This is a genomic window from Bacillus sp. LR_5 (genome assembly GCF_042709275.1).
Map to the genome: position 1 here is coordinate 1 of NZ_JAVAXX010000005.1, position 57,671 is coordinate 57,671.

Below are 57,671 nucleotides of genomic sequence, written 5' to 3' on the forward strand. Positions count from 1 at the left end.
ATGATGGAGTCCTGTTTGGTTAGGAAAATCAGGAGTTCTTTATCATCTTTTCTATGTTCTAAAATAAACTTAGCTGCTGTTTCTGTTTCTTTATATGTTTGTTGGTTTACATTCAATACATACATCTCCTAAAGTAGTAAGGGTGAAACAAAGCTACAGGATTTTTTTGTGATATCTTTCAGTTAGAATAAAATCTATAACTCCTTTCATTCGCATATATTCGGCTCTCTGTGCAAAGTGCAGAACAGTGTGTAATTGTCCTTTTCTAGATATATTTAAAAGCTTTATCAAATCAATAAGGATTTTCAAGAAAATAATTAATAAAAGAAAGTTAAAAATGTCTGGTATGTCAATGTAATTGATTTGTCCCGAAAATAAAGTAGTTGCATAGACGACAATTATACTTCCGCAAAACATCAAACTCATATAATGTGAAAGGGAAAATGGGCAAGTAGAAAAATATGCTTTTAATTGGCTTAGCACAGCATTATCTTTTGTATCTAAGTAGCCCAAAAGCTCTTTATCATTTTTACTAATTGTAAGAACATGATTCAATACAGCATTAAAATTCATTGAATCTTCATTATCAGAGGCAGTTGGTTTATTAGCCTGTATGTTTTGTTGATCCATTTTATATTTTTTATAAAGTATTGTATTAATTAACTTGTTTTTCTCATAGAATTCAGATTGTTGAATAAGGGAGGCTTTACCTTTATTTTTATTTCCTCTTTTTATGACTTTAGTATAAGTCATAAAGATACAAATGACTGTAAAAATAGAAAATGCTGCAGGTGAAATATCTGATAGAATAGGATTGGTGAAGACTTCTTTTGCTTGGATGAAAAGGAAAGAAGCTAAAGTCATAGATATAAACATGCATAAAACTGCTACTTTCACTAGAAACTGAAGCGGAAGGGAAGGTTCAGAATAATAGTGCTTCAACTGGTTGAGTGTAAGAGAATCTTGGCGAAAAAGATAATCTATTATCTCCTGTTGATTTTGCATCTGATCGATATCGTGAGCGATGTTTTTCGTTTTTTCAAAAATTATTTGATCATTTTTCATTATTGATAAACCTCCAAAAGACGATAAATAAACTAAAAAAACTGCATGAGCATATTTTAACTTATGTTCATGCAGTTTTGTATCGATGTTAGCTAGTATAGTAAGCAAAAATAGCCAGTAACATAGCAGATAGTGCGGTAGAATAAAAAATGGATGCCGTTAAGCATCCATATTACTTCCGTTCCCCATCAGCTTCGCTTTCGGTTTCAGCTCTGAAATGTAGAGGCCTAGAAGCGTAAGTGCACCTCCTAGAAGAGCGATCCATGTCATGTTTTCGTGCAGGATCAGGATGGAGGCTGTGATTGTGATGACCGGGACCATGTAAATATACGCGCTAGATTTTACGGCACCGAGCACACCGACTGAGTAATTCCATGTTGCGAAACACAGGGCGGAAGCACCGATGCCGAGGAAGAGCATGTTGAGTACATTTGAAGCGGATGAAAATCGGCTCAGGTCAAAATGGAAGTCGAACAAAAATAAAGGGGGAACCATAAACAACAAACCGTATAAAAACACTCTCTGTGTCAGCTCGATGATGTGATAATCGTAAGCGCTTAATTTTTTCATGAAAATCGAGTAGCCTCCGAACACGAGAGCGGCCCCGACTGCCATGATGTCTCCGAACGGATTCAGACGCAGTACGACATTGCCGTTGAACGTAATCAATAAAAGCCCGATCAGTGCTGCCCCAAATCCAATGAAAAAAGTCAGCCGCAGTTTTTCGCCTTCAAGCAGAAAATGGGCCAGCACCGCAGTGATCATCGGAATAACGGATACGATCATGCCGACATTGGATGCATATGTATAGGTGAGAGCTATATTTTCTAATAGAAAGTATAAGGTTACGCCAAATAAACCTGCCCCGGCAAATAACAGCTCCTGCCGCCAATTTTTGAACGGAATTATTTTGGGACGTACGAGAATAAGCGCAATAAAGCCAATCAAAAACCGATAAAATAATATTTCCATTGGAGTGAAGTCATCCAGAAGAACCTTTGTCGAAATAAAGGTCGTCCCCCAAATCAGAATGGTCACAATGGCTGCGATATGCCCGGAAGTTTCTCTTTGTATGCTCATCTTTGAAGCTCCTTTTCAAAAATCTTCATGTATTGCTTCGGTGTCAGCCCCACCTGCCGTTTGAAAAACTTTGTCATATGGCTCTGATCGCTGAATCCTGTCTGAAATGCCGCATCAATCGGTCTAACCCCTTGTTCCAGAAGTTTTTTCGCTTGATTAATCCGGATTGTCTCCAGGTAGCTATTAGGGGTAATTCCTTTTTGTTTTGTAAATGAACGCAATAAATGATACTTGCTCCAGCCTGTTAGTTCACTCAAATCGTTGAGCGTAACGTTCTCGGCATAATGCTCTTCTAAAAATTCGCAAACCATTTTGACTTCGTCGGACGGTTCGGGAATGCTGCTGAGGAATGTGACGTCAGAATAATGGCGGATCAGCTCTTCAAGAAGATGAAGAAACAGCTCCTCTTTGCGCAAAGCCTGTTTTTCCTTGGATATCAAAATATGCAATTCCTGCAGGCTGGTTGTCAGCTCGTGGCGGAATAACACATGCTCGGAGAAATATGGGAGATGCCCGGCACCAGTAATCTCTTTCACCGCCTTCTCCATGACCTCCGGCATCACATTGATACACCGATAATCAAGCGTCCGCCCGTCAATCTGCTCACAGCTATGCGTGTCACGGGGGTTAAAGAGGAGAAGATCACCTGGATTGATGATATATTCTTGATCCTGACAGGCCAGATACCGCTGTCCTTTTTCAATAAAGCCAATCACATAATAATCGTGAAAGTGATTCGGGAATTTTTGCATAATCCCTTTGAAACGGTAGGCTTCTATATTAAGGTGCGGATCAAGCTGCAGTGTTCGGGTTTCGTTTTGCATGGGATGCCTCCTGTCGGTGTGGTGTCTTGGGTTAAGTGTAGCATGATTTTTGGGGATTTCTTGTATGATGTTGCTGTTTGGAATAGAGAAAGCAGACCGTTATTGGTCTACTTTCGTTTAAGAATTTAAAAAATTTCATTCTTCAATAATAATTTTATCTATTTTAATAAAAATTTATTTTTCGAATATTTCAGTTATAATGGTTGGGAAACAGATAGGAGGGGCAAAGATGTATCAATCAAAGAAGGTTTTGTTGTTAGGTTCAGGTGAGTTAGGAAAAGAGGTAGTGATTGAAGCCCAGCGTCTTGGGGTACAGACGGTGGCAGTTGACAGTTACGAGCATGCTCCGGCGATGCAGGTCGCGCATAACAGTTATGTCGTTGATATGCTGGACCGCGAGCAGATCAGAACCATCATTGAGAAAGAAAAGCCGGATTTGATTGTGCCTGAGGTTGAGGCGATTGCGACAGATGAATTGCTGAAGCTTGAAGAGGAAGGATTTCACGTCATCCCGAATGCGCGTGCGGCAAAGCTGACGATGGATCGGGAAGGCATCAGACGGCTTGCGGCGGAAACGCTCGGACTTGCGACGGCTGGCTATGAATTTGCGAATACATATGATGAATTTGTACAAGCGGCAGCTCAGATTGGTTTTCCTTGTGTCGTTAAACCATTGATGAGTTCTTCTGGAAAAGGCCAAAGCGTGTGCCGCTCTGAAGCGGATTTAGAGAGCTGCTGGGAGACGGCGATGGAAGGCGGACGTGTGAAAAACGGACGCGTAATCGTTGAGGAGTTTATCCCATTCGAATCAGAAATTACGCTCTTAACCGTACGTGCGGTGAATGGCACGACATTTTGCGAGCCGATCGGTCATGTGCAAAAGGACGGAGACTATATCGAATCTTGGCAGCCGCATCATATGACGGAGCAGCAAATGGAAGAAGCCAAGCATATTGCAAAAACCATTACCGATGAGCTTGGCGGGTACGGCCTGTTTGGCGTGGAACTGTTCCTTGCGAAGGATAAAGTGTATTTCAGTGAGGTGTCTCCTCGTCCGCATGATACGGGTCTTGTCACGTTGGTGACGCAAAATTTGTCGGAATTCGCGCTGCATGTCCGGGCGATTCTCGGCTTTCCGGTTACAGAAATCACACAGCTATCTCCTGGCGCCAGCCGGCCCCTTAAAGCACCTGTAGAATCAGCGGATTACACTGTAGAAGGACTGGAACATGCACTGGCAGAGCCGAAGACACAAGTTCGCGTCTTTGGTAAACCGATAACGAAAGCCGGACGCCGTATGGCGGTTGCGCTTTCTGCGGCGGATACAGTTGAAACAGCAAGAGAGAATGCAAAGAAAGCATTGGATCAGCTATCTATAAAATAGAGTTTAAGTGGGCCTTGCCTTGACAAGGCCTGTTTTTTTCATTCCCGATAAAAGTTTTATCATAAGAATCGGAAACGTGATTATAATGTAAAAGTCTTCCATCGGTTGAGGTGGTTGACACAAAAGGAGGGAGATGACAAAATGAAATTAGTTCCAACATTCAGAAAACGATGGTTCTCTTACTTAACGGTTTTGTGCTTGGCATTGGCAGCGGCGGTATCTTTTGGCGTACCGGCAAAAGCGGCAGAGAACCCGCAAATTTCTGTATCGAATGCCGGTAAAGAAGCTGATGCCACGAAAAACCAAACGTCAAAAGAAGAACAGGTTTCCGCCCCTTATGAGGGAACCGGGAAAACAAGTAAATCGCTTTACGGCCAAACGGAACAGGAAAAAAACATTCAAACCTTACAGCCTTCAAGTATCATCGGAACCGATGAACGCACCAGAATCTCCAGTACAACGTCTTTTCCTTATAGAGCAACTGTTCAACTGTCAATCAAGTATCCCAACACCTCAAGCACTTATGGATGCACCGGATTTTTAGTCAATCCGAATACAGTCGTAACGGCTGGACATTGTGTGTACAGCCAGGATCATGGATGGGCTTCGTCGATAACCGCTGCACCAGGGCGCAATGATTCCTCATATCCTTACGGAACTTATTCAGGCACGATGTTTTACTCCGTCAAAGGATGGACGGAAAGCAAAAACACCAATTATGATTACGGAGCTGTTAAATTAAACGGTTCTCCGGGAAACACGGTTGGCTGGTACGGCTATAGGACAACAAACAGCAGCAGTCCCGTGGGCCTTTCCTCGTCAGTGACAGGATACCCGTGTGACAAGGTATTTGGCACGATGTGGTCTGATACAAAGCCGATTCGCTCTGCTGAAACGTATAAGCTGACCTATACAACCGATACGTACGGCTGCCAAAGCGGCTCGCCTGTGTATCGAAACTACAGTGATACAGGGCAGACAGCTATTGCGATTCACACGAACGGGGGATCGTCATATAACTTGGGAACAAGGGTGACGAACGATGTATTCAACAATATTCAATATTGGGCAAATCAATAAATACAGCAAACTAGCTATTTTCATGTCTATTTTGTTTTTATGCGGATGCAGTTCACAGACGCATTCTGCTCAGAAAGAAACGGCTATTCCTGTCACTCTTCATGTGGAGGATGCCAAGGGGCTGCCCGTCGAAGCGGTTCAAGTGACGATTGTCAAAGCACCGGCCTCAGACCAGGAGCCGAGTACAGAGATTGGCGAGATACTCGGTAAAACAGACAAAAACGGAGACATCAAATGGGATACAGGCAAAAAAGGTGACTACTCAGTCGCATTGACGAAGGGTGAAACATCAGTAACCCATCACATCTCAATAACAGAGGATAAAAAAGATAAGATCATTCCTTTAGTTTTCAAAGAATAGGCGGTTTTCCTGATTTTAAGGGAAATTGCCTTTTTTTATTTTTACAGGAAGACAAGATATATACTGGAAATTTATAATATGAGATAATAAGAAATAGGTATTTTTTCTTACGAGACAAAAGGGGCATTATCCTTTATTTTATATCAATCAAACCCGGAGGAAAAAGAAGAAGATGACACAAGATTCGATGCAGCTTGCCGCGGCTGAAAGCGGTCTTCGCTTTTACCAGGCATATGATCAAAGCCTTTCTTTGTGGCCGATTGAGTCGGAAGCATTCTATGTTTCTACTCGTTTTGGAAAAACACATATGATTGCAAGTGGGCCAAAGGACGCACCTTCGCTTATTTTGCTTCATGGGGGCCTCTTCAGCTCTGCTATGTGGTATCCGAATATCGCGGAGTGGAGCAGTCAATATCGTACATATGCGGTCGATATAATAGGAGACAAAAATAAAAGTATCCCATCAGCTGCTTTGGATACGAGAGCTGATTGCGCAGAATGGCTGAAAGACGTCTTTGATTCTCTTAGACTTGAGACGGCACACCTGGCAGGCCTTTCGCTTGGCGGATCCCATATCGTGAATTTCTTGCTCCAAGCGCCTGAAAGAGTAGAGCGGGCGGTTGTTATGAGTCCCGCTGAAGCATTTATTTCATTTCATCCGGATGTCTATAAATACGCTGCAGGGCTTACGGGATCAAGAGGAGCTAATGCATATATTAAGTGGATTACCGATAGCCGTTATGATCTGCATCCTGTGCTGCAAAGACAAATTGTAACGGGCGTGGAATGGCAGGATGAACAAAGAAGCCTGAAGCCGACAGCAAATGGCTTTCCGTACGTGTTCACAGACCGGGAATTAAAATCGATAACGGTCCCGATACTTCTGATGTTCGGTGAGTACGAGGTCATGTACCATCAGCAAATGGCTTTAGAACGGGCTTCAGTATTGGTGCCGGGAATTCAGGCTGAAATCGTGAAGAACGCCGGACATCTGTTATCTCTGGAGCAGCCAGAGTACGTCAATCAACGCGTCTTGTCCTTTTTAAGCGGGGAATAATATAGTAAGAAACATGAAAAGATTGGCATTCATTGTTCAAAAGGTAACAAATGTTGTATAATAATAGAATTTGAGTGCTGCTTTTTTGGGGGCATTCTATGTTATCATGCTTAGTAGAGAAAATTTTTCCTGTAACGCTATTCGATCCATATCGTCGAATGAGATAGATGGTTTTACAATTGGAGGTTTGGTTACACTGTGAATTATATCCCCTGTATGATTACGATAGGAAACTTTACTTGCGGACTGCTGGCGATTCATTCCTTGTTATATCACAACATTCATTCAGCAGTGCTTTTCATTTTTACCGGCATGTTTCTCGATTTCTTTGACGGGATGGCAGCACGTAAGCTGAATGCCGTTTCTGATATGGGAAAAGAACTGGATTCATTTGCTGATCTGGTGACATTTGGTGTGGCTCCTTCTATGCTTGCATACAGTGTCTCATTATACGCCCTTCCGTTTATCGGGATTTTATGCGCATTGACGTACAGCATTTGCGGAATGCTTCGCCTCTCTAAATTTAACATTGAGCAAAGCAAGCTCCCGACCTTTATCGGAATGCCGATTCCATTTGCGGGCATGTGTCTCGTGATTCTAAGCTTTGTCTATAACCCGATCCTGCTGGCAATCGGCACTTGCGGACTTTCATATTTAATGGTGAGTAAAATAAAATTCCCTCACTTTAAAAAACATGCGGCAGAAAACCTGGAGTCTGAGAGATGGAATTAGTTCAGCAGCTCATAGCGGATTACGGTTATATCGCTATTTTTTTGATGCTGGTTCTAGGGATTGTTGGACTGCCGATTCCAGATGAAGTAATGATGACCGTTGTTGGTTACTTCACGCATACTGACGTGCTGAATTATGAGCTTTCGGTTTTGATCAGCTTTGTCGGGGCTTTGTTAGGTATGCTGATCAGCTACATGATCGGCAGAAAAGCCGGGCGCCCGTTTATCGACAAGTACGGCAAGTGGGTCGGATTAAAAGAAAAGAGAATGATGAAAGTAGAAAAATGGATGAATAAATACGGCCCATATTCTCTTATATTTGGTTATTTCATTCCCGGCGTCAGACATGTAACGTGTTATTTTTCGGGAATCGGCAAAATGAACTTAAAAACGTATATTACGTTTGCGGCAATCGGCGCCTTTTTATGGTGCTTTATTTTTATTACAATCGGAAGGGTTATAGGGATTATTCATGTTTAATACGGCTGTAAAGATTCTGTATCGATCATTGATAGAGCTGACGAATCATCGTCTGTCATCCTATCTGATTAAAGGATTTTGCGAGTCTAAAATCAGCAAACCGGTCATTCCGCTTTTCTCAAAACATTTTCGGCTGAATTGGGATGATGTGGACGGTACGGCCGCTGATTACGGTTCGCTGTCCGAATTGTTCATTCGACAGATTAATCTGGAGCGCCGCCCGGTGTCAAAAGAGGCTCATGCGGTAGTCAGCCCTGTTGACGGGGTGGTTCAGACAGTGGGAAAAATCAACCCGAATCAAACCTTTACGGTAAAGGGAAAAGATTACTCATTCGCTGAGCTGACCGGCTGTAAAAGCGCAGACCATCAATACAACGGCGGATACTTTGTGGTGCTGTATTTAAGCCCGCGGCATTACCACCGTTTCCATTCCCCGATCAGCTGTAGGTACCAAAAGCTGGCCGAGCTTGGAAATCGCTCATATCCGGTAAATCAATTAGGGTTAAAATACGGAAAAGATGTGCTGTCGAAAAATTACCGGTTTGTGTACGAGCTGAATGGCGGTACTCGAAATGTCCTGATGATTCCTGTCGGCGCGATGAATATTAATTCTATCGTACAGACGAGTACACGGGACGAGCTGGAGATCGGCGAGGAGCTTGGATACTTTTCATTCGGCTCAACCGTCATTTTGATTTTTGAAAAAGACGCGTTCCAGCCGTCCGCCAATTTAACAGAAGGCCAGGAAGTCCAAGTCGGAGAACTGATAGGTTACGAAGAATAAAAAGAGGAGCTTGCATAAACTGCAGCGCCTCTTTTTTTGAAGAAAGGTGAAACTCATGGAGAAACAAATCATCAGCTGGATCACAGATTATCAGAACACCGGAGATGAAGCCGTCCTGTGGCAAGTGCGGGAAGCGTGCTGGCCAATTGTTGAAGCGGTTCTGCAAGAAAAGGCAACAGATGAAGAGCAAGCGAGTGATTTGCGCGAGAAAGGAATCGAGCGTTTTCCGTTCATCATCAGCAAATACCAAGCGGATGTGCAGCTTCCGGTTGAAACATTTTTACGAAATACGTATCGGTTTTACTTTCATCAGGTGATGAGAGGATCCAGCTAAAGCTTCTTTCAATAGAGAAGCTTTTTTTGTTGGTGAAAAAAGGAAACTTTTTCTGTATCAATCTCGTAACTACTAGAGAACTTTGCAGAAAAGGAGAGATAGAATTGAAACAAATGATAGTGAAAACGGCTCTGCCGCTGCTGATTGTCTGTCTGGTGTTTACTTCTTTTTCAGCCTCCGCCCGAGCTGCTTCTGAAGAAAAACATTGGAATCGCTGGATTGAACGACATGCACATCCGCTGGATGCTTCCGATGCTTCAAACAAAGACCTTCGATTTTTGAAGAAGGTGCTGAAAGGAAAACGAATCGTTCAGTTAGGAGAAACTACACATGGCGCTGGCGAAATCAATGCAACAAAGGTCAGAATGATCAAATACCTCCACGAAGAACTGGGATACGATGTATTGGCCTTTGAGTCTGGCTTTCCTGATACAAATGCATCCTACCTTAACATGGATCAATTAACCTCTAAGGGCACGATGAAAAACTCCATTTACGCCGTTTGGCACACAGAAGATGTCGTTGAACTGTTTGATTACATGAAAGAGCAAAAAGAGAAAGGCGATCCGCTTATCCTTACTGGATTTGATATTCAAAGCATGAAGAATTCATTCAATGATGCTGCAAACCAATGGGTAAAAGCGGTGGACCCTGAAAAAGCAGAGCTGCTCTCCCAATCAGAAAATGACTTTTCAACATTGGTGACTAACAGCAACACGTTTGATGAATTTACGCAAAAGAAAGAAGCGCTTGTGAAAAACTATCAGGAGCTGATCAAGTTCGCTGAAACACATGCTTCAGAGTTAAAAGCCCACCTCCCGAAAGAGCCGAAAGCTTATGAGATGTTTATGCATTCCCTTCAGCTGAGAATTGACGTAATGGAAATGTATATGCTGGAAGAAATGAAAGAAAAACTAGAGGATTATCCGGAGAATATTGAGGATTTTTCATTTTTTATGAGAGACCGCATGATGGCTGAACAATTTCAGTGGGTTGCGGAAACCCTTTATCCGAAAAAGAAGATCATTGTCTGGGGCCACAATTACCATCTTCGCAAACAGAATACCAAAATGATAAAGGACTGGATACAGCTAAACGGCCCTAACATGGGGGATTATTTGCCGGAGCGGCTGAAAAAACAAACATATACGATTGGCATTTATGCTTACTCAGGTACGAGTCTGGATAGCTCCGATAATAAGACGGTTACGCCGGTCACAAGCCCGCCGCCGTCTGGAAGTCTCGAAGCTTTGTTGAAAACTGCGGACCATCCAGCTGTCTTTGTTGATTTTCTCCATACAAAAAACAAGAAAGGCACTTCGTGGATGTATACCCCGCGGACAGCATTGTATTGGGGGTTCATGGAGGAGCAGATGATCCTAAAGGAACAATATGACGGTGTCATTTGGCTGGAGCATATCACGCCATCAGTCATTATCAAGTGAGCAGTGTCCTCCTGTTATACTACAGGGGTCAGTTCAACTTATTATCTGATAGTTTTCAGATAACTACTTTAGTTAGTAAGTTAATGGAAAATACCGTTGGTTATTAATAAATCCTTACGCCGCGTGGGTTTGTAAGAGCTTGGATATTTTTATCAGTCTGTGCGGATATGTTCATCTTTGCGGCATTTTCCTGTATGATATAGTAAGAGTGTGCATAGCAACTAACTATAATTGAACAGGGTGTTTAAATCATGGAAAAACAATACAGAGTTTTACTTTACTATAAATATGTTCCGATTGAAGATCCAGAGGCGTTTAGAGAGCAGCATCTGGCTTTTTGTAAGGAGCTTGGTTTGTTAGGCCGTATCCTTGTTTCTTCTGAAGGAATTAACGGTACGGTATCAGGTACGGTTGAGCAGACTGAAAAATATATGGAAACAATGAAAGCTGACCCTCGTTTTGCGGACATGGTATTTAAAATTGATGAAGCAGAAGACCATGCGTTCAAAAAAATCTTTGTCCGTCATAAAAAAGAGCTTGTAACGCTTCGTCTTGAAGATGATGTGGATCCGAACGAAACAACAGGTCAGCATTTGAAGCCTGCAGAATTTTATGAGAAAATGCAGGATCCAAACACAATTGTAATCGACGCGCGTAATGATTACGAGTATGATCTTGGCCATTTCAGAGGAGCAGTCCGTCCTGACATCGAGGCCTTCCGTGAATTGCCTGAATGGATCGAAGAACATAAAGATATGCTTGAAGGCAAACAGATTTTAACGTACTGCACGGGCGGCGTGCGCTGTGAAAAATTCTCAGGCTGGCTGGTGAAGCAAGGCTTTGAAGATGTAGCACAGCTTGACGGCGGAATCGTGACATACGGAAAAGATCCTGAGGTGCAAGGCAAGCTGTGGGACGGCCAGTGCTATGTCTTTGATGAAAGAATCAGCGTGCCTGTCAACCGTGTCGAGCATGTGATTGTCGGAAAAGACTACTTTACAGGTGAACCGTGTGAGCGTTATGTGAACTGCGCAAATCCATCTTGCAACAAAAAAATGATATGCACACCGGAAAATGAGTATAAATATATGCGCAGCTGCAGCCACGAATGCCGCACGAACCCAAGAAACCTGTATGTTTCAGAGCACAATATGACAGAAGAAGAAGTGAACGCAAGACTGGCAGCGATTGAAAAAGAAGAGCACGCTGCTGCTGAATAATCGAAAGAACACCTCGGGAATGAGGTGTTCTTTTTTTTATACGCTTTCGGTTTGTCCGTTTGCAGAGGCCCATTCTTTTTCGCGGAAGGCCTTTTCCCATTTTGACACCACGATGCAGGCCATCGCATGCCCCGGTACGTTCACGCCCGTTCTCGCCATGTCCATGACACGGTCAACGCCCGCAATAATGGCGACGCCTTCAGCAGGAAGCCCTACAGCATTGGCTGTTGCCAGAAGAACAACAAGCGAGCCGGACGGAACAGCTGCAATGCCTTTACTTGTCATGACAAGCACAAGCATCATCAGCAGCTGCTGAGACAATGTCATGTCTACATGAAAGGCCTGCGCCAGAAAAATACAGGAAACCGATAAATATAAGCTGGAGCCGTCACAGTTCAGTGACAAGCCGGAGGGAACGACAAATGATACCACTCGTTTCGGGCAGCCGTATTTCTCCATTCTGTCCATCAGCTGGGGGAGAATGGTTTCGGTGCTGGTGGTGGAAAACGCGATCAAAAACAGATCCCATATCATTTTTAACACTTCGAAATACTTAATATGAAAGATGAGACCGACAAGCGGAAAGAGGACAAAGAGGATCAGGAACAGACCAAGGAATACCGTGCCAACCAGTTTAAACATAGGGAGGAGGAGTTCGATGCCATATTGGCCTACAGAGGCTGCCATCAGGGCTAACACGCCAATAGGAGCAGTCACCATAACGATTTGCGTGAGTTTGAACATAATTTGAGCGGTGGATTCAAAGAAATTCATCACTGGTTCAGAGGCTTTGCCAATGCCGGCCGCGGCGACACCAAACAAAATCGCAAAGAAAATAACGGCAAGCAAATCATTTCTGGCCATGACATCAATAATGTTTGTAGGAATAATATCGAGGATCATTTGTTTGAAATTAACAACTTTGTCTGTGTAGCCGGAAAGTTCATTGATATCTTTTTTCGCCAAATGGGAGAGGTCAAGCCCGACACCCGGTTTTAAGACATTCGCTAATACAAGTCCAAGCCCCAATACCAATGTGGTAATCACTTCAAACCAAATGATCGTCTTGATGCCGAGACTGCCCATTTTTTTCATGCTTCCGCTTCCTGCAGCTCCGATGACAATGGTAGAAAACACAATCGGCACGACAATCATTTTAATTAAACGAATAAACCCATCTCCGACAGGCCTCAGCGCCATCCCGAAATCAGGAAAAAAATGGCCGACCACTGCGCCAATAGCCAAAGCGATTAAAATTTGGAACGCGATCAATTTTCTCAAATGAATCCCCCTTTTCATGATGATAGGATGAGGCATATTCATATCATTCGTAAATCAAATGAAAACACCTTATTTCAAATTTTATTTTGATAGCGCTTTCATTATGTTGGCGAAAAAGTCCCCCGCATCAGGGGGGACTTTCTTACTTCATTTGAATGTGCTTCATATCTTCTTCAGATACATTTGTGAAAATAACCGGTGTCACAGCGGATGCGGCATGCTGCTTGATGTAATCGAGATCAAATGTAAGAAGCAGTTCGCCTTGTTTGACGGCTTGTCCGCTCGTCACATGTGCTTCAAAGCCTTCCCCGCTCAATTTGACGGTATCAATGCCGACATGAATCAGAATTTCGGTGCCTCCGGCGCTCATAAAGCCGATGGCGTGCTTCGTCGGGAAAATGGAGACGATTTCGCCGTCCGCAGGGGCGACGACTTTTCCTTCTGATGGATCAATCGCAAACCCCTCGCCCATCATTTTTTCTGAAAAGACTTGATCAGGCACGTCTGTCAGAGAGACCGTTTCTCCCTTGAGCGGATAAATAAAGGTCTCACCGGAAGCAGGCTTCTGCTGTTTATCAGTCTCTGTTTCAAGCGTGGCGGCGGTGTCGGGGACGCCTCCGGCAATGATCGTTTTGATGTCGTCTTTTAAGGCATCGGATTTTGTTCCGAATATCGCCTGGAAGTTGTTGTTGACTTCCAGCACACCTACTGCACCAAGCCGTTTTAATTCATCCTTGCTGACTTGGCTCGGCTGATGAACGGTCACACGAAGTCTTGTAATACACGCATCCAGGTTGGCGATATTTTGCTGTCCGCCCAAGGCCTGCAGCACGTGAAAGGCAAGCTGGTCTTTTGCGACAGGAGCTTTTGCCTCAGTCTGATCGGCTTCATCTGTTTCACGGCCGGGTGTTTTCAAGTTCCATTTCAAAATCGCAAATCGGAACAAATAATAATAAATGAATGCAAACACGATCCCGACAGGAATGACAACCCAGCCGTTTGTCGACAGCCCGTAGTTCAAGACGTAGTCAATGCCGCCGCCTGAGAACGTATAGCCGTGGCGGACATGGAATAAATCACAAACGACAAAGATGACGCCGGCGAGAATAGAGTTAATTAAATAAAGCACGGGCGCAACGAACAAGAAAGAAAACTCAACCGGCTCTGTAATGCCTGTCAGCATAGATGTGAGCGCCGCAGAAATCATCACGCCGGAGATCATTTTCTTCTTTGCTGGACGCGCGGTATGGATAATGGCAAGAGCAATTGCCGGCAGACAGAAAATCATGTAAGGGAAATCTCCCATCATAAAGCGCCCAGCTGTCGGGTCTCCTGCGAAAAACCTTGTCAGGTCGCCGGTTACGGTGCTGCCTGTTGTCGGGTCTGTGTATTCTCCCATCATAAAATAGAAAGGTGTATAAAAAATATGATGCAGGCCAAAAGGAATCAGCAAACGATAGATCGTTGCATAGAAGAACAGACCGACCGTTGAATCGGCAATTAAGCTGCTGGCAGCGTTAATTCCGTTTTGGATCAGCGGCCAAACAAATGAGAAAATCACGCCGATTACCAATGAACTGATGGAAGTAATAATCGGGACAAACCGTTTGCCTGAGAAAAATCCAAGGACCGGATGCAGCTCGATGGATGAAAAACGCTTATATAAATATGCGGCAAGAAGCCCGATGATGATGCCTCCGAATACCCCCATATCAATGAGGTGCTCAGCTCCTTCATACGGAGGCTGAAGGCCGAGTAATTTTCCCATGTTGTCGAGGGTGACGGTCAAAATTAAATATCCGATGACAGCGGCAAGTCCGGCTACACCTTCGCCGCCGGCTAAACCGATCGCGACCCCCACGGCGAAAATCAGCGGCAGGTTATCGAATACAACGCCGCCGGCATCCTTTATAATAGGGATGTTCAGTAAATCCTTGTCACCGAAACGGAGCAAAAGACCGGCTGCCGGCAGGACGGCAACCGGAGTCATCAACGCGCGGCCAAGCTGCTGCAGAATTTGAAATGCCTTTTTAAACATGACAGTCTCCTTTATGAGTATGATGCTTTCTTTAGTTTTTGAGCTGCTTTTTGATCGGCGATAACGGTTACATGATTGTGTTTTTGAAGAATTGAGGCCGGTACATCTGTCGTGACAGGGCCTTCAGCCATCTTTTGAATGGCGTCTGCTTTTTCCTCGCCGCTGGCTAAAAGCACAATATGTTTGCTGAATTCCATGATGGTTTTAATGCCCATAGAAATCGCGAGTCTCGGCACCAGCACAGGATCACCGCCGAAGAATCTGGCATTTGCCTGTATCGTGCTTTCTGACAGCTTCACAACTCGTGTCCGATCCTCAAAATCAGATCCCGGTTCATTAAAACCGATGTGGCCATTGGCGCCGATGCCGAGAATTTGAACATCAATGCCTCCCGCCCGACGAATGAGATCCTCGTATACTTTGCATTCAGCCTCAAGCTGCGGATTGTCTCCTTGCGGGATATGGATATGGCCAGGCTGCATATTAATATGCTGAAAAAGATGCTCATGCATAAAATGGTTATAACTTTGCGGATGAGATGGAGAGAGACCAGCGTATTCATCCAAATTAAATGTAGTAACCTTTGAAAAATCGATTTCACCTGACTGATAGTCTGAAATCAGCTGCTTGTATAAGCCGACCGGCGTGCTTCCTGTTGCCAGGCCGAGAACGGCATCTTTCTTAGCCTGTACCTGTTCTTTAATAATGTTAGCGCTTAACTTACAGAGTTCTTCATAGTGCTCGGCGATCAGAATCTTCATGTGACACCCCCTCAAAGAGATAGACAAGCACCATATTTGTTATGATCAATTTATGATACTTGTCATTACGAATTTAGCACCACCGTTATCAAACTGTCAATATTAATTTCTGAAAATTTGTTATAAAAAAAGGATACAAATCTTTCATATTGGGCTGGCAAATGGTATTATGGTCTCAATCAAAAAGAACGGTTTGCATACAGAATGGGGAGAATGAAATGACAGCTTTATATTCTGTTATCAAGTTTAAAATCATTGAATTAATTAAGTCGGGCAAGTATCAGGCGAATGATCAGCTGCCGACGGAGAGCGAATTTTGCGAACAATATGATGTCAGCAGAACAACTGTGAGACTGGCCCTGCAGCAGCTTGAGCTTGAGGGATATATTAAGAGAATTCAAGGAAAAGGAACATTTGTATCGGCAGCAAAAATACAAACGCCGATTCCGCATAAGATTACGAGCTTTGCAGAACAAATGAGGGGCCTGCGTTCTGAGTCAAAAGTGCTTGAGCTTGTGGTGATCCCGGCTGATCACTCCATTGCCGAGCTTTTGAAAATGAAAGAGAATGACCCTGTTAACAAGCTTGTCAGGGTCAGATACGCCGAGGGGGAGCCCTTGCAATATCATACCTCATATATTCCCTGGAAGGCTGCACCGGGGCTGGCACAGGAGGAATGCACCGGCTCGCTGTTTGAATTGTTAAGGACAAAATACAATATTGAAATCAGCAGAGGCACGGAATCAATCGAGCCAATTCTAACCGATGAAACGATCAGCGGCCACTTGTTAACCAATGTCGGAGCGCCTGCGTTTTTATCAGAATCCCTTACCTATGATAAAAATGAAGAAGTGGTGGAATATGCGCAAATTATTACGCGGGGAGACCGAACGAAATTCACCGTAGAACAGTCATATCATTCATAAAGTGATGCGTGATCAGAAAGGAATGGTGGTTCTATGTTTCTATTGATAAATGGAAAGGCGCTGTGGGGGGCTGTGATTGCTGCATTCATCCTTTCAATCGTGTTTTACCCTTTTCTTCCGGCTGAGATGCCGATTCATTATGATGGAACGAACAGTCCGGATCGGACGGTTAACAAGCTGGTGGGGACTATGATGCTGCCTGTTTTGATGGTGGTGTTTGCATGGGCGCGGAAGATCAATTGGCAGTTTGTGTTCGCAGTGTATATTTTGCTGATTTGCCATATCGTCGTCCTGTATTTAGCAGTCTAAATTCAGACAGCCGGAATGAATCTGGCTGTTTTTCTTTAATTTCAGCTTCATCTGACAATGAATGTGGTGTATAATAGCTGATGATCCTAAAGAATATTCTGAAATTTATAGGTGTGGAGCGGCGTATGATAAAAGGAGAAGCTGTATACTTTTTGCAGCTTTAAAAAGACTGAATATTTAAACAATTATATTGTGAAAGGTGTGCTGATCAGATTGAATAAGCTTATCGAACGAGAAAAAATTGCATTCCATAAGGAAAAGCCCGACCCGTCATCCTTGGAATTCGGGAAATATTTTACAGATTATATGTTTGTGATGGATTATGAAGAGGGAATAGGCTGGCACCACCCGAGAATTGCACCGTACGCGCCGCTTACACTTGATCCGTCTTCATCTGTTTTTCATTACGGCCAGGCCGTCTTTGAAGGATTAAAAGCGTACAGAACAGAAGATGGCAGAGTGCTGCTGTTCCGGCCGGATCAAAATATCAAAAGGCTGAACAGATCGTGTGAACGCATGAGTATGCCACCTTTAGATGAAGAGCTGGTGCTTGAGGCATTGACGCAATTAGTTGAGCTGGAGAAAGATTGGGTTCCAAAGGAAAAGGGAACGTCACTGTATATTCGTCCGTTTGTCATTGCCACAGAACCGAGTCTCGGTGTGAAGGCATCCAAAAGCTATACATTTATGATCGTGCTTTCTCCTGTCGGCTCCTACTATGGCGATCAGCTGAAGCCGGTTAGAATCTACGTCGAAGATGAGTACGTGCGGGCGGTGAACGGCGGAGTCGGAAGTGCAAAAACGTCCGGAAATTACGCGGCCAGCCTTCAGGCGCAGCGGAAAGCGAATGAGCTGGGCTATGACCAGGTGCTGTGGCTGGACGCCATTGAAAAGAAATACGTGGAAGAAGTAGGGAGCATGAACATCTTTTTCGTCATTAACGGTGAAGCTGTCACACCGGCTTTAAGCGGAAGTATTTTAAGCGGAATTACACGTGCGTCTGCGATTGAACTGATTCGCAGCTGGGGCATTCCGGTACGAGAAGAGAGAGTTTCAATTGATGAGATTTATGCGGCTTCTGCACGCGGGGAATTGACAGAGGTCTTCGGCACGGGCACGGCAGCAGTCGTTACGCCTGTCGGTGAACTCAATATTCATGGAAAAACGGTGATTGTAGGCGACGGGCAAATCGGGGATATCTCGAAAAAGCTGTATGAAACGATAACAAATATTCAGCTTGGTAAAGTAAAAGGGCCGTTCAACTGGACGGTGGAAGTTTGAAGATCGAAAAAGAACCTGCTCGGAGGCAGGTTCTTTTTATTTTGAATGAGTGATATCAGCAGTCGGCTGGCTTTTGCGGTTTTTCGCATAATACACTGCATAACAGATGGCCATAAACGGAATGCCGCAATACAGTGCGATTCTTTGATTCGGATCAAAGACTATGCCGATGACGGAAGCCAGGCATAACAGGAACGCGGCAATCGGCACGAACGGATACAAAGGGGTCCGGTATGTCAAATCGGCGACCTTGTTTCCCGCTTCGACATAACGTTTTCTGAACATGAATTGAGAAGCGGCGATTCCCATCCACACGACAACGACAGCAAAACCGGAAATCGACACGAGCACAACGTATACGGTGTCTGGCGCGATTACGCTGGATAGCAATGACAGAATGCCGCCGATCATACTGAATACCAGCGCGTTAAACGGGGTTCCTTTTGACGTCAGCTTTGAAAATGTCGGATGAAGCGTTTTTTCTTTTGATAAAGACCACAGCATCCGGGAAGAAGCGTAAAGACCGGAATTAGCAGCTGACAGGATTGCTGTTAGGATGACAAAGTTCATGATATCGGCTGCATACGGGACACCGACTCTGTCAAAGACAGCGACAAACGGGCTTTTGATAACGCCTGCATCTTGAATCGGAATCAGCCCTGACAGCACAAAAATCGTTCCGACAAAAAAGAGTGAAAGACGCCAGACCGTTGTTTTAATCGCTTTTGGTATCGTCTTGTCGGGATCAACGCTTTCTCCGGCTGCGATTCCGATCAGTTCAGTTCCCGAGAAGGCAAAATTGACGGACAGCATTGTCATCAAAATCGGGACAAATCCATTTGGAAAGAGCCCGCCTTCCGCTGTGAAGTTGGACAGCATCGGAGCGGCTTCTCCGCCTTGAATCGGGATGATGCCGAACATGGCAGAGCCGCCTAAAAGAATAAACAATATAATGGCTAATACTTTAATGCTGGAAAACCAAAATTCTGATTCAGCGAAAAACTTGACTGAAAATGCGTTCAGCAAGAAAATGAACAGCGCGAAGACGGCACTCCACATCCAAACAGACGTATGGGGGAACCAGGGCTGCATTAACAGGCCGGCTGCAGTGAATTCTGATCCCAATGCCACGGTCCATGTCAGCCAGTACAGCCAAGCGACCGTAAACCCTGTGCCCGGACCTATGTATTTGGCTGCATAGGTGTGAAAGGCGCCCGTGACAGGCATGGCCACTGACAGCTCACCGAGGCACAGCATGACCAAATAGACGATTCCGGCGCCGACTAAGTAGGCGAGTATCGTTCCCGCCGGGCCTGTCTGTTGAATGGTATAGCCAGAGCTTAAAAACAGCCCGGTTCCGATGACACCCCCTAAGGAAAGCATAAAGAGGTGCCGGCTTTTCATACTTCTCTGAAAGTTTGTCTCATTCTTGTTGTGAGCAGATTTCATCTTTTTCCAACTTTCTATCGGCGATTTATTTCCTTCCTAATAAAAAATCTCATGTCAGCGAGTGACACGAGACTCCGGCGAACCGGCTTTTAGATAGAATATACAAACAATTCCGATAAGTCAAGTTGTTTTTAAAGAGCGCGCCCAAGCCGCAATTTCTTTGATATCTTCAGGTTTTGTCCGACAGCAGCCGCCAATCAGCTTCGCGCCTTTTTCATACCACATGCGGGCGCTTTGTCCGTAAGGTTCTGCGCATGCTGCGCCGTTCCACGTTTTTGTCTCCGGATCATATTGCTCGCCTGAATTCGGGTAGGCGATGATCGGTTTTGATGTGTGCTTTTTTAACTCTTCTATTAAAGAAGGGATATGCTGAAGCGGTGTGCAGTTGATGCCGAGCGCTGCAATTTGGCGGTGCTCATCGAGCCATGACGCGCAGCCAGCGGCAGGTGTTCCGTCACTGATATGCAGGCCGTCTATGGCACTGAAGCTGATCCACGCATACGTTTCAGGAAATTCCTTCAACAGCCGCACAATCGCTTTTGCTTCGGTCAGACACGGAATCGTCTCGCATGCCAAAACATCAGCTCCGGTTTCGATCAGCGCTTTCATGCGGGGGCGATGAAATTCAACAAGTTCATCCTCTGAGATTCCGTAGTGACCGCGATACTCAGACCCGTCTGCAAGATATGCGCCATAAGGGCCTATAGAAGCCGCAATGATTGGTTTTGGCCGATTCAGACGGTTCTCTTCAAGTGCCCAAAATTCATCACGTGCTTCAGCTGCGATGCTGACGGACATCTCGATGAGCCGGCGTGCTTTCGCTTCGCTCAGCCCGCGTGCGGCAAAGCCTTCAAACGTAGACTGGTAGCTGGCGGTGATCGCACAGTCAGCGCCTGCTGCGAAATAATCAGTATGAACTTGTTTAATCAGGTCCGGCTCTTCCATCAGGATTTTTGCCGACCAAAGACTGTCGTTCAAATCACAGCCCTTGCGTTCCAGCTCGGTCGCCATGGCGCCGTCTAGCACAATAAGCGGGTATGTATCTAGTATGTGTTGGATAGGATTCATAGAATGTACCGATGCCTTCTTTCAGATTTTTTTGAAAAAGATATGAAAATCGTAATGGAGGCTTACGTGTTTGTCAATAAACGCAAAAGGGAAAGGTGCTCAGCCCGTATGTCTGAACACCCTTTTTTTACGATATTTGTTTGTTGTGTGTGTCAGTCTGTGTCTCAGAAAGCGGCCAGCATTCAATGCCATTGTGGTTTTTGAGCACACTTTTATAAAAAACCGGATCTTTGCCTGCTTTTTTCTGGCGTGTATAGTCTTGTAGTGCCGCAAAAACGACCTTTGATAATAAGAAAATCGCAATTAAATTCACGACGACCATCAAGCCCATGAACAAATCAGCCAGATCCCAGACGAGCTGGACTTTGGCAACACAGCCAAACACAATCATAGCCAGTACGCCGATACGGTAGATAAAAATTAGTTTTTTGCTTTTGTTCAAAAAGCCGATATTGGTTTCGCCATAGTAATAGTTTCCGATTAAAGCACAGAATCCGAATAACAAAATCAGAATAGCGAGAAAGCCTGATGCCCACGATCCGACATGGGAGCTGAGAGAGGCTTGTGTCAACGCGATTCCGCTTAGTCCCGGAGTATGGTAGGCATCCGAAAACAGGATGATAAAGGCGGTGCTTGTACAAATGACTAGTGTATCTGACAGCACACCAAGCGCTTGAATCAGTCCCTGTTTGACAGGATGGCTTGTCGTTGCGGTGGCAGCGGCATTCGGTGCGCTTCCCATTCCTGCTTCGTTTGAAAAGATTCCACGTCTGACACCCTGCATTAACGCTGCACCCAAAGCGCCGCCGGCGGCCTGGTCAACACCAAATGCATTTTTCACGATAAGTGCAATCACGTCCGGCAGCTGCGTAATGTTGGTGAAAATCACGAAAAACGCAACTCCGATATACAGGACAGCCAATACGACGACAATGGATTCAGCCAGCTTCGCAATGCGCTTTACACCGCCGAAAATAATCGTGCCGAACACAGCAATTAAAATGAGTCCCAAAGTCAGGCGGTTTGTACCGAACGCATTTTCAAAGGCGAGACTGACTGTATTTGATTGGACCGAGTTAAAGACAATACCGAACGACAAGGTAATTAGCACAGCGAAAAGCGCGCCCATCCACCTTTTGTTCAGCCCTTTTTCCATATAATAAGCCGGCCCGCCGCGGAAGCCGTTTGCATCTTTTACTTTATAAATCTGTGCCAGTGTGCTTTCCACAAAGCTTGATGCTGATCCGATAATGGCGATAATCCACATCCAGAAGATTGCACCTGGCCCGCCGAGTGCAATGGCGATGGCAATGCCCGTAATATTTCCCGTTCCGACACGGGCCGCCATGCTGATGCAAAAGGCTTGAAACGGAGAAATGGTGTTTTTCGACCGGGAAGCAGCACCTTCTCTTAACACTCTCACCATTTCTTTCAGCATGCGAACCTGTAAAAACTTAAGCCTGAACGTAAAATAGATTCCCAGAGAAAGGAGCAATACAATTAATAGCTTTGACCATAAAAGATCATTTGCGATACCGACGATATGTTCCAGGATTTGCTGCATACAATCACCTCTTTTTTATGTTTAAAAAATGCTGAGCTCCCACTCTTGCGCCATATGTTTCAGCAGCATACCGCCAGTGAGGCTGTTGCCGTATTCGTCAATGGCAGGCCCGTAAATGCCGATACCGCATCCGGATTGAAAAGGCTGTTCTCTTCTGGCGCTTGGAGGAACGAGAGCCATGATGCCGCCGGAGACGCCGCTTTTGGCCGGCACGCCGACAAACGCCGCATATTTGCCTGAAGCGTTGTACATACCGCACGTCAGCATTAACGCCTTGGCCAACTTTGCCACGTCCTTTGGAATCACTTGCTGACGGCGAATCGGATGATAGCCGTCATGGGCAAGGATCATGCCGATCAATGCAATGTCTTCAGTGGTGCTCTCCATAGCGCATTGCTTCAAGTACACCTCAAGTGTTTCTTCTACTTCAGCTTCTAAAAAGTTTGTTTCTTTTAAATAGTAGGCCAGCGCTCTGTTGCGGTGGGCGGTTTCCCATTCAGAACGGAACACTTCCTCATGAATTCGCGGCCGTTTTCCTATCAAGGTTTCCATCACCGAGTAAAGAAACTCGAGCTTTTCGTATGCCGATTCTCCGGGAAGAATCGAAGCGATGGTGAGGGCACCCGCGTTGATCATGGGGTTAAACGGCTTTCCCGGCTTGTTGATTTCGAGCCGAATGATTGAATTAAAGGCGTCACCTGTCGGCTCGACATCTACACGGTCCAGCACATAGGGAATGCCGCGGCTCATGCAGGCGGCGATAAAGCTGATCACTTTTGAAATGCTTTGCAGGGTAAAAGGGACGTTCCAATCGCCGGCATGTATCATCGTTCCGTCAGGCTCCAATATACAAATGCCAAGCTGTGAGTCATTGACTTTTCCTAAAGCGGGGATATAGTTTGCACTTTGTCCATTGGCGGCAAAGGGGCGATAGTGCTCCACCCAATCATGCAGTTGAGACGCCGGATCTATTTCTATTTGGGGCTCTTTTATCAATTCTTTCATCGAATTCCTCCTCACTGTTTTTCTTCTTTAAGGACTGAGGTTTATCAAAACGAAGGCTGAAGGGGCATTAAACGCTTTCATAAAAGCGGAAGGTATATTTACTGTATAATGGCGACTACAGAATCATACAAAATACGACAAAAACATTTTGAAAATAAGCCGTAAGATTTATAAAAACCTCATGTTCTGGGTCAAAAGAAATTTGCAGGTTTTCTGCCATTTCCCCAAAATAGAAGCGAGGATGTGATCATCATAAAACTGGAACGTTTCTTTGAAAAAGACGGATATATACTGGCTCTCATGCTGATTACGGTGCCGCTGGCCGGTGAACTGAAATTTTATCCCCTCAATGAAGAATTCCGGGTCAGCTTTGGCGCACCGGTTTTTTTCTTCTTTTTATCGTTGCTGCGGCATGTGCCCGCTGTGCTGCCGGGTTTTCTGACTGGAGCGGCTGTTTTCGTCTTTCGCGTCTTGCTGGAATTATGGGGCGGGGGACACAGTGGACTGACTCCGATTCTGTATGACCAAGCGTCTGGCTTTTTCTTTTATATGACTTACGCCTGTCTGTTTTCCGTATTAAAGGCTAATCGTTTCCGCGAGCGGCCGGTTATGCTCGGTTTTATCGGCTTTATGATTGAAATTGTGTCAGATTGTGTCGAGCTGGCTGTGCAGTTTCTCATTTTTCATACGGTTGTCACGCCTGAGAAAATCACGGATATCGCAGTGATTGCGATTTCTCACACATTTATCGTCATGAGCTTTTATACTGTGCTGAAGCTGTATGAAACGCAGTCTAGAGAAAAACAGACAAGACAACAGCATGAGCACATGCTGATGATCGTTTCCAATTTATATGAAGAAACGGTGCATTTAAAAAAGACATTGAAAACGACAGAGAAAGTGACGAACGATTCGTATCAGCTCTATCGGGAAGTGAAGGGCAAGGATGATCAGCTCAGCGGAAGAATCCTGAGGCTGGCCGGAGAAATTCATGAAGTGAAAAAGGACAACCAGCGGATATTCGCAGGGCTTTCAAAACTGATTTCTAATGAGAGCTTAAGAGATTATATGAGGGCTTCTGATTTGCTGCAGCTTGTGATTCGAATGAATGAAAAGTACGCTGAAGCACTGGAAAAGCAGATTGATTTTCACTGCTCGATAGAGGGAGAACATGACGAATATCACGTATTTATCGTGCTTTCGATCATTAATAATCTAACGGCAAATGCGGTAGAGGCCATGGGAGAAGAGGGGATGATCAGCCTGAGGCTCCGTAGGCCAAATGAGAGTATGGTAGAATTCCAGGTGGAAGACAATGGTCCCGGTATTTCTGAAAAAATAGGAGACATAGTGTTTGACCCGGGCTTTACTTCAAAATATGACGAATTTGGCACGCCTTCTACGGGAATCGGACTTTCCTACGTGAAGGAAATAGTGACTGAACTAGATGGGGATATTACGTTTGATAATCAGCAGCGGGGAGTGGTGTTTGCCATCAGGCTGCCTGTCCGGCATTTGATTCAGAAAGGATGAACCGAAAGCTATGCGTTTTTTTATCGCTGATGATGACCGTGCAGTACGGTCAATTTTAAGGCAGATCATTGAAGATGAGGATCTCGGGGAAGCTGTTGGTGAAGCGGACGACGGGAGCCAGGTAGAAGGGCATTTGCTGCATTTCAAGCAGATTGATATTTTATTAATCGATCTGTTAATGCCCGGAAGAGACGGCATTGAGACGATTCGCCAGCTCCAGCATACGTACTCCGGCAAAATCGTGATGATCTCTCAAGTGGAAGCGAAGGAAATGGTCGGGGAAGCGTACTCGCTCGGCATCGAATATTTTATCCATAAGCCAATTAACCGCATTGAAATTGTCACGGTCCTTCAAAAGGTGAAGGAGCGGATCGAGCTTGAGCAATCGATTGGGGCTATTCAGCACTCTCTAAGCCGGCTTGTCAATCGAACTGAACAGAAAGCGCGTCCTCAGCAGCAAAGTGACAGCGGCTTAAAAGAAGCAGGAACATTCCTGTTGTCTGAGCTGGGCATGATGGGGGAAGGCGGCGCACATGATCTCATGGCGGTGCTGCAGTATTTAGCAGAACATGAGCAATCTGAGCCGTACGAAAAACATATCCCTTCGCTCAAACAGATCTTCACCCAAGTAGCGGAACGGAAGCTGGGGGCAGGGGCATCCGAAACGGAAGTCAATCGAGAAATGAAAGCCTCGGAGCAGCGCATCCGCAGAGCGATTATCCATTCACTGCACCATTTTGCTTCATTGGGCACAACTGATTTTTCTAATCCGAAATTTGAAACCTATGCATCGAAATTCTTTGATTTTCCGGTTGTCAGCCTGAAAATGAAAGAACTCCAATCCAAGGATGCAAAACCTCTCGCCCCTGCAAGAGTAAATATGAAAAAATTCATCCACGTGTTCTTTTTGGAAGCGAAGCTTTTGCACGAGACGATGAAACAAAGAAGGATGTAACCCAAAACAGCCGGCTGTTCCGGCTGTTTTTTTGTTGTGCCGGAACCACGGCGGGACAGCGATTTCCTGTTTTTTTATAAAATATCAGAAAATAAAGATATTGACTTATTGTTTATTTGTCTTACAATTAAACAAAAGGATGTAGGGAAGGAGCGGATGTGAAACCAAAAAACAATAAAAGCGCTTTCAGTCAGGGGCTGTATACACAAATAACAGGAGGTTATGTTGATGAGCCGTATTAGAAAAGCACCCGCTGGAATTTTAGGTTTTCCGGTTGCACCTTTTAACACACAAGGAAAACTGGAGGAAGAAGCTCTTTTTCAAAATATCGAGTTTTTGCTGGAAGAAGGCTTGGAAGCGATTTTTATCGCTTGCGGGTCTGGTGAATTTCAATCTCTCAGCCAGAAAGAATATGAGCAAATGGTGGAAGTCGCAATCTCGGCAGCCGGAGGAAAGGTTCCGGTTTACACGGGGGTGGGCGGCAACCTCAGCACAGCGCTTGAATGGGCGCAGCTGTCGGAGAAAAAAGGCGCCGACGGCTACTTGATCCTGCCTCCTTATTTGGTGCATGGCGAACAGGAGGGGCTGTATCAGTATGCGAAAACGATTATTGAAAGCACCGATCTGAATGCGATTCTGTATCAGCGCGATAATGCCGTTCTCTCTGTTGAACAGATCAAGCGGCTGACCAAGTTTGAACAGCTTGTCGGTGTGAAGGACGGGGTGGGGAATATGGATTTGAATATTAACCTCGTCTATACGCTCGGCGACCGTTTAGGATGGCTTAACGGAATGCCGATGGCTGAAGTGACGATGCCGGCTTACCTGCCGATCGGGTTTCACTCCTATTCTTCAGCGATTTCAAATTATATCCCGCATATTTCCCGGATGTTCTATGATGCATTGAAAAACGGAGATGACGAGCTGGTGAAGGAGCTCTATCAGCATGTGATTCTTCCGATCAACGACATTCGCAAACAACGAAAAGGATATGCCGTATCTTTGATTAAAGCGGGCATGGAGATCATGGGATTGAATGTGAGAAACACAGCCAGACCGCCTGTCGGTCCGGTTGAGAAAGAGCACTATCAGCAATTGGAAGCGATTTTGAAGCAGGCGGCTGACCGTTTTCCGAAAAAAGCCGCGACGGTTTGATGAACAGAAAAAATATGAAAGGGGCAATGGGCATGTCTGTGATCACGGAACAAAACACGTATCTCAACTTTATTAATGGAGAGTGGGTTAAGTCTCAATCAGGCGATATGGTCAAGGTCGAAAACCCTGCGGATGTGAATGATATTGTCGGCTATGTACAGAATTCAACAGCTGATGATGTGGAACGGGCAGTCGCCGCTGCCAATGAAGCCAAAACGGTTTGGAGAAAGCTGACGGGTGCCGAGCGGGGCCAATACTTATACAAAACGGCGGATATTATGGAGCAGCGCTTGGAGGAAATCGCCGCCTGCGCGACGCGTGAGATGGGAAAAACACTGCCGGAAGCGAAAGGGGAAACAGCTCGCGGAATTGCGATTCTGCGCTATTACGCCGGAGAGGGCATGCGCAAAACGGGTGACGTCATTCCATCTACTGACAAAGATGCGCTCATGTTCACCACCCGTGTTCCGCTCGGTGTGGTTGGCGTGATTTCTCCGTGGAATTTCCCGGTGGCGATTCCGATTTGGAAAATGGCCCCGGCATTGGTGTACGGCAATACCGTTGTCATCAAACCGGCGACTGAAACAGCCGTTACATGCGCGAAGATCATTGCCTGCTTTGAAGAAGCGGGGCTCCCGGCAGGAGTCATCAATTTGGTGACAGGCCCGGGTTCTGTTGTCGGGCAGGGACTTGCTGAGCATGAAGGTGTAAACGCCATTACGTTTACCGGTTCAAATCAAGTCGGGAAAATCATTGGGCAAACCGCTTTAGCGAGAGGAGCCAAATATCAGCTGGAAATGGGCGGCAAAAACCCAGTCATCGTAGCTGATGACGCTGACCTTGAAGCTGCAGCAGAGGCTGTTATTACGGGTGCCTTCCGTTCAACCGGCCAGAAGTGCACTGCGACAAGCCGCGTCATCGTGCAAAGCGGAATTTACGACCGTTTTAAAGAAAAACTGCTCCAGCGCACAAAGGATATTACGATCGGAGACAGCTTAAAAGAGGATGTCTGGATGGGGCCAATTGCCAGCAAGAATCAGCTGGATAACTGCCTGTCGTACATTGAGAAAGGCAAACAGGAGGGCGCTTCCCTTTTGATTGGAGGAGAAAAGCTGGAGGACGGAAAGTATCAAAACGGCTATTATGTTCAGCCTGCCATTTTTGACAATGTGACATCTGAGATGACGATTGCCCAAGAAGAAATTTTCGGTCCGGTGATCGCCCTGATCAAGGTTGACTCGATGGAGGAGGCACTGGACATCGCCAATGATGTGAAGTTCGGCTTAAGCGCATCCATTTTCACGCAAAACATCGGCCGAATGCTTTCATTCGTTGATGAAATTGACGCCGGGCTTGTCCGGATTAACGCGGAAAGCGCGGGTGTTGAGCTTCAGGCGCCTTTTGGCGGCATGAAGCAGTCGAGCTCGCACTCCCGCGAACAGGGTGAGGCAGCGAAGGACTTTTTCACGGCGATCAAAACCGTTTTTGTGAAGCCGTAATGATGCTGGAAAGAGGCGGACGTCTCTTTCCCAGCTTTATCACAGCCAGCATATGATTCTCTACTTTGAAAAGGAGAAGATACTATGAAAAAAGACTATGCGAATGTTTCGCCGGCGGACAAAAAAACGTCTGTGCGCTGGTTCATCGTGTTTATGCTGTTTCTTGTGACCTCTATTAACTACGCGGATCGGGCGACGCTTTCCATCACCGGAGATTCCGTCCAGCATGATTTGGGATTGGACTCGGTCGCCATGGGATATGTCTTTTCTGCTTTTGGCTGGGCCTATGTCATCGGGCAGCTTCCGGGCGGCTGGCTGCTGGACCGGTTTGGTTCAAAGACTGTCATTGCGTTAAGCATCTTTTTCTGGTCGTTTTTTACGCTGCTGCAAGGGGCGATTGGTTTTTTCTCCGCCGGCACAGCGATTATCCTGCTGTTTGCACTGCGTTTTCTGGTCGGCTTGTCCGAAGCGCCTTCATTTCCCGGAAACGGCAGAGTTGTTGCCTCATGGTTCCCAAGCTCCGAGCGCGGGACAGCTTCAGCCTTTTTTAATTCAGCTCAATACTTCGCAATCGTCATTTTTTCTCCTTTAATGGGCTGGCTCACCCACTCTTTCGGCTGGCATTCTGTCTTTGTTGTCATGGGTGCCGCGGGTATTCTTCTGGCTGTTATCTGGCTAAAAACGGTGCATGAACCGAAAAAACATCCAAAGGTCAATGAAGCCGAGCTTGCGTACATCGAACAGGGCGGCGGGCTGATTTCCATGGATGACAACAAAAGCAAGAAAGAAACAGAATCGAACTGGCCGTATATCAAGCAGCTGTTAACGAACCGCATGCTGATTGGCGTGTACATCGCGCAATATTGCATTACGACTCTCACGTATTTCTTTCTCACATGGTTTCCGGTATATTTGGTTCAGGCCCGCGGCATGTCTATTCTTGAAGCTGGGTTTGTCGCTTCTCTTCCGGCGCTGTGCGGATTTGCCGGCGGCGTGCTTGGGGGCATTGTGTCAGACATTTTACTCAAAAAAGGCCGTTCGCTGACCTTTGCAAGAAAAGCGCCGATCATTGTCGGCATGCTGCTGTCTTGCAGTATGATCATCTGCAACTACACGGATTCAGCGTGGCTCGTCGTGGTCATTATGTCACTTGCGTTTTTCGGAAAAGGCTTCGGCGCATTGGGATGGGCTGTCGTGTCGGACACGTCTCCGAAAGAGTGTGCAGGGTTAAGCGGCGGTTTGTTCAACACGTTCGGAAATATTGCCTCGATTACAACACCGATTATTATCGGCTACATCGTGAATGCCACAGGATCTTTTAATGGCGCGCTCGTGTTTGTCGGCGCTAACGCGGTTGCGGCGATCCTCAGCTATTTGCTGCTGGTCGGGCCGATCAAACGGGTCGTGTTAAAGAAACAAGAGCAGGACCCCGATCAATCATTGCCTGTCTAACATTTATGAAAGCGCTTTATAAGAGGAGGAAAATAGATGAGTTCACCAATACAAGAGCAGGTTCAAAAAGAAAAGAGATCGAATATTCCCTCAATTTGTGAGATGAAGGTGATCCCTGTTGCGGGACATGACAGCATGCTGCTGAATCTGAGCGGCGCGCATAGCCCATTTTTCACCCGGAATATCGTGATCTTAACTGACAGCAGCGGAAATCAGGGTGTCGGCGAGGTGCCTGGCGGAGAACAGATACGCCGCACACTCGAGCTGGCAGAGCCGCTTGTTGTCGGAAAATCCATTGGTGCGTACCAGTCGATATTGCAAACGGTCAGAAAGCAGTTTGCCGATCAGGACAGGGGAGGACGCGGCATACAGACGTTTGACTTGCGCACCACGGTACATGCCGTCACAGCGCTGGAAGCGGCTTTGTTAGATTTGCTTGGAAAGTTTCTTCAGGAACCGGTCGCGGCTTTGCTTGGCGAAGGGAAGCAGCGTGATGAAGTGAAAATGCTCGGCTACCTCTTTTACATCGGCGATCGAAAGCAGACGACCCTGCCGTATCAAAGCGATGAGCAGTCAGATTGTGGGTGGTTCCGTCTCCGCCATGAGGAAGCACTGACCCCAGAGGCCATTGTACGTCTTGCTGAATCCGCGCAGGAGCGCTACGGCTTTCAGGATTTCAAGCTGAAAGGCGGGGTGCTGCGGGGTGAGGATGAAATCGAAGCTGTCACCGCATTAGCGAAACGTTTTCCGGAGGCAAGGATCACTCTTGATCCGAACGGGGCATGGTCATTAGAGGAAGCTATTGCATTATGCAAAGGTAAACATGATGTGCTCGCGTATGCGGAAGATCCGTGCGGGGATGAGAACGGCTACTCCGCCCGAGAAGTAATGGCTGAATTCCGCCGCGCGACAGGCCTTCCAACTGCGACAAATATGATTGCGACCGACTGGCGGGAAATGGGTCACGCGATCCAGCTTCATGCGGTGGATATTCCGCTGGCTGATCCTCATTTCTGGACGATGCAGGGTTCGGTGCGGGTTGCGCAAATGTGCCATGATTGGGGTTTGACATGGGGCTCCCACTCCAACAACCACTTTGATATCTCCCTTGCGATGTTTACCCATGTGGCAGCAGCGGCTCCGGGACGCATCACGGCGATTGATACCCATTGGATCTGGCAGGACGGGCAGCGTTTAACGAAACAGCCTTTTGAGATTTCTGAGGGTTGTGTCAAGGTGCCGAATAAGCCCGGTCTTGGTATTGACATTGATATGGAACAAGTGGAAAAAGCCCATGAACTCTATCGAAAAATGAATTTAGGCGCGCGGAATGATGCGGTCCCTATGCAGTTTCTGATCAGCAACTGGGAGTTCGACCGGAAACGCCCGTGTCTTGTGCGATAAGTTTGATTGTAAATATTGTCATATCAACTATTTTGTCTTACAATTGAACAACTGAAGGGAGAGTTGTTCGTGTACGAAGGTTTAGAAGATCTGAAAGTCGATACAGTCAATCGGAAAACATTAGCCAAGCAGGTCATTGAACGGATTGTCCATTTATTGTCGAGCGGACAGTTAAAGGCCGGAGACAAATTGCCGACAGAAATGGAACTGATGGACATTTTGCATGTCAGCAGGCCGGTGCTTCGGGAGGCTCTGAGTTCACTTGAAACACTAGGCGTCATTACGAGAAAAACCCGCGGCGGCACGTATTTCAACGATAAAATCGGCATGCAGCCATTTTCCGTCATGCTTGCCTTGGCCACTGATAATCTTCCGGCTATCATTGAAGCGCGGATGGCGTTAGAACTCGGACTTGTGACGATTGCCGCGGAAAAAATCAATGAGGATGAGCTTCAGCGTTTGCAGAAGACAATCGACGACATCGCCAACAGCACTGACAATCTTTATGGTGAAGCAGATAAAGAATTTCATCGAATTATTGCGTTAAGTGCCAATAATCCCGTTGTCGAAGGGATGATTCAATCCCTGCTGATCACCCATGCGAAAATTGACAGCCAGATTCCGTACAGGGAGAGGGGTATAACGGTCGAATATCATAAAAAAATCTACGACGCTCTTGCCAAAAGAGACCCTTACAAAGCGCATTACCACATGTATGAGCATCTGAAATTTGTCCGTGACAAAATTCTGAAAGGCATGGATGAGAAATAATTGTAGAGACAGCCGCAGTTGAACCGAAAGAGCTGCGGTTTTTTTGAACCGATTTAGAAAACGCTTACTATGATATGAGGAGTGATTTTTATATGGCGATGAACCTCAGGCAGAACCAAGCGCCCCTTTACATCAAAGTGAATGAAAAAGATAACACGGCGATTATTGTTAATGACGGAGGACTGCCAAAGGGCACTGTTTTTTCATGCGGGCTTGTACTTGAAGAGGATGTCCCTCAAGGCCATAAGGTGGCCTTAACCGACCTGAATCAAGGAGATGAAATCGTGCGTTACGGGGAGGTGATCGGATTTGCCGATGAGACGATCAAACGCGGGAGCTGGATAAGGGAAGCCCTCGTAAGAATGCCCGCTCCTCCGGCTTTAGACGATCTTCCTCTCGCAAACAGAGTGCCCAAACCGCTGCCGCCTCTTGAAGGCTACACGTTTGAAGGGTATCGAAATGCGGACGGTAGTGCGGGGACGAAAAATATCCTCGGTATCACCACAAGTGTTCAATGTGTCGTTGGCGTTTTGGATTATGCAGTCAAACGGATAAAAGAAGAGCTGCTGCCGAAATATCCAAATGTCGATGATGTTGTACCGCTGCATCATCAATACGGATGCGGTGTGGCGATCAATGCGCCGGATGCTGTCATTCCGATTCGCACGATTCAAAATCTGGCGAAGCATCCGAACTTTGGCGGAGAAGTGATGGTGATCGGATTAGGATGTGAAAAGCTCCTCCCGACAAGAATTGCCTCTGAGAATCAGGATGACATTCTATCACTTCAGGATCACCAAGGTTTTGCGGCAATGATTCAATCCATTTTGGAAATGGCGGAGGAACGGTTAATCAGGTTGAACAGCAGAACCCGTGTGACCTGCCCTGTTTCTGATCTTGTCATTGGTCTGCAATGCGGTGGCAGTGATGCGTTTTCAGGCGTGACGGCAAACCCTGCGGTGGGGTATGCAGCTGATTTATTGGTTCGCGCAGGTGCGACGGTTTTATTTTCTGAAGTGACAGAGGTGCGGGATGCGATTCATTTATTAACGCCGCGGGCTGTGAGTGAAGAGGTCGGACATTCGCTGATCGAAGAGATGAAGTGGTATGACAGCTATCTCCGGCGGGGGGAAGCGGACCGAAGCGCGAACCCGTCACCAGGCAATAAAAAAGGCGGGTTATCCAATGTGGTGGAAAAAGCGTTAGGCTCGGTAGCGAAATCAGGCACAAGCCCCATCTCCGGCGTGCTCGGCCCAGGTGAAAAGGCGGAGCAAAAAGGCCTGCTGTTCGCGGCGACACCGGCAAGCGATTTCGTGTGCGGTACCCTTCAGCTGGCGGCAGGCATGAATCTGCAGGTTTTTACGACAGGAAGGGGAACACCGTACGGCCTGGCCGCTGCCCCGGTGCTGAAAGTATCGACACGGCATTCATTATCAGAGCATTGGGCGGATTTAATCGATATTAATGCCGGGCGAATCGCGACAGGTGAGGCAAGTATTGAAGACGTAGGCTGGGAGATATTCAGGACGATTTTGGATGTGGCAAGCGGCCGCAAACAAACGTGGGCGGACCGTTGGGGCCTTCATAATGATTTGTGCTTGTTTAATCCTGCCCCAGTGACTTGATTTATTGTTCTAGCAGATTGAAATTGGAATATGATGTAAAATGATAATCAACATACAAAGAACGGAGGGGTTCCAGCATGGCATTCATGAGATTCCGATTGACACGAATTCAATAGTGAGCGACTCTCGCCTGAGTGCAGAGAATCGGGATGAATCTGCCTATGTATGAGCCCTTATATTATCAAAAAAAGAGGGAGGCGATGCTGCCCTCTTTTTTGTGCCTTCAAAACATCCCTTCACTCTACGACAGGCAGAGTATGAGAAAGGGGAAAAGAGATGACAAACCAGAACGAGAAAAAGCTTATCACTGAAATTGTCGGACTCGCACGTAACCAAGGTTTGGCGGTTCACTCCGAAAACGCGCAATTGAATGAGACTGGAATGGATTTTCAAGTTGTATTTGCCGAGGACGATACAGGTATGTCATGGGTGCTGCGAAAACCGCGGCGAAGTGATGTTGTGGATAGAGCAGCTTCAGAAGGCAGAACGCTTGCCTTTCTCCGCGCGAATCTTACAGCTGATGTGCCGGATTGGAACATTCACACACCGGAATTGATCGCTTACCCAATGTTGGAAGGAACGCCAGCCGCTGGGATTGATTTGGAACAGAAACAGTATGTATGGAATATGAATCATCAGCCGCCATCAGACGGCTTTGTTCATACACTTGCCGAGATACTGGCAGAATTACATGGCATGGATCAAACATCTGCCGGCCAATCCGGAATAGAAGTGATTATGCCAGAGAATTTTAGGAAAATGACAGCTGAATCGATGGTTGATGTAAAAAATAAGCTAGGCGTATCTAAGCAGCTGTGGGAAAGATGGCAAACGTGGATAAATGATGATGCATACTGGCCGGGTTTCTCCGCGCTGATACACGGCGATCTCCACCCGCCGCATATTTTGATTGGCCAAAACGAACATGTAACAGGCCTTCTGGATTGGACAGAAGCCAAAGTCGCCGATCCCGCAAAAGATTTTATCTTTTTTCAAATGCTGTTCGGGGAAGAGGAAACCGCCCGTTTGCTTGAATACTATGATCGAGCAGGCGGCCGCATTTGGGCGAAAATGCAGGAACACATCTCAGAGATGCAGGCGGCATACCCGCTGGAAGTTGCCAAGTTTGCTCTGCAGACACAGCAGGAGGGGCACATCAAAATGGCGCTGGAAGCACTTGGCGTAAAATCGGATTAAGAATTGACTTCTTTAAATGAACCGAGTATTATAATTTTTACTAACAAAAGAACGGATCAACAATCGTGAGGAAGAGTAAGTACGCAGCAGTGTGGAGGTTCAGAGAGTCGGTGGCAGGTGTGAACCGGCCCTCCCCTGATGCCGAATGGGCTTCTGAATTGCTTTGCTGAACGGATAGTAGGCGAAGCCGGGATTCTCTCCCCGTTACCAAGAGAGGAGTATCGAAACGGATGTTTTCTGTACTGAGAGTGAACAGCTGTATAGCTGTTAATAAAGGTGGTACCGCGAGACCCTCGTCCTTTGTATAGGACGGGGGTTTTTTGTGTTTCTTAAAGGAGGTGACGGCCAATGGATGATGGCTGGTGGTGCATAACAGATCAATAGGAAAGGAGAATTCAAATGGTCATAGCAACTGATGATTTAGAGGTCGCGTGTCCTGAATGTGATAGAACAGGAGAAAGCGAAGGGAAACCTTGTCCGGCATGCGGCGGGAAGGGTGTCATTCTGACTGCTCAAGGAAATACGCTTCTGCATTTTATACAAAAGCATTTGAACAAGTAAAGGAGAAAAGCTGAGCTGAGATGAGAGTAGAAGAGCAGAGTAAGATTCACAAAGCCGCAGCAGGTACGGTTTTTTTGCTGATCGGAACAGCCTGTTTTGCGTCTAAATCGATTTGGATTAAATGGGCATATGAAAAGGGTGCTGGGCCAGACGCGGTATTGTTATACAGGCAGCTGTTTACTGTTCCGCTGTTTTGGCTGATTTTTTGGTTATACCGTCCTCCAATGCCAGACGGTATGAAAAAAGGAGACCGATGGAGAGCGTGTGTCGCGGGAGTGTTTTGTTTTTTTCTGTCTCCCTTGCTTGATTTTATTGGGCTGAACCATGTATCCGCAATGGTTGAACGTATATTGCTGATGAGCTATCCGTTGTTTGTATTCGGATTCACCGCGTGTTGTGACCGGAAAATGGGTTCAATTCAGGACCTTTTCGCAGTGCTGGCGGTCATGTTCGGTCTTTTCCTTGCGCTGGGCGGCTGGAATGCTGAGCTTTTTCAGACCAATAGAATTGGAGCTGTATTTATTTTGTTGTCCTCGGCCGTCTATGCTGGTTTTCTTGTCCTTACCGGGCATCTCGTCCATCAAATCGGCGGCATCCGTCTCAATGCATATGGGATGACAGCAGCCGGAGCGGCCATGATGCTTTACACAGGCGTAAAGGCGGCGGTCGGCATGAATACGCCAATGGCAGCATATTCGCCTGATGTGTACGGTTTGTTTGTGTTAATCGCAGTCGTCTCCACTGTGATTCCATTTGTGCTGATGCTTGAGGGCATAAAACGAATCGGGGCACTGCGAGCCGCCGCCATTTCAATGGCAGGGCCTGTCCTGACGATTTTCTTTGGAGCTTTATTTCTCGGCGAGCGTCTCCAGCTTATTCAAGCCATTGGATGTGCCGCCGTATTCATTGTCATAACGGGCATGGAATATAGAAAACTGAAATCAGGAAAAAATGAATAATTTTTGTAAAACACACATGTTTTTCAATTACAATAAGTGTAATCACGTGTGTGTTTTTTGATTTTACAAAGGTTAGGTGAGAAGATGCAGCGCATATTGCTTGTGGAGGACGACCATTCAATCAGTGAAATGGTGGATCATTATTTAACAAAAGAAGGCTTTGAGATGGTGCATGCTTTCGACGGAGAAGAAGGTATCCGGCTGTTTAAGCAGGATTCATACGATTTGATTCTCCTTGATATCATGCTCCCGAAGCTGAACGGCATGGATTTTCTGAAAATCATCCGGGAACAAAGCAATATTCCGGTTTTGATGATTTCAGCAAAAGACGGGGATGTGGACAAGGCATTGGGACTGGGGTTTGGGGCGGATGATTATATCGCCAAACCGTTTTCAATGATTGAGCTGACAGCCAGGGTAAAAGCCGCGATACGACGGGCGACGCAATATTCGGCGGAGGAACCGGCTGAGAATAAGGTGGTCCGGATTCATCAGCTTACGATAGATATAGACAATGTCTCGGTTTTGAAAAACGGAGAACCGCTTCAGCTGACGTCAACAGAATGGCAGCTGCTGTGCCTATTTGCGGCAAATCCTAAAAAAGTGTTTACGAAAGAACAAATCTACCGTTCCGTGTGGAATGAAGAGTACTTTGGCGATCAAAACATCATTAACGTACATATGCGGCGGCTTAGAGAAAAGATTGAAGATGATCCCTCTTCACCTCAATATATTAAAACGTTATGGGGCATCGGTTATAAATTAGGAGAGTTTTAAAATGGTAGTGTTATGGATGGCCGCTGTCATTGTTTTGGTGTGTCTGAATGTGATTCAATTCATGATGAAAAAGAAGCGGGACAGGAATCTGGCATACACGGCAGAACAGCTTGGCGCCATGCTCAATAGGGATTCGGCAGGGCAAATTTTGCTTCATACAGACAATCAGGCACTCAAAGACTTGCTTGTCAACATCAATCTACTCGTTGAGAATCGTCAGCAGCTCAGCGCCCAGTTTGCCAAAACAGAGCAATCCATGAAGCGGATGCTGACCAATATGTCGCACGATCTTAAAACGCCGTTAACGGTCATTCTCGGTTATATCGAAACCATTCAAAGTGACCCGGACATGCCGGACGAAGAGCGGGAAAGATTGCTGGGGAAGCTCCGCCAGAAAACAAATGAACTCATTCAGATGATCAACTCCTTTTTTGATTTGGCCAAATTAGAATCTGAAGATAAAGACATTCCAATCGCTAAAATACATATGAACGACATATGCAAACGAAATATACTGCACTATTATGACGCTGTTCAGTCAAAAGGCTTTCAAGCTGCCATCGATATCCCGGATACGCCGGTGTATGCGCAGGCGAATGAAGAGGCACTGGACAGAATCCTGCAAAACCTATTATCCAATGCGATTCAATATGGCGCGGCCGGCAAGTTTATCGGCATGACGCTGTCCTATGATGAGACGAACATTGCCGTCACTGTATGGGATCGGGGAAAAGGGATCAGTGAAACCGATCAGCAGCGTGTGTTTGAGAGGCTGTACACACTTGAAGAATCAAGAAATAAAGCATTTCAAGGAAGCGGTCTCGGTTTAACCATCACGAAACGGCTTACAGAAAAAATGGGAGGCGCCATCTCCGTTCAAAGCAAGCCGTACGAACGGACTGCATTTACGATTACATTGAAACGAATGACATATTAACAAACGTAAGAATGTCTTAAGATTTGAGAAATAAAAATGACAGGGCTCGCCGCTACAATAGAAAACAGGAAAAGAGAGGGAAGGAGAAACAAAGTTGGCTTATATCGTACAAACAAACGGACTGACCAAAACGTATCAGGGCAAAGAAGTTGTCTCCAATGTCAGCATGCATATTAAAAAAGGCGAAATTTATGGCTTTCTCGGCCCAAACGGAGCGGGTAAAACAACCATTATGAAAATGCTGACGAGCCTTGTCAAACCGACAAGCGGTGAAATCAGCATCCTAGGGAACAAGCTCACCCACACGTCATACGAGGTGCTGGGGAACATTGGCAGTATGATTGAATATCCGATTTTTTATGAAAACCTGTCAGCTGCAGAAAATTTAGATCTGCATTGTGAATACATGGGATACCACAATAAAAAAGCCATTCAAGAAGTGCTGGATATGGTGAATTTAAAACAAATTGACAAAAAGCCCGTCAAAACATTTTCGCTCGGGATGAAGCAGCGCCTTGGGATTGCGCGTGCGATCCTCACGAAGCCTGATCTGCTTATTTTGGATGAGCCGGTGAATGGTCTTGACCCTATCGGCATCAAAAAGATCAGGCAATTGTTTCAAGTGCTGAGCAAAGAGTACGGTATGACGCTGCTGATCTCAAGCCACTTGCTGAGTGAAATCGAACAAATTGCGGACACGATTGGCGTCATTCGGGACGGCAGGCTGCTTGAAGAAGTGTCAATGGAAGATGTAAGAGGCCAGAACACTGAATACATCGAGCTTGTCACACCGAATCAGACAAGGGCCTGCTTTGTGCTGGAGAAGGAACTGCATGTAACTAACTTTAAAATCTTAAATGAGAAAACGATTCGAATTTACGAGGCTGAAGCCTCTCAGTCTGCCATATCCAAAGCGTTGATTTTGAATGATGTAGACATTGAATCAATGAACAAAAAGTATACGTCGCTGGAGGATTATTTTATCAACTTGATCAACGGCAATAGCATCGGTGCGTAAAGGAGGAGAGACACGTTGATGAATTTGATCAGAATCGAATTAAGAAAAATGAAGATGGGCTGGTATGTCAGAGGTGCCCTCATTGCCAACTTGAACATCATGGGCTTTTTGTGGCTGATCTGCTATTCCGAAAAAGCCGAAAGCGGGGTTTCGTTCCAAAGCACGGAGGAAGCGTTTCTCATCATAGGCACTTTCGTCAGAGCGGTATTTATCGTTTTTGGCGCAGTGCTGATCGCAAAACTGGTGATTTCGGAATATAAAAACAAAACCATTCTTGTGATGTTCACGTACCCGATCAGCCGGAAAAAGCTGCTCACTGCTAAGCTCATGATCGCGGGCGGACTGACGTTTATCACGATTTTACTATCAAATATATTCATAGCCGCCGGTTTCTTTTGGCTGAACTCGATCTACCATTTCATACCGGGAGAGCTTACTTCCGAGATCATTTCTCAGCAGGCCATAAAAATGGCGGTTTTCGCTTTTGGCGCCGCTGGAACCAGTTTAGTTCCCATCTTTTTTGGGATGCGTAAACACTCGGTTCCGGCAACCATCATTTCGTCTGTAGTGATTGTTATGCTCATCAGTTCAACAAGCCCGGGTTTCTCCATTTCGTCTGTTGTTTATATCCCATTATCTTTGGCGGCTTTCGGTTTGGGTTTTTCCTATATGGCGATCAGGAACGCAGACAAGCAGGATGCGTAAACAAAGGCGCCCATTATTCATAAAAGGCCGATGCTGCCAGCACCGGCCTTTCTACTATGAATCTGTTCTTGTTTCAAGATAATGCTTCTTGCCAATCTCTTTGCTCATCATATAGAAGTGGAAGCAATATTCACCGATTGCCATGGCGATCGCGCCGAATAAAGCCGCCAATGCTACTTCACCGCCAGTCATCCCCATAGAAAGCGGCATGCCCATCAGCCAAATGACGAGAAAGGCCAGACCGAAATCAGCTAAAGTCGCAATCATATTATTCCATCTCGGCAATACATAAAGATCGCCCAGCAAATAAGAAATAACTCCTAACACAATCGTCATTAAGAGCGTATCACCAAACGTGAAACCAAAGCCCAGACCAAGCACTAGATACAACACAATAATCGTCATAATACCTTTAATCGCGAGCGCTTTCACATGTGTCATTCCAAAGTACCTCCTTCTGTGATTCGATTTGTTATGTATGATTCCTCAAATGCAGAAAGTTAAACCTTATATTGTGTTTTTACAGTCCATGTAAAGGGAGTGAATCGTTTGTATGAAAGGAGAGGTGTTCACAGTGATGCTGCTATTTATGCTTAGCGGAGGCGGCTGCAAACCTGTTGAAGAACCGGCATCATCTGCTCAATCACCTGCTTCATCTGATTCTGCAAAAAACAAAGCTTACGACATTCATGAGGGTTTTATTGACGCTGAGCGTATATTCGGAACCGAATTGTTTCAAAACATGTCAAATAAAGACGGATTAACGGACAATCTGCTGATCTCCCCATATAGCTTGCAGCAAATGCTGATAATGACTGCAAATGGAGCGGAGGGAGATACATTAAAAGAAATCAAAGCTGCTTTATATTTGTCGGGCCTTCGTGACAGCATGATAAATGAGTCATCGCTCGCGCTCATGAAAAGGTTTGAATCTTTGTCTGAAGGTGATCTGCTGACTGCCAATGCTGTATGGACAAGGCTTGAGGCAAAGCCTGGCTTTAAACAAACGATTAAACAATTCTTCTCAGGCAGTGTCTTTAAAATGGATGCCAATATTCAGACCGCAAAGAACTTGATCAATCAGTGGACGGCTCACCAAACGAAAGGGCATATTGACGACATCGCAGATCATCTTTCGCCGGAAGCTGTTTCCCTTTTGGTAAACACCGTCTATTTTCAAGAAAAGTGGGCGCTGCCGTTTGACCAGCATGTGACCGCTGAGGAGCATTTTTTTCTGCCTGACGGCTCGGCCAAAAAACTGCTGATGATGAAGCAGACTGCACGCCTTGCTTATTTAGAAAATGAATTGTTCCAAGCAGTCAAGCTTCCATATGAAGATCAACAACTTTCTTTTACTTTATTTCTGCCGAAGAAAAAGCAGGCTTCTTTCATGTCTCTTTTTACAAATCAAAACATAAAAGCATGGGACAGCGCATTTCAGCCAAAAACAGTGAAGCTGAGCATGCCCCGTTTTACACTGAAAGGGCAGTATAACGTAAAACGCGCTCTTTACGATATGGGGATGAAACCCTTCTTTTCCGATGCTGACTTTTCCAGAATGTTTACTGAAGGCCGAGGTGTTTCAATCGATGATGTAAATCACCACACATTTATCAAGGTGGATGAATCAGGAACCGAGGCTGCGGCTGCCTCGTCAGCGGAAATCGTTGAGTCCGCTCTCGCGCCAGACGCTACCTTGACGGCCGACCGCCCATTTTTCTTTGTCATCACAGATGAACAAACAAAGAGCCTTTTGTTTTTAGGTTTTGTCGCAAATCCGAATGAATAAATTTAAAAACTTCTCCTGTCCCTCCGTCATCACTTTTGAAGTCATGAAATATGATGAAAGGAGATCAAGGGGGAGGTGACGTGATGGCGGTCGTAAAAGCAACGAGTGCGGATGTCGATTTGATGGCAAGGCTGCTCAGAGCGGAAGCGGAAGGCGAAGGCAAGCAGGGGATGCTGCTTGTCGGCAACGTAGGAATTAATCGGCTGCGGGCGAATTGCTCAGATTTTAAAGGCCTCCGCACCATCAGGCAGATGATTTATCAGCCGCACGCGTTTGAGGCTGTGACTCATGGATATTTTTATCAAAGGGCGCGAGATAGTGAGCGTGCCCTTGCACGCCGGTCGATTAATGGTGAAAGGCGCTGGCCTGCAAAATTTAGTTTGTGGTACTTCAGGCCGGAGGGAGACTGTCCATCCCAGTGGTATAACCAGCCGTTTGTGGCCAGATACAAGTCACACTGTTTTTATCAGCCGACGGCTGAAACGTGTGAAAATGTATATAACACATTTTAGAGACAGGACGCCGTTCAAATTGAACGGTGTTTTTCTTTGAAAAGAGATGCAATGAAAAATATTCTTGTGAGATAATCTTAGAAAAAAGAGCTGACGGAGATGACAGAATGGCAACAATCCCTGCAAAAGAAAAGCGTAAAGATCGTACTGGAGAAAAAGCAATTAACGAAGGTGACGGCTCGTGTCGGCCTGGTGCTTGATATTACGGGTTCAATGAGAACGCTCTACAAAAACGGAACGGTTCAAAACGTGGTGGAGCGGATTTTGGCTGTGGCTGATCAATTTGATGACAACGGCTTGCTGGATATATGGGTGTATGATAACGAATTCTCCCGATTAAAGCCAGTCTCTGAAAAAGATTTTTCGGGCTATGTCGATCGTGAAATTTTGAATAATGACCGCTTGCATAAATTCGGCAGAAATGATGAGCCGCCGGTCATGAAAGACGTGCTGCGTAAATATATTGTGGAGGAACCGAGCTCATATCCCGCTTTCGTCGTTTTTATCAATGACGGAGGCTGTAAAAAGTCGATCAAACCGATCATTAGAGCTTCCTCTGATAAACCGGTGTTTTGGCAGTTTGTCGGCGTTGGAAACGGAAACTTCGATTTTCTCAATAAACTGGATACGTTAGAAGGACGTGCTGTTGATAACACGAGCTTCCTGCATATCGAAGAGATTGACCGCATTTCTGATGATGAGCTTTATGACGCTCTGCTAACTGAATTTCCATTTTGGCTAAAAGAAGCGAAGGAAAAAGGGATTGTAAGAGAACAAGAGCCTCCTGCTGAAAAGCCGAAAAAGAAGGGCTTTTTCAGCAGATTATTTTCGAAATAACTGATACGGCACTGAGTCATTCTGCGAAATGGCTCGGTGTTTTTGTTTTTTTAAGATCGTGTGAAGAAAAATAGTCCGAATGGGCGGCTTGCAAACGACAGGATATGCAGAAAACGCGCCATTTAGCCAGCTTTCGGCACATTTCAGCGTCAGGCTTGTGAGTGAAGACCTGTTTCTGATGTTCAGCACTTACAATCGGTTCACACTTCTTCACAGCCATTTAACAATGATTTTCTATAATGGAGGCGATCAATGAGAAGAGAGGGGATCTTGAATGGCATACGACAGTCGTTTTGATGAATGGGTACAGAAACTGAAAGAGGAAAGCTTTCAAAACAATACGTTTGACCGCCGCAAATTTATTCAAGGAGCGGGGAAGATTGCAGGACTTTCTCTTGGACTGACCATTGCTCAGTCAGTTGGTGCATTTGAAGTAAATGCCGCGCCTAAGTTCTCGAGCTATCCGTTTACGTTAGGGGTTGCGTCTGGAGATCCGCTTTCTGACAGTGTCGTGCTGTGGACGCGCTTGGCACCAGATCCGCTGAACGGCGGGGGAATGCCGAATCAGGCGGTGCCTGTCAAATGGGAAGTCGCAAAGGATGAGCATTTCCGCAAGATTGTGAGAAAGGGCACTGAAATGGCCAAACCGAATCTCGCTCACTCAGTTCACGTGGAAGCGGACGGGCTTGAGCCGAACAAAGTGTACTATTACCGTTTCAAAACCGGACATGAACTAAGCCCTGTCGGAAAAACAAAAACGCTGCCTGCCCCTGGCGCCAATGTGCCGCAAATGACCTTTGCATTCGCTTCCTGCCAGCAATATGAGCATGGATATTATACGGCCTACAAACATATGGCGAAGGAAAAGCTTGATCTTGTCTTCCATCTCGGTGATTACATATATGAATACGGTCCAAATGAATATGTATCAAAAACAGGCAATGTCCGCACGCACAACAGCGCAGAAATCATTACGCTGCAAGACTATCGGAACCGACATGCCCAATACCGTTCTGACGCCAATCTAAAAGCTGCACATGCGGCGTTCCCTTGGGTTGTGACGTGGGATGACCATGAAGTCGAAAACAACTATGCCAATAAAATACCGGAAAAAGGACAATCGATTGAAGCATTTGTACTCCGCCGCGCGGCTGCTTACCAGGCGTACTATGAACATATGCCGCTCCGCATCTCCTCTCTGCCGAATGGTCCGGATATGCAGCTGTACCGGCACTTTACGTATGGGAACCTGGCGTCCTTCAATGTCCTTGATACACGCCAGTACAGGGACGACCAAGCCAATAACGACGGCAATAAGCCACCTTCTGATGAATCGCGAAATCCGAATCGTACCCTGTTAGGAAAAGAACAGGAACAGTGGCTTTTCAGCAATTTGAGCAGCTCGACAGCCCACTGGAATGTGCTGGCGCAGCAGATTTTCTTTGCGAAGTGGAATTTCGGGACAAGCGCAAGCCCGATCTACAGCATGGATTCGTGGGACGGCTACCCTGCTCAGCGCGAACGGGTTGTCAATTTCATTAAAAGTAAAAATCTGAATAACGTTGTCGTGCTGACAGGAGATGTACACGCAAGCTGGGCATCGAATTTGCATGTCGACTTTGAGAAGACAAGTTCAAAAATTTTCGGGGCTGAATTTGTCGGCACCTCGATCACATCCGGAGGAAACGGAGCGGATAAGCGGGCGGATACAGACCAAATTTTAAAGGAAAATCCGCATATCAAGTTCTTTAACGATTATCGCGGATATGTCCGCTGTACAGTGACGCCTCACCAGTGGAAAGCCGATTACCGGGTGATGCCGTTTGTGACAGAGCCGGGCGCAGCCATTTCAACACGGGCTTCATTCGTTTACCAAAAGGACCAAACTGGACTGAGAAAGGTATCATCCACAACGATCCAAGGCGGGGTGAAGCAATCCGATGAGGTCGAAGAGGATCGTTTCTTTGCACACAACAAAGCCCACGAAAAACAAATGATTAAGAAACGGGCAAAAATCACGAATTAAGGAGTGAAAAAACATGTTTTCAAACATTGGTATACCGGGCTTGATTCTGATCTTTGTCATTGCCCTCATTATTTTTGGCCCTTCAAAGCTGCCGGAAATCGGGCGTGCCGCCGGACGGACCCTGCTTGAATTTAAAAGCGCCACAAAATCACTAGTGTCTGGTGATGAAAAAGAAGAAAAATCAGCTGAGCTGACAGCGGTAAAGCAGGACAAAAACGCGGGCTGAGTGCTGATGAGGCAGACACCGGGTCTGCCTCTTTTTTATGAAAGGGAGGGCTTTTTTGAATGGATAAAAAAGAAACCCATTTGATCGGGCATTTAGAAGAGCTTCGCCGCCGGATTATCGTGACTCTCGCGGCATTTCTTCTATTTCTCATCACGGCTTTTTTGTTCGTGCAGGACATTTATGACTGGCTGATCAGGGATTTGGACGGAAAGCTGGCTGTGCTTGGCCCGAGTGAAATCCTCTGGGTGTATATGATGCTTGCCGGCATTTGTGCCATTGCGGCTTCCATCCCTGTTGCCGCGTACCAGCTGTGGCGTTTCGTTGCCCCGGCGCTCACGAAAACGGAGCGCAAGGTGACGCTCATGTACATACCCGGGTTATTTGCATTGTTTTTGGCGGGCATCTCTTTCGGATACTTTGTCTTGTTTCCGATCGTGCTCAGCTTTTTGACTCATTTGTCTTCCGGCCATTTTGAAACAATGTTTACGGCTGACCGATATTTCAGGTTTATGGTGAATTTGAGCCTGCCGTTTGGCTTTCTGTTTGAAATGCCTTTAGTGGTGATGTTTTTAACAAGGCTGGGTGTCCTAAATCCCTATCGGCTGGCCAAAGCAAGAAAGCTGTCCTATTTTTTGCTGATCGTCGTGTCTGTATTGATTACACCGCCTGATTTCATTTCTGATTTTCTCGTTATGATCCCGCTGCTTGTCCTGTTTGAAGTAAGTGTCACCCTATCGGCGTTTGTCTACAAAAAGAGACTGACAAGCGAAACGGCGGCCGCTTAGTGCAGCGTACCGCCCGGTGACTTCAAATCCTCATCATATTGTGCGGCCGTAACAGCGGCGATTCTCAATGCTCGGACAATCGTGTCCAGGCTGAGGCTCGGCGCTGTTTTGTCGATTGTTTGCTCTGGAATGAAAGGGATATGAATAAACCCGCCGCGAATGTGCGGGGATGTCCGGCTAATGTGATCCATTAACCCGTAGAACAAATAGTTGCATACAAATGTACCCGCTGTATAAGAAACCGCAGCTGGAATCCCGTTTTCCTTCATCTTCGCAGTCATTCGTTTCACGGGAAGTCCCGTCCAGTAAGCGGCGGGCCCTCTTGGAGAAATCTCTTCATCAATCGGCTGATGTCCTTCATTATCGGGGATGCGCGCGTCTGCAAGATTGATTGCCACCCGTTCCGGGGTGATCTGCATCCGCCCTCCGGCTTGGCCGACACAGATCACGATATCCGGCTGATGCTTCTGAATGGCTTTCCGCAGCGTGTCCAGAGCGGTTCTAAAGACAGTGGGAATTTGTTCTGCTGTGATGATTGCTTCATCCGTCTCTAAGCCATTCAGCTGTTTCGCCGCTTCCCATGACGGATTGACGGTTTCTTTGTCAAAAGGGTCAAAGCCTGTGATCAGCACTTTTTTTCTCATCTTCCCATCTCCTTTTTACTTTTATTCTATTGTTTATTTTTGGGTTTTTCATCAAAATAATGAAAAGGAGTGAATCACAATGGAGCATTTGCCGCAGAAGTATCGCCAGCTGTTCCCAACCGTGCAGACACATACGATGCTTGCCAGCTGTTCTCAGAGCGCGTTGGCAGAGCCTGTAACAAGGGCGATCAAAGACTATCATGACAGCCTGCTGCATATGGGGACGAACTGGAATGAAGCAATCGAAAAAACAGAGAGTGCGAGAAATGAGTTTGCAAAGCTGATAGGGGCTGAACCGGATGAAATTGCGATTGTGCCGTCAGTTTCTGATGCGCTGGTTTCCGCAGCATCGTCCTTATCTGTTTTTGGAAAGAAGCGTGTTGTGTATACAGAGATGGATTTTCCGTCGGTATCTCATGTTTGGCAGGCACAATCCGATTATACCGTATCCGTCATTCCATCAATAGACGGTGAGCTGCCGCTCGAACAATATGAAACATATATTATGGATGAAACAGTGCTGACATGTGTTCCGCACGTTCATTATCGTGACGGCTTTGTTCAGGATGTAAAAGCAATCGCTGAGATTACTCAGAGAAAGGGTTCTTTGTTATTTGTGGATGCTTATCAATCAGCGGGGCACATTCCCATTGATGTAAAAGCGTGGGGGGTTGATATGCTGGCGGCAGGCACCCGGAAGTATTTGCTTGGCATACCGGGAATGGCGTTTCTTTATGTGAGAAAGGAGCTGGCGGATGCACTGAAGCCGAAAACATCAGCTTGGTTCGGCTGGGAGAGCGGGTTTGAAGCGGCTTATGCGAAAGGCGCGCGGCGATTTCAAACAGGCACTCCTGCTTTTATCAGCGTATACGCAGCGGCAGCGGCTTTATCACTGCTGAATCATATCGGGGTTTCTCATATCCGGGATCATGTGAAAACGATCTGTGCCGATGCATGTCAATATGCTGCTGAAAAAGGCCTGCAGCTGGCGGCGGCACCATCGGGAGAGCAGCCGGGCATGGTTGCGATCCGGGATGAGCGGGCATCGGAAACAGCGGCGCTGCTGAAGAAGAAAAAAGTGATTTGCGCGCCGCGGGACGCTGTCATCCGTCTCGCTCCTCATTTTTATAACACGAAGGATGAATTGCGTCATGCGATTGATGAAATCGCGGCAAAAACGATCCACATGTAAACATAAAAAAGCCCCTGATTTGAAGATCAGGGGCTTTTCATATTAATGATCGACTTTAACACGCTTCAAAAAGAACGCGCCAATTAGTCCGATAACAGCAACAATCATTGCAAACACAAACGCGTGCTGCACGCCCGCTGTCAAAGCCTGCGGGATGACTGCCGGATCGGCAGGGTTTTTGACTGTGCTCATATAATCGTGCTGGCCTGCAGCCATAATGCTGACCGCAACCGCTGTTCCGATAGCGCCCGCCATTTGCTGCAGTGTGTTCATGATGGCGGTGCCGTCTGGATAAAACTCGCGAGGCAGCTGGTTTAAACCATTTGTCTGCGCAGGCATCATAATCATAGAGATCCCGATCATCAAGCAGGTGTGCAGGATGATGATCAGCACAGCCGTTGAAGTGGTCGTGATGTTTGAGAAGAGCCAAAGGACAACAGTAACAATCACAAATCCCGGAATAACAAGCCATTTCGGTCCGTATTTGTCGAACAGACGGCCTGTAACGGGGGACATAAATCCGTTTAAAATGCCGCCCGGCAAGAGAATAAGACCAGAAGCAAAAGCCGTCAGGACTAAGCCGCCTTGCAGATACATCGGCAGAAGCAGCATAGATGACAGGATGACCATCATGCAAATGAACACCATAATAACACCCAAAATAAACATCGGGTATTTGAACGCACGTAGGTTCATCATCGGCTGCTTCATCGTCAGCTGGCGGATTGAAAATAGGATAAGACCGACAACCCCGACAATCAGTGAGACGATCACAGTCGGACTGGACCATCCGCCGGAGCCTTCACCCGCGTTGCTGAATCCGAACACAATGCCGCCAAAGCCAATCGTCGACAGAATGATAGATAATACATCGATTTTCGGCTTTGTAATGTCAGATACATTTTGCATGTATGCCATACCGAAAACAAGTGCCAGCACAAGGAACGGAAGAGAGATCCAGAAAATCCAGTGCCAGTTGAGATGCTCCAGAACCAACCCGGAGAATGTCGGGCCGATGGCGGGCGCGAACATAATGACAAGCCCGATCGTTCCCATCGCCGCGCCCCGTTTATGAGGCGGGAAAATCACCAAGATCGTATTAAACATCAGAGGCAGTAAAAGACCCGTTCCGAGTGCTTGAACGACCCTCGCTGCTAATAAAAACGGGAAGCTCGGCGCAAGCGCCGCAATCAAGGTGCCTAAAATTGAAAAGATAAGTGACACGGTAAAAAGCTGTCTTGTTGTGAACCACTGCAATAGCAGTCCTGATACAGGAACGAGGATACCGAGCACAAGCAGGTAGCCCGTCGTTAACCATTGAACGGTTGCTGCTGTAATGTTCAATTCCTTCATAAGATCGGTTAAAGCGATATTCAGCGCTGTTTCACTGAACATGCCGATAAAACCGGCCAACAGCAAGGAAATCATAATCGGCATCACTTTGTATTGCTGAGATGCTTTAGCTGCTGTTTCCAAAAATCATTTCCCCTCTCTATTCGAACGTAAGTATGTCTTATTTTTATCTCTTCAGCAGGTCAGGAATGCAGTTGGAGATATGAAGGAGCGGTGTGCTGTTTTTTGCCGTCAAAGATAAAAGAATACCGCCTTCAATCATGGCGTTAATCACAGTGCTGACTTCCTTAGCATGGCTCTCGCTGCAGCCTGCAAGCCGCAGTTTTTCCTCATACACAGAGGCCCACTCTTTGTAGGCTTCATGGCAGGCTTCCCGCAACGGTTCGCTTTCCAATGACGTCTCAGCCGCAAGCAAGCCGACAGGCAAGCCTTCAATGTCTTCCGTACATGAAAATTGGCAGGAGAGCTCCTTCAAAAAGGCTTGAATGCCTTCCGCTGGATCGGTACAGGCTTCCATGCAGTCCGTGATTTTCTGCCGGATATATTCCTTCATCTCATTCACCGCTTCGATCGCCAGCTGTTCTTTACCGCCGGGAAAGTGGTAATAAAGAGAGCCTTTAGGCGCGCCGCTTTCCTTAATAATCTGGTTCAGCCCCGTGCCGTAATATCCCTGCAGCTGAAATAGCCTGGTTGCAGCTGAAAGGATTTTCTCACGGGAATCTCCATAACTCATAACATTCCCACCTTACTGAATTGCAATCAAAATATAGTGACTGGTCTATTATCTTGATTCGACCATCAATTGTCAAGAAAAATTCGTTGTATGAAAAGACAAAAAAAAGTATATTACAACGAAAAAAGCCGAGAGAAAAGCTGACGCACATTTTGACTGAATAAATAAAATGTTCGATCATTAGACATCATAAGGATGTAAGGAGAGAAACAGATGAAAAAACAAAGACTGCTCGTACTCACTCTTTTTACCGCACTATTATTTCTGGCCTTTACCGGATGCTCACAATCTCCTGAAACAAAAGAATCCTCGATAGAAAAGTCGCAGACACAAAAAGTCTCTTCGGCTTCCGTCTCTGAAAAAAAGGATCTGCCAAACATTAAAATTTTAGCGACAGGAGGCACGATTGCAGGGGCCGATAAATCGAAAACCTCAACCACTGAATATAAAGCAGGTGTCGTCGGCGTTGAATCACTGATCGAGGCAGTTCCGGAGATGAAGGACATTGCGAACGTCAGCGGCGAGCAGATTGTCAACGTTGGCAGCACAAACATTGATAATAAAATATTGCTGAAGCTGGCGAAACGCATAAACAAATTGCTCGCTTCAGATGATGTAGACGGAATCGTCGTGACCCATGGAACCGACACATTGGAAGAAACAGCTTATTTTTTGAACCTCACTGTGAAAAGCGATAAGCCGGTAGTTGTCGTCGGTTCTATGAGACCGTCCACAGCCATCAGCGCTGATGGGCCGTCTAACCTGTACAATGCAGTTAAAGTGGCAAGCGCACCTGGGGCAAAAGGAAAAGGAGCGCTCGTCGTTCTTAACGACCGCATTGCATCAGCCCGCTATGTTACCAAAACAAACACAACCGCAACGGATACATTTAAATCAGAAGAAATGGGATACGTCGGAACGATTGCTGATGATATTTATTTTAATAATGAAATCACCCTCAAGCATACGAAGGATACAGAATTCTCAGTTTCTCATCTTAATCAGCTGCCGCAAGTAGACATTATCTACGGGTACCAAAATGACGGAGGCTACCTGTTTGACGCGGCTGTGAAAGCCGGAGCAAAAGGGATTGTCTACGCTGGTTCAGGAAACGGGTCTTTATCTGACGCAGCCGAAAAAGGAGCGGTCAGCGCAGCTAAAAAAGGCGTCACTGTGGTGCGCTCAACCCGTACGGGAAATGGTGTCGTGACACCAAACCAAGACTATGCGGAAAAAGATTTGCTGGCATCGAACTCTTTAAACCCCCAAAAAGCACGGATATTGCTGATGCTTGCGCTCACCAAAACAGACAATCCTCAAAAAATCCAAGCTTATTTCAATGAGTATTAAAGAAAAGAAGGCGAAAAGGCCTTCTTTTTTTAGGTATTTCAGGCTCAAAAGACAGCAAAATTTCCTCTGAACCTTAAAATCTCTTTAAAAATAAGCCAAAATTACCCTTTACTTAATTAATTTGGTAACGTAATATAATTGAAGAATTTGTTACAAAAAAAGGAGGATATTATGAAATTTGTAAAAAGTAAGTTCATTGCACTTGTAACAATTTTGTTGCTGTCAGTCACATCGCTGTTTGCGATGCAGCCGTCAGCAAAAGCTGCTGAACACAATCCAGTTGTTATGGTTCACGGTATTGGAGGAGCGTCATACAATTTTGCGGGAATTAAGAGCTATCTCGTATCTCAGGGCTGGTCGAGGGACAAGCTATATGCAGTTGATTTTTGGGACAAGACAGGCACGAATTATAACAATGGCCCGGTATTATCACGATTTGTGCAAAAGGTTTTAGATGAAACAGGTGCGAAAAAAGTGGACATTGTCGCTCACAGCATGGGTGGCGCGAACACACTGTACTACATAAAAAATCTGGACGGCGGAAATAAAATTGAAAACGTCGTAACGCTTGGCGGAGCGAACCGTTTGGTGACAAGCAAGGCGCTTCCAGGAACAGATCCAAATCAAAAGATTTTATACACATCCGTTTACAGCAGTGCCGATATGATTGTCATGAATTATTTATCAAGATTAGACGGTGCTAAAAACGTTCAAATTCATGGTGTTGGGCACATCGGTTTATTGATGAACAGCCAGGTCAACAGCCTGATTAAAGAAGGACTGAACGGCGGAGGCCAAAATACGAACTAACGAGAAACATAACCTTGAAGAATTCTATTCTTCAAGGTTATTCTGCTTTCAGCACAATTGTTTTCGCAGCCATATCATGAACGGCTTGTTTTTTCTTCGTAAATGCGGCTGTCAAATAGATCAAACGAGAGAACACGTGCACCCACGCTATCATGTAACGGACAATGGCCTGTGGGAGGGATATTTTTTCGTATGTTTCGTCTCTCACGATTTGCAGCCCGATGATTTTTTTGCCCAGTGTACCTCTCCAATTTGTCAGTGGTATCAGCAAAGGATACACAAGCAGCATCAATATGGCCACAATAATGACGCCGGCGGACCCGTCACCCAACGTAAATCCGGCTGCGAAAATCACTGCTGCGGCAATGATCACATCAAGTACTAGAGCGCAAGCGCGCAGCATAAAACCAGCTAGTTCCAACATATACACTCCTTAAAATTTTAGATAAATACCTAATGATTGTAAAAAAGAAGGGCCTTAAGTGGGAATAGGTTATAAGCCTTAAATCACAAAAGTTGGTGAAAATGTCATAGGTAAATTGGCATAATCAGCCAGCTTATCATATTACCAAATTCTTTTTTAGCCCGAAACCAAGCCCTCAGAAGTTATTTTTGTTAAAATAGAAAAGTTACAACAGAATTCGGAGGGTTTATTGTGGGAAAAGTGAAACGAAATGCCCCTTGCCCATGCGGCAGCGGCAAGAAATATAAAAAATGCTGCGGAAGCAAAGTTGTCGACTTCCCGACAGAACTAGCGGCAAAAGAAGCAAAACAAATTCAGGAAGACTTAGTGGAGTATGCCTTCACAGTACATAGAGAAAGCATTTCAGGCTTTATCAACCAGCATGATTTTCTTTCTGCTATGGACAGACAGACGAAAGACATCAGCGTATTTAACTTAGGGATCTGGGGAATCTTCTTCCATCCGCTTGCTGGTGAAAAGACAATCTTCGAAGAGTACCTTCAGAAAAAAGGCGATTCGATCACTCGTCCGAAAACGCGTGAGATCGTTGAATCATGGAAGAGCATGACGCCTGCTTTATTGTTGCTGCAAGACCTGAAGGAAGGTGTCATTCACTTTGAGGATGTCATTACGACAAAACAATTCGAAGTGGAAATGGACGCCAACAATCAAGACCTCCCGCCAGTGGGAAGCCTGATTCTCGGATATCCAATCCACGAAGCAGAAAAAGCAGAATTCTTCATGCAGTTCACGATCTTCCCGGTGAAGAGAACGGAAGCGCTGATCAGCAAAGTGAAGAAATATGCGGATGCCGCTGTGAAGAATGGCAAAACGCCGGAAGACTTCATGAAGCAGGAATTCAACAACGTTCTGTTCGCGCTGTTAGCGGAGAAAGATGAAGAGCCGCAAGCAGAGGCAGCGGAAGAAAGCAGTATTGAGTGGGCAAACGACATGGAGAAAGAAACAGCTGCGGCTATCGAAGAAGGCATGAGCGGAGATGAGTATCCGACTGAATTGATTCCGGCTGTCATTGACATCTGGAAAACATTCTGTGAGAAAAAATCACCTGTCATCAGAAAGCCGGAAGCTTTTGCGGCGGCAGTTGAATATTATGTGAATGCGATTTCTCTTAACGGCGCGTCCGTTTCTCAAGCCAAACTGGCGAAAAAATACGGCGTAAGCGCATCAACGATTTCCAGCCGTTACAAAGAAATTGAAAGCACGCTGCAAGACGAAGCAGATCGTTTTGCACAAGCACTATCCTCATAATGAAAAAAACCTTGAAAAGCCGGGCTTTTCAAGGTTTTTTTATTTCTGAAACGGAATTTTGATTTCTAACCGGAAGACGGGGTCGCGGTAGGTAAAATCCAGCCTCCCAAAAGCGCTTTTCACCAGTTTTTGAATAATATACGTGCCCATGCCTTCATGAGCGCCGCTTTTTGTTGAACGGCCAAACGATTGATACAGTGTATCGAGCACTTTTGGGTCCATGCCGGGCGTGCTGTTTTCACAAATCAGCACATAAAGCCCGCTGCGCAGCGAAGTTTCCAGCTTAATCTCCGCTTTTTCTCGGGCCTCAGCCGCGCTGTCGAGCGCATTTTCTAATATGTTGCCGACCAAGCTGACCTGATCAGCGGGTGAAAACGGAAGTGAAGAAAGCGGTGTATGCATATGCAGCGAAACCTTCACACCTGAAGTATGTGCTTTTTCAAGAAAATCATAAAGCACTCCTGCAACGTACGCATTCTCTCCCTTCAAAAAACGGTCATATTGACTGTACTGATCCGCCCAGTTTTGAATATATGCTTGTGTATCTGCCTTTGACTGTGCTGAATGGATCGCTGTTATATGCTTCATTGTATCGTGATTCCGGCTTCTAACGTCCATCAGCATTCGATTGGCGTGCTGTTCAGCTTGAGCCAGCTTATCAATTTGATCAGAGAGCCTTGCCTGCAAGGCAGACTGTCCGATACGGAGCCGTTCACACGCTGCAAATATCAAGATCGCAAACAATGCCGGCAGTATGTCAGAGCCAACCAGCACCACCGCCGCTGATATCACTTGAATCACGGCAATCCATGCACAAAGCTGGAGGGAACAGCGGTCCCACACCCGCTTCGTTTTCCATAGGTACAGCCCTGCTGCTGCCGCGCCTAAAGCAGCGGCCAGCAAAGAGACAGCTGTACTGTGCCAAAGAGCAGCAGCCCCCTGATAAAATATGAAACTAAATAAAAACAGACAAAGACATTGAAAAAGGGTAATCACGTTCCGAACTCCTCAAAAATAGTAGTTTTGAAAAAAATCAAGCTGCTGCTTGGTGATCATCGCTTTTTTAGGCGTTCCCTCAAAGGAAACCGTAAACGAATGCTTTGTATAAGCGGAAAAATGCTTTATGTAATGAATGTTGATAATAAAGGAACGGTGCGAACGGAGAAAATCCTTCTCAGGCAGGTCGCCTTTAATATCATTTAATGTTTGATACGTCTGCACCTCTTCGGCGGTTGTCACAATCGTCGTCGAACGTCCCGTCCGTTCTGCGAAAATGATATCCTTCTTTTGCAGCACGTGCATTTCAGATTTTTGCTTAATCAATATCCGCCCATTCAAACTTGTTTCCGTTTTCTTTTTCAAATAACGGTCGAAGGAAGCGTTCAGCCGGTCGGCATGGTACGGCTTCATAATATAATCATGGACGTTCAGGTCAAAGGCGTGAACGGCATATCCGCCGTTGCCGGTGACGAAAATCACGTCCACATCAAGCGAATGGGATCTGATCAAATCAGCAAGCTCGTAACCAGACATATGAGGCATCTCGATATCGGCAAGCAGCAGATCAATGTCACCGTTCTTCACCCGGCTGTAGGCTTCCTCCGCTGAATCGGTGGAAAAGACAATTTCGACATCCTGCATTCTGGACACGATCGCTTCCAATTTCTCTAAATCTACTCGATAATCATCGACAAGTCCGACTTTTACCATTATCATTCCCCTAGTTACATAGAATCATCTTTATTCTATCCCATTTCGCGACATAAAAAGAACTCTTCGCGACAACTTTATCCAACAAATCCAGCATTTCGTATATAGTCATTACTAGAAATAACGAAAAGGGAGATTGTGACATGATTACACTGACCGATTGCAGCCGCAGGTTTCATGATAAGAAAAAAGTAGTCAAAGCGGTGCGAGATGTAAGCTTAACAATTCAAAAAGGAGAAGTCGTCGGCATTCTCGGAGAAAACGGTGCCGGCAAAACCACGATGCTTAGAATGATTGCTGCCTTGCTTGAACCGTCAGAGGGCGCAATCAGAGTTGCCGGCTTTGACACGGTCAAGCAGCCGGCTGAGGTCAAAAAAAGAATCGGTGTCTTATTCGGAGGAGAAACCGGGCTTTACGACAGGATGACCGCTAAAGAAAATCTGCAATATTTCGGCCGGCTGTATGGGCTAAACCGCCACGAGATCAAAGCAAGAATAGAAGATTTATCGAAACGGTTCGGGATGCGCGATTATATGAACCGGAGAGTGGGCGGGTTTTCGAAAGGCATGAGGCAGAAAGTCGCCATTGCCAGAGCGCTGATTCACGATCCGGACATCATTTTATTTGATGAGCCGACAACTGGGCTTGATATTACGTCAAGCAACATCTTCCGCGAATTCATCCAGCAGCTGAAAAGAGAACAAAAAACGATTCTTTTCTCCAGCCACATTATGGAGGAAGTGCAGGCGCTCTGTGACAGTGTCATCATGATTCACAGCGGAGAGGTGATTTACCGAGGGGCGCTTGAATCACTATACGAGAGCGAGCGCAGTGAGGATTTGAATTACATCTTTATGTCTAAGCTTGTCAGGGGGATTTCTTAAATGCTGAGCCATATTTATAAAAAAGAAATGATCGACGCTTTGCGAGACAGAAAAACGATATTACTCACAATCTTAGTGCCGATGATTATGATGCTTGGGCTTGTATTCTTTTATGAAAGCATGCTGTCCGACAAAGGGGAGCAGTACACGCTGGCAGTCGGCCATTCGCTGCCGCCCGCACTGGAAAGCAAGCTTAATGGGATTGACGAAATCAGCGTAAAAACATTTGCAAAGCCTGAAGAGGCAGTTGATGAAGGAAAAGCAGATGCCTATCTGAACGTCCCGAAAGAGTTCGACTCATATGTCAACAGCATGACACCTTTTAAGGTTGATGTTTACGGCAATTCAATCGATCAAGGGTCGTCAAATGCCATGCAGCTTGTGCAGTCTGCCTTAGATCAGTACAAAAATGAAATTGTGCAGGAACGTTTAACAAATAAGCACATTGATCAATCGGTAATCCAGCCGTTTACGATTCAGCAAAAGGAAGCGGCAGAGGAGAAAGGGGCCTCCGCTATTATGCTTTCTGCCATTCTGCCCATGCTGATTCTGACATCCATTGTTTCCGGCGCAATGCCGATTGCTCTTGATATCATGGCCGGGGAAAAGGACCGGAAATCAATCGAGGCGCTGCTGTTGACGCCAGTCAGCAGAAACAAAGTGCTGGTCGGCAAGTGGCTTGCGGTTTCTACTTTTGGAGTTGCTTCGGGTGTATTGGCTTTGGTGTTTTTGATTTTGTCCACCGTGTTATTTACCGAGAATTTAAAAACGGCCTTCCAGCTGGGAGATCATATGTGGAGTGTAATCGGCGCTTCAGCCTTAATCATCGTGCTTTCTGCATTGCTGATCTCTGCGATGGAGCTTTTCATCAGCATTATTTCCAGCTCGGTAAAAGAAGCGCAAAGTTATATGTCTTTCATCGTCTTTCTGCCTATGCTCCCGATGTTTTTCATCCTCAGCAAGGCACCGAATCAATTTGACTTGTCGTACTTTCTCATCCCGTTTTTGAACCT

The 57,671-nt window shown here is 46.0% G+C and carries 58 protein-coding genes, 1 pseudogene and 1 other annotated feature (1 of these 60 running past the window's edge); of the genes and pseudogenes, 41 read left to right on the forward strand and 18 right to left on the reverse strand.

Annotation, left to right across the window (positions count from 1 at the left end; all coding sequences use genetic code 11):
- Positions 1-153: 153 nt before the first annotated feature.
- The 3 genes from RAC86_RS02065 to RAC86_RS02075 form a co-directional block, all read right to left on the reverse strand.
- Positions 154-1,065 (reverse strand): hypothetical protein, encoded by a 912-nt coding sequence (locus RAC86_RS02065; protein ID WP_072565665.1) that lies wholly within the window; start codon positions 1,063-1,065, stop codon positions 154-156.
- Positions 1,066-1,224: 159 nt separating this feature from the next.
- Positions 1,225-2,145: a DMT family transporter gene (locus RAC86_RS02070; RefSeq protein ID WP_072181572.1), complete on the reverse strand. Its 921-nt coding sequence runs from the start codon at positions 2,143-2,145 to the stop codon at positions 1,225-1,227.
- The gene (locus tag RAC86_RS02075) at positions 2,142-2,969 is read right to left on the reverse strand and encodes an AraC family ligand binding domain-containing protein (RefSeq protein ID WP_072565666.1); all 828 of its coding nucleotides are present in this window, start codon (positions 2,967-2,969) and stop codon (positions 2,142-2,144) included. Before RAC86_RS02075 ends, RAC86_RS02070 begins: the two co-directional genes overlap by 4 nt.
- A gap of 229 nt (positions 2,970-3,198) precedes the next feature.
- On the opposite strand from RAC86_RS02075, the gene purT reads away from it, so the two are divergent.
- The 10 genes from purT to trhO all read left to right on the forward strand — a co-directional run bounded on the left by purT (position 3,199) and on the right by trhO (position 11,845).
- Positions 3,199-4,353 carry a phosphoribosylglycinamide formyltransferase 2 gene (purT, locus tag RAC86_RS02080; RefSeq protein WP_236827540.1) on the forward strand — a complete coding sequence of 385 codons (1,155 nt, stop codon included), beginning with the start codon at positions 3,199-3,201 and terminating at the stop codon, positions 4,351-4,353.
- Positions 4,354-4,494: 141 nt separating this feature from the next.
- Positions 4,495-5,433, forward strand: coding sequence for an extracellular metalloprotease Mpr (gene mpr / locus RAC86_RS02085; protein WP_072565668.1), 939 nt, complete (start codon positions 4,495-4,497; stop codon positions 5,431-5,433).
- On the forward strand, positions 5,396-5,794 hold the full coding sequence (locus RAC86_RS02090; RefSeq protein ID WP_014112497.1) for a YbfJ family protein: 399 nt from the start codon (positions 5,396-5,398) through the stop codon (positions 5,792-5,794). Before mpr ends, RAC86_RS02090 begins: the two co-directional genes overlap by 38 nt.
- A gap of 172 nt (positions 5,795-5,966) precedes the next feature.
- Positions 5,967-6,851 (forward strand): enantioselective carboxylesterase CesB, encoded by an 885-nt coding sequence (gene cesB / locus RAC86_RS02095; RefSeq protein WP_072565669.1) that lies wholly within the window; start codon positions 5,967-5,969, stop codon positions 6,849-6,851.
- A gap of 198 nt (positions 6,852-7,049) precedes the next feature.
- Entirely contained in the window at positions 7,050-7,583 is a 534-nt protein-coding gene (pssA, locus tag RAC86_RS02100) for a CDP-diacylglycerol--serine O-phosphatidyltransferase (protein WP_041520843.1), read from the forward strand.
- Entirely contained in the window at positions 7,574-8,062 is a 489-nt protein-coding gene (locus RAC86_RS02105; protein ID WP_041520844.1) for a DedA family protein, read from the forward strand. Before pssA ends, RAC86_RS02105 begins: the two co-directional genes overlap by 10 nt.
- Positions 8,055-8,846, forward strand: a complete 792-nt coding sequence (locus RAC86_RS02110; RefSeq protein ID WP_072181577.1) for a phosphatidylserine decarboxylase — start codon at positions 8,055-8,057, stop codon at positions 8,844-8,846. The genes RAC86_RS02105 and RAC86_RS02110 overlap by 8 nt, the downstream gene beginning before the upstream one ends.
- Before the next feature lie 55 nt (positions 8,847-8,901).
- Complete coding sequence (locus RAC86_RS02115; protein WP_072565671.1) at positions 8,902-9,180, forward strand: hypothetical protein; 279 nt, start codon at positions 8,902-8,904, stop codon at positions 9,178-9,180.
- A gap of 104 nt (positions 9,181-9,284) precedes the next feature.
- Positions 9,285-10,625 carry an erythromycin esterase family protein gene (locus RAC86_RS02120; RefSeq protein WP_072565672.1) on the forward strand — a complete coding sequence of 447 codons (1,341 nt, stop codon included), beginning with the start codon at positions 9,285-9,287 and terminating at the stop codon, positions 10,623-10,625.
- Between the two features lie 251 nt (positions 10,626-10,876).
- Positions 10,877-11,845 (forward strand): oxygen-dependent tRNA uridine(34) hydroxylase TrhO, encoded by a 969-nt coding sequence (trhO, locus tag RAC86_RS02125; protein ID WP_003223769.1) that lies wholly within the window; start codon positions 10,877-10,879, stop codon positions 11,843-11,845.
- Between the two features lie 36 nt (positions 11,846-11,881).
- Here trhO and gltP read toward each other — a convergent pair whose 3' ends face one another.
- From gltP to nagB, 3 genes are all read right to left on the reverse strand, one after another.
- Positions 11,882-13,126 carry a glutamate-aspartate/proton symporter GltP gene (gltP, locus tag RAC86_RS02130; RefSeq protein WP_080490477.1) on the reverse strand — a complete coding sequence of 415 codons (1,245 nt, stop codon included), beginning with the start codon at positions 13,124-13,126 and terminating at the stop codon, positions 11,882-11,884.
- 142 nt (positions 13,127-13,268) lie between these two features.
- Positions 13,269-15,164, reverse strand: coding sequence for a glucose-specific PTS transporter subunit IIBC (ptsG, locus tag RAC86_RS02135; RefSeq protein WP_072565673.1), 1,896 nt, complete (start codon positions 15,162-15,164; stop codon positions 13,269-13,271).
- An 11-nt stretch (positions 15,165-15,175) separates the two neighbouring features.
- Entirely contained in the window at positions 15,176-15,925 is a 750-nt protein-coding gene (gene nagB, locus RAC86_RS02140; RefSeq protein ID WP_072565674.1) for a glucosamine-6-phosphate deaminase, read from the reverse strand.
- A 218-nt stretch (positions 15,926-16,143) separates the two neighbouring features.
- Between nagB and gamR the strand changes: the two genes are divergently transcribed.
- The 3 genes from gamR (at position 16,144) to RAC86_RS02155 (ending at position 18,441) form a co-directional block, all read left to right on the forward strand.
- Positions 16,144-16,851 (forward strand): transcriptional regulator GamR, encoded by a 708-nt coding sequence (gene gamR / locus RAC86_RS02145; RefSeq protein ID WP_014112506.1) that lies wholly within the window; start codon positions 16,144-16,146, stop codon positions 16,849-16,851.
- A 33-nt stretch (positions 16,852-16,884) separates the two neighbouring features.
- Entirely contained in the window at positions 16,885-17,160 is a 276-nt protein-coding gene (locus tag RAC86_RS02150; protein ID WP_072565675.1) for a DUF1648 domain-containing protein, read from the forward strand.
- 213 nt (positions 17,161-17,373) lie between these two features.
- On the forward strand, positions 17,374-18,441 hold the full coding sequence (locus RAC86_RS02155; RefSeq protein ID WP_061186987.1) for a branched-chain amino acid aminotransferase: 1,068 nt from the start codon (positions 17,374-17,376) through the stop codon (positions 18,439-18,441).
- A gap of 36 nt (positions 18,442-18,477) precedes the next feature.
- On the opposite strand, the gene mmuP is transcribed toward RAC86_RS02155, so the two are convergent.
- From mmuP to RAC86_RS02175, 4 genes are all read right to left on the reverse strand, one after another.
- Positions 18,478-19,890, reverse strand: a complete 1,413-nt coding sequence (mmuP, locus tag RAC86_RS02160; protein WP_072565676.1) for an S-methylmethionine permease — start codon at positions 19,888-19,890, stop codon at positions 18,478-18,480.
- Between the two features lie 120 nt (positions 19,891-20,010).
- The gene (gene mmuM / locus RAC86_RS02165; protein WP_072181581.1) at positions 20,011-20,958 is read right to left on the reverse strand and encodes a homocysteine S-methyltransferase; all 948 of its coding nucleotides are present in this window, start codon (positions 20,956-20,958) and stop codon (positions 20,011-20,013) included.
- 127 nt (positions 20,959-21,085) lie between these two features.
- Positions 21,086-22,522: an alanine/glycine:cation symporter family protein gene (locus tag RAC86_RS02170; RefSeq protein WP_014112511.1), complete on the reverse strand. Its 1,437-nt coding sequence runs from the start codon at positions 22,520-22,522 to the stop codon at positions 21,086-21,088.
- A 21-nt stretch (positions 22,523-22,543) separates the two neighbouring features.
- The gene (locus RAC86_RS02175; protein ID WP_041520847.1) at positions 22,544-23,527 is read right to left on the reverse strand and encodes a glutaminase; all 984 of its coding nucleotides are present in this window, start codon (positions 23,525-23,527) and stop codon (positions 22,544-22,546) included.
- 300 nt (positions 23,528-23,827) lie between these two features.
- Between RAC86_RS02175 and glnK the strand changes: the two genes are divergently transcribed.
- From glnK to RAC86_RS02250, 15 genes are all read left to right on the forward strand, one after another.
- Complete coding sequence (gene glnK / locus RAC86_RS02180; protein ID WP_061187039.1) at positions 23,828-25,060, forward strand: two-component system sensor histidine kinase GlnK; 1,233 nt, start codon at positions 23,828-23,830, stop codon at positions 25,058-25,060.
- Between the two features lie 10 nt (positions 25,061-25,070).
- Positions 25,071-26,015, forward strand: a complete 945-nt coding sequence (gene glnL / locus RAC86_RS02185; protein ID WP_014112513.1) for a glutamine utilization two-component system response regulator GlnL — start codon at positions 25,071-25,073, stop codon at positions 26,013-26,015.
- A gap of 228 nt (positions 26,016-26,243) precedes the next feature.
- A complete protein-coding gene (gene kdgD, locus RAC86_RS02190; protein WP_072565677.1) occupies positions 26,244-27,170 on the forward strand; it encodes a 5-dehydro-4-deoxyglucarate dehydratase in 927 nt (308 codons plus the stop codon).
- A gap of 32 nt (positions 27,171-27,202) precedes the next feature.
- A complete protein-coding gene (gene gucD / locus RAC86_RS02195; protein ID WP_072181606.1) occupies positions 27,203-28,669 on the forward strand; it encodes an alpha-ketoglutaric semialdehyde dehydrogenase GucD in 1,467 nt (488 codons plus the stop codon).
- A gap of 84 nt (positions 28,670-28,753) precedes the next feature.
- Positions 28,754-30,121 carry a glucarate transporter GudP gene (gene gudP / locus RAC86_RS02200; protein WP_072565678.1) on the forward strand — a complete coding sequence of 456 codons (1,368 nt, stop codon included), beginning with the start codon at positions 28,754-28,756 and terminating at the stop codon, positions 30,119-30,121.
- Between the two features lie 36 nt (positions 30,122-30,157).
- Complete coding sequence (gudD, locus tag RAC86_RS02205; RefSeq protein WP_014112518.1) at positions 30,158-31,525, forward strand: glucarate dehydratase; 1,368 nt, start codon at positions 30,158-30,160, stop codon at positions 31,523-31,525.
- A gap of 69 nt (positions 31,526-31,594) precedes the next feature.
- Positions 31,595-32,296: a FadR/GntR family transcriptional regulator gene (locus RAC86_RS02210; RefSeq protein ID WP_072565679.1), complete on the forward strand. Its 702-nt coding sequence runs from the start codon at positions 31,595-31,597 to the stop codon at positions 32,294-32,296.
- Between the two features lie 92 nt (positions 32,297-32,388).
- Positions 32,389-33,921 carry a galactarate dehydratase gene (gene garD / locus RAC86_RS02215; protein WP_072565680.1) on the forward strand — a complete coding sequence of 511 codons (1,533 nt, stop codon included), beginning with the start codon at positions 32,389-32,391 and terminating at the stop codon, positions 33,919-33,921.
- Positions 33,922-34,197: 276 nt separating this feature from the next.
- Positions 34,198-35,118, forward strand: coding sequence for a macrolide 2'-phosphotransferase MphK (mphK, locus tag RAC86_RS02220; protein WP_014112521.1), 921 nt, complete (start codon positions 34,198-34,200; stop codon positions 35,116-35,118).
- Between the two features lie 56 nt (positions 35,119-35,174).
- Positions 35,175-35,422 (forward strand) — a binding site (T-box leader).
- A gap of 95 nt (positions 35,423-35,517) precedes the next feature.
- Entirely contained in the window at positions 35,518-35,679 is a 162-nt protein-coding gene (locus tag RAC86_RS02225) for a tryptophan RNA-binding attenuator protein inhibitory protein (RefSeq protein ID WP_014112522.1), read from the forward strand.
- A gap of 20 nt (positions 35,680-35,699) precedes the next feature.
- The gene (locus RAC86_RS02230; RefSeq protein WP_072565681.1) at positions 35,700-36,638 is read left to right on the forward strand and encodes a DMT family transporter; all 939 of its coding nucleotides are present in this window, start codon (positions 35,700-35,702) and stop codon (positions 36,636-36,638) included.
- Positions 36,639-36,734: 96 nt separating this feature from the next.
- Positions 36,735-37,415 (forward strand): two-component system response regulator YcbL, encoded by a 681-nt coding sequence (ycbL, locus tag RAC86_RS02235; RefSeq protein WP_080490499.1) that lies wholly within the window; start codon positions 36,735-36,737, stop codon positions 37,413-37,415.
- A 1-nt stretch (position 37,416) separates the two neighbouring features.
- Positions 37,417-38,352: a HAMP domain-containing histidine kinase gene (locus RAC86_RS02240; RefSeq protein WP_072565683.1), complete on the forward strand. Its 936-nt coding sequence runs from the start codon at positions 37,417-37,419 to the stop codon at positions 38,350-38,352.
- 94 nt (positions 38,353-38,446) lie between these two features.
- Positions 38,447-39,370, forward strand: coding sequence for an ABC transporter ATP-binding protein (locus tag RAC86_RS02245; protein WP_072565684.1), 924 nt, complete (start codon positions 38,447-38,449; stop codon positions 39,368-39,370).
- A gap of 18 nt (positions 39,371-39,388) precedes the next feature.
- The gene (locus RAC86_RS02250; protein WP_072566804.1) at positions 39,389-40,075 is read left to right on the forward strand and encodes an ABC transporter permease; all 687 of its coding nucleotides are present in this window, start codon (positions 39,389-39,391) and stop codon (positions 40,073-40,075) included.
- 20 nt (positions 40,076-40,095) lie between these two features.
- Here RAC86_RS02250 and RAC86_RS02255 read toward each other — a convergent pair.
- Together RAC86_RS02255 and RAC86_RS02260 are read right to left on the reverse strand one after the other, a co-directional pair.
- A pseudogene (locus RAC86_RS02255) lies at positions 40,096-40,158 on the reverse strand (hypothetical protein); the annotation flags it as partial.
- Positions 40,130-40,516, reverse strand: a complete 387-nt coding sequence (locus tag RAC86_RS02260; RefSeq protein WP_014112528.1) for a YndM family protein — start codon at positions 40,514-40,516, stop codon at positions 40,130-40,132. The gene RAC86_RS02260 and the pseudogene RAC86_RS02255, both read right to left, overlap by 29 nt.
- 112 nt (positions 40,517-40,628) lie before the next feature.
- Between RAC86_RS02260 and RAC86_RS02265 the strand changes: the two genes are divergently transcribed.
- From RAC86_RS02265 to tatC, 7 genes are all read left to right on the forward strand, one after another.
- A complete protein-coding gene (locus RAC86_RS02265) occupies positions 40,629-41,864 on the forward strand; it encodes a serpin family protein (RefSeq protein WP_072565685.1) in 1,236 nt (411 codons plus the stop codon).
- A gap of 83 nt (positions 41,865-41,947) precedes the next feature.
- Positions 41,948-42,376, forward strand: a complete 429-nt coding sequence (gene cwlJ, locus RAC86_RS02270; RefSeq protein WP_014112530.1) for a cell wall hydrolase CwlJ — start codon at positions 41,948-41,950, stop codon at positions 42,374-42,376.
- A 99-nt stretch (positions 42,377-42,475) separates the two neighbouring features.
- Positions 42,476-43,213 carry a vWA domain-containing protein gene (locus RAC86_RS02275; protein WP_072565686.1) on the forward strand — a complete coding sequence of 246 codons (738 nt, stop codon included), beginning with the start codon at positions 42,476-42,478 and terminating at the stop codon, positions 43,211-43,213.
- Between the two features lie 79 nt (positions 43,214-43,292).
- The gene (locus RAC86_RS02280) at positions 43,293-43,469 is read left to right on the forward strand and encodes a hypothetical protein (protein WP_072565687.1); all 177 of its coding nucleotides are present in this window, start codon (positions 43,293-43,295) and stop codon (positions 43,467-43,469) included.
- Between the two features lie 18 nt (positions 43,470-43,487).
- Positions 43,488-45,239, forward strand: a complete 1,752-nt coding sequence (gene phoD, locus RAC86_RS02285; protein WP_061187000.1) for an alkaline phosphatase PhoD — start codon at positions 43,488-43,490, stop codon at positions 45,237-45,239.
- A 13-nt stretch (positions 45,240-45,252) separates the two neighbouring features.
- Entirely contained in the window at positions 45,253-45,465 is a 213-nt protein-coding gene (tatAD, locus tag RAC86_RS02290; RefSeq protein WP_003223835.1) for a sec-independent protein translocase protein TatAD, read from the forward strand.
- Between the two features lie 59 nt (positions 45,466-45,524).
- Positions 45,525-46,250 carry a twin-arginine translocase subunit TatC gene (tatC, locus tag RAC86_RS02295; protein WP_014112534.1) on the forward strand — a complete coding sequence of 242 codons (726 nt, stop codon included), beginning with the start codon at positions 45,525-45,527 and terminating at the stop codon, positions 46,248-46,250.
- On the opposite strand, the gene pcp is transcribed toward tatC, so the two are convergent.
- Positions 46,247-46,894, reverse strand: a complete 648-nt coding sequence (pcp, locus tag RAC86_RS02300) for a pyroglutamyl-peptidase I (protein WP_014112535.1) — start codon at positions 46,892-46,894, stop codon at positions 46,247-46,249. The genes tatC and pcp overlap by 4 nt on opposite strands.
- 79 nt (positions 46,895-46,973) lie before the next feature.
- Between pcp and RAC86_RS02305 the strand changes: the two genes are divergently transcribed.
- A complete protein-coding gene (locus tag RAC86_RS02305) occupies positions 46,974-48,086 on the forward strand; it encodes an aminotransferase class V-fold PLP-dependent enzyme (protein WP_072565688.1) in 1,113 nt (370 codons plus the stop codon).
- Positions 48,087-48,128: 42 nt separating this feature from the next.
- Here RAC86_RS02305 and lmr(B) read toward each other — a convergent pair whose 3' ends face one another.
- Complete coding sequence (lmr(B), locus tag RAC86_RS02310) at positions 48,129-49,562, reverse strand: lincomycin efflux MFS transporter Lmr(B) (protein WP_014112537.1); 1,434 nt, start codon at positions 49,560-49,562, stop codon at positions 48,129-48,131.
- Positions 49,563-49,605: 43 nt separating this feature from the next.
- Positions 49,606-50,172, reverse strand: coding sequence for a transcriptional regulator LmrA (gene lmrA, locus RAC86_RS02315; RefSeq protein ID WP_014112538.1), 567 nt, complete (start codon positions 50,170-50,172; stop codon positions 49,606-49,608).
- Between the two features lie 213 nt (positions 50,173-50,385).
- Between lmrA and RAC86_RS02320 the strand changes: the two genes are divergently transcribed.
- Positions 50,386-51,522 carry a type II asparaginase gene (locus tag RAC86_RS02320; RefSeq protein WP_072565689.1) on the forward strand — a complete coding sequence of 379 codons (1,137 nt, stop codon included), beginning with the start codon at positions 50,386-50,388 and terminating at the stop codon, positions 51,520-51,522.
- Between the two features lie 171 nt (positions 51,523-51,693).
- Positions 51,694-52,332 (forward strand): lipase EstA, encoded by a 639-nt coding sequence (gene estA / locus RAC86_RS02325; protein ID WP_014112540.1) that lies wholly within the window; start codon positions 51,694-51,696, stop codon positions 52,330-52,332.
- Between the two features lie 37 nt (positions 52,333-52,369).
- Here the strand turns inward: estA and RAC86_RS02330 are convergent, their stop codons facing one another.
- Complete coding sequence (locus RAC86_RS02330; RefSeq protein WP_072565690.1) at positions 52,370-52,753, reverse strand: RDD family protein; 384 nt, start codon at positions 52,751-52,753, stop codon at positions 52,370-52,372.
- A gap of 234 nt (positions 52,754-52,987) precedes the next feature.
- Here RAC86_RS02330 and RAC86_RS02335 point away from each other — a divergent pair, with 234 nt between their 5' ends.
- Complete coding sequence (locus RAC86_RS02335) at positions 52,988-54,064, forward strand: helix-turn-helix domain-containing protein (RefSeq protein ID WP_014112542.1); 1,077 nt, start codon at positions 52,988-52,990, stop codon at positions 54,062-54,064.
- 39 nt (positions 54,065-54,103) lie between these two features.
- Here RAC86_RS02335 and natK read toward each other — a convergent pair whose 3' ends face one another.
- Together natK and natR are read right to left on the reverse strand one after the other, a co-directional pair.
- Positions 54,104-55,060 carry a two-component system sensor histidine kinase NatK gene (natK, locus tag RAC86_RS02340; RefSeq protein WP_072565691.1) on the reverse strand — a complete coding sequence of 319 codons (957 nt, stop codon included), beginning with the start codon at positions 55,058-55,060 and terminating at the stop codon, positions 54,104-54,106.
- A gap of 12 nt (positions 55,061-55,072) precedes the next feature.
- On the reverse strand, positions 55,073-55,774 hold the full coding sequence (natR, locus tag RAC86_RS02345; protein ID WP_061187007.1) for a two-component system response regulator NatR: 702 nt from the start codon (positions 55,772-55,774) through the stop codon (positions 55,073-55,075).
- Positions 55,775-55,917: 143 nt separating this feature from the next.
- On the opposite strand from natR, the gene natA reads away from it, so the two are divergent.
- Both natA and natB read left to right on the forward strand, forming a co-directional pair.
- Entirely contained in the window at positions 55,918-56,658 is a 741-nt protein-coding gene (gene natA / locus RAC86_RS02350) for a sodium ABC transporter ATP-binding protein NatA (RefSeq protein WP_014112545.1), read from the forward strand.
- A protein-coding gene (gene natB / locus RAC86_RS02355; protein ID WP_061187009.1) for a sodium ABC transporter permease NatB crosses the window boundary here: on the forward strand, positions 56,659-57,671 show its 5' portion. Its footprint extends 148 nt past the window's final position; the window shows 1,013 of its 1,161 coding nt (coding positions 1-1,013); its start codon is at positions 56,659-56,661; its stop codon lies beyond the right edge, outside the window.

Excerpts from the sequence above, each read along its gene's own strand:
- RAC86_RS02065 (WP_072565665.1), bottom strand. The coding sequence starts at position 1,065 with ATGAAAAATGATCAAATAATTTTTGAAAAAACGAAAAACATCGCTCAC.
- RAC86_RS02070 (WP_072181572.1), bottom strand. The coding sequence starts at position 2,145 with ATGAGCATACAAAGAGAAACTTCCGGGCATATCGCAGCCATTGTGACC.
- RAC86_RS02075 (WP_072565666.1), bottom strand. The coding sequence starts at position 2,969 with ATGCAAAACGAAACCCGAACACTGCAGCTTGATCCGCACCTTAATATA.
- purT (WP_236827540.1), top strand. The coding sequence starts at position 3,199 with ATGTATCAATCAAAGAAGGTTTTGTTGTTAGGTTCAGGTGAGTTAGGA.
- mpr (WP_072565668.1), top strand. The coding sequence starts at position 4,495 with ATGAAATTAGTTCCAACATTCAGAAAACGATGGTTCTCTTACTTAACG.
- RAC86_RS02090 (WP_014112497.1), top strand. The coding sequence starts at position 5,396 with ATGTATTCAACAATATTCAATATTGGGCAAATCAATAAATACAGCAAA.
- cesB (WP_072565669.1), top strand. The coding sequence starts at position 5,967 with ATGACACAAGATTCGATGCAGCTTGCCGCGGCTGAAAGCGGTCTTCGC.
- RAC86_RS02105 (WP_041520844.1), top strand. The coding sequence starts at position 7,574 with ATGGAATTAGTTCAGCAGCTCATAGCGGATTACGGTTATATCGCTATT.
- RAC86_RS02110 (WP_072181577.1), top strand. The coding sequence starts at position 8,055 with ATGTTTAATACGGCTGTAAAGATTCTGTATCGATCATTGATAGAGCTG.
- RAC86_RS02115 (WP_072565671.1), top strand. The coding sequence starts at position 8,902 with ATGGAGAAACAAATCATCAGCTGGATCACAGATTATCAGAACACCGGA.
- trhO (WP_003223769.1), top strand. The coding sequence starts at position 10,877 with ATGGAAAAACAATACAGAGTTTTACTTTACTATAAATATGTTCCGATT.
- ptsG (WP_072565673.1), bottom strand. The coding sequence starts at position 15,164 with ATGTTTAAAAAGGCATTTCAAATTCTGCAGCAGCTTGGCCGCGCGTTG.
- nagB (WP_072565674.1), bottom strand. The coding sequence starts at position 15,925 with ATGAAGATTCTGATCGCCGAGCACTATGAAGAACTCTGTAAGTTAAGC.
- gamR (WP_014112506.1), top strand. The coding sequence starts at position 16,144 with ATGACAGCTTTATATTCTGTTATCAAGTTTAAAATCATTGAATTAATT.
- RAC86_RS02150 (WP_072565675.1), top strand. The coding sequence starts at position 16,885 with ATGTTTCTATTGATAAATGGAAAGGCGCTGTGGGGGGCTGTGATTGCT.
- mmuP (WP_072565676.1), bottom strand. The coding sequence starts at position 19,890 with ATGAAATCTGCTCACAACAAGAATGAGACAAACTTTCAGAGAAGTATG.
- mmuM (WP_072181581.1), bottom strand. The coding sequence starts at position 20,958 with ATGAATCCTATCCAACACATACTAGATACATACCCGCTTATTGTGCTA.
- RAC86_RS02170 (WP_014112511.1), bottom strand. The coding sequence starts at position 22,522 with ATGCAGCAAATCCTGGAACATATCGTCGGTATCGCAAATGATCTTTTA.
- RAC86_RS02175 (WP_041520847.1), bottom strand. The coding sequence starts at position 23,527 with ATGAAAGAATTGATAAAAGAGCCCCAAATAGAAATAGATCCGGCGTCT.
- glnK (WP_061187039.1), top strand. The coding sequence starts at position 23,828 with ATGCTGATTACGGTGCCGCTGGCCGGTGAACTGAAATTTTATCCCCTC.
- glnL (WP_014112513.1), top strand. The coding sequence starts at position 25,071 with ATGCGTTTTTTTATCGCTGATGATGACCGTGCAGTACGGTCAATTTTA.
- kdgD (WP_072565677.1), top strand. The coding sequence starts at position 26,244 with ATGAGCCGTATTAGAAAAGCACCCGCTGGAATTTTAGGTTTTCCGGTT.
- gucD (WP_072181606.1), top strand. The coding sequence starts at position 27,203 with ATGTCTGTGATCACGGAACAAAACACGTATCTCAACTTTATTAATGGA.
- gudP (WP_072565678.1), top strand. The coding sequence starts at position 28,754 with ATGAAAAAAGACTATGCGAATGTTTCGCCGGCGGACAAAAAAACGTCT.
- gudD (WP_014112518.1), top strand. The coding sequence starts at position 30,158 with ATGAGTTCACCAATACAAGAGCAGGTTCAAAAAGAAAAGAGATCGAAT.
- garD (WP_072565680.1), top strand. The coding sequence starts at position 32,389 with ATGGCGATGAACCTCAGGCAGAACCAAGCGCCCCTTTACATCAAAGTG.
- mphK (WP_014112521.1), top strand. The coding sequence starts at position 34,198 with ATGACAAACCAGAACGAGAAAAAGCTTATCACTGAAATTGTCGGACTC.
- RAC86_RS02225 (WP_014112522.1), top strand. The coding sequence starts at position 35,518 with ATGGTCATAGCAACTGATGATTTAGAGGTCGCGTGTCCTGAATGTGAT.
- RAC86_RS02230 (WP_072565681.1), top strand. The coding sequence starts at position 35,700 with ATGAGAGTAGAAGAGCAGAGTAAGATTCACAAAGCCGCAGCAGGTACG.
- RAC86_RS02240 (WP_072565683.1), top strand. The coding sequence starts at position 37,417 with ATGGTAGTGTTATGGATGGCCGCTGTCATTGTTTTGGTGTGTCTGAAT.
- RAC86_RS02250 (WP_072566804.1), top strand. The coding sequence starts at position 39,389 with ATGAATTTGATCAGAATCGAATTAAGAAAAATGAAGATGGGCTGGTAT.
- RAC86_RS02260 (WP_014112528.1), bottom strand. The coding sequence starts at position 40,516 with ATGACACATGTGAAAGCGCTCGCGATTAAAGGTATTATGACGATTATT.
- RAC86_RS02265 (WP_072565685.1), top strand. The coding sequence starts at position 40,629 with ATGAAAGGAGAGGTGTTCACAGTGATGCTGCTATTTATGCTTAGCGGA.
- cwlJ (WP_014112530.1), top strand. The coding sequence starts at position 41,948 with ATGGCGGTCGTAAAAGCAACGAGTGCGGATGTCGATTTGATGGCAAGG.
- RAC86_RS02275 (WP_072565686.1), top strand. The coding sequence starts at position 42,476 with ATGACAGAATGGCAACAATCCCTGCAAAAGAAAAGCGTAAAGATCGTA.
- RAC86_RS02280 (WP_072565687.1), top strand. The coding sequence starts at position 43,293 with ATGGGCGGCTTGCAAACGACAGGATATGCAGAAAACGCGCCATTTAGC.
- phoD (WP_061187000.1), top strand. The coding sequence starts at position 43,488 with ATGGCATACGACAGTCGTTTTGATGAATGGGTACAGAAACTGAAAGAG.
- tatAD (WP_003223835.1), top strand. The coding sequence starts at position 45,253 with ATGTTTTCAAACATTGGTATACCGGGCTTGATTCTGATCTTTGTCATT.
- tatC (WP_014112534.1), top strand. The coding sequence starts at position 45,525 with ATGGATAAAAAAGAAACCCATTTGATCGGGCATTTAGAAGAGCTTCGC.
- pcp (WP_014112535.1), bottom strand. The coding sequence starts at position 46,894 with ATGAGAAAAAAAGTGCTGATCACAGGCTTTGACCCTTTTGACAAAGAA.
- RAC86_RS02305 (WP_072565688.1), top strand. The coding sequence starts at position 46,974 with ATGGAGCATTTGCCGCAGAAGTATCGCCAGCTGTTCCCAACCGTGCAG.
- lmrA (WP_014112538.1), bottom strand. The coding sequence starts at position 50,172 with ATGAGTTATGGAGATTCCCGTGAGAAAATCCTTTCAGCTGCAACCAGG.
- RAC86_RS02320 (WP_072565689.1), top strand. The coding sequence starts at position 50,386 with ATGAAAAAACAAAGACTGCTCGTACTCACTCTTTTTACCGCACTATTA.
- estA (WP_014112540.1), top strand. The coding sequence starts at position 51,694 with ATGAAATTTGTAAAAAGTAAGTTCATTGCACTTGTAACAATTTTGTTG.
- natR (WP_061187007.1), bottom strand. The coding sequence starts at position 55,774 with ATGGTAAAAGTCGGACTTGTCGATGATTATCGAGTAGATTTAGAGAAA.
- natA (WP_014112545.1), top strand. The coding sequence starts at position 55,918 with ATGATTACACTGACCGATTGCAGCCGCAGGTTTCATGATAAGAAAAAA.